Annotated in this window: 54 protein-coding genes and 1 tRNA gene; 24 read left to right on the top strand and 31 right to left on the bottom strand. The window is 34.6% G+C overall.

What is annotated here, in order from left to right; translation table 11 throughout:
* Window positions 1-116: 116 nt before the first annotated feature.
* From KAOT1_RS21005 to KAOT1_RS20985, 5 genes are read left to right on the top strand one after another with little or no spacing between them, the layout of a single operon-like run.
* Complete coding sequence (locus tag KAOT1_RS21005; protein ID WP_007096929.1) at window positions 117-1,151, top strand: hypothetical protein; 1,035 nt, start codon at window positions 117-119, stop codon at window positions 1,149-1,151.
* Window positions 1,152-1,205: 54 nt separating this feature from the next.
* Window positions 1,206-1,925: a phytanoyl-CoA dioxygenase family protein gene (locus tag KAOT1_RS21000; protein WP_007096928.1), complete on the top strand. Its 720-nt coding sequence runs from the start codon at window positions 1,206-1,208 to the stop codon at window positions 1,923-1,925.
* 19 nt (window positions 1,926-1,944) lie between these two features.
* The gene (locus KAOT1_RS20995; RefSeq protein WP_007096927.1) at window positions 1,945-2,691 is read left to right on the top strand and encodes a hypothetical protein; all 747 of its coding nucleotides are present in this window, start codon (window positions 1,945-1,947) and stop codon (window positions 2,689-2,691) included.
* Between the two features lie 58 nt (window positions 2,692-2,749).
* Window positions 2,750-3,277 carry a TPM domain-containing protein gene (locus KAOT1_RS20990; protein ID WP_083777334.1) on the top strand — a complete coding sequence of 176 codons (528 nt, stop codon included), beginning with the start codon at window positions 2,750-2,752 and terminating at the stop codon, window positions 3,275-3,277.
* Window positions 3,274-3,777, top strand: coding sequence for a carboxypeptidase-like regulatory domain-containing protein (locus KAOT1_RS20985; RefSeq protein WP_007096925.1), 504 nt, complete (start codon window positions 3,274-3,276; stop codon window positions 3,775-3,777). The genes KAOT1_RS20990 and KAOT1_RS20985 overlap by 4 nt, the downstream gene beginning before the upstream one ends.
* On the opposite strand, the gene KAOT1_RS20980 is transcribed toward KAOT1_RS20985, so the two are convergent.
* Window positions 3,774-5,174, bottom strand: a complete 1,401-nt coding sequence (locus KAOT1_RS20980; protein WP_007096924.1) for an FAD-dependent oxidoreductase — start codon at window positions 5,172-5,174, stop codon at window positions 3,774-3,776. The two genes, KAOT1_RS20985 and KAOT1_RS20980, sit on opposite strands and share 4 nt — an antisense overlap.
* A gap of 1 nt (window position 5,175) precedes the next feature.
* On the bottom strand, window positions 5,176-6,471 hold the full coding sequence (gene kynU, locus KAOT1_RS20975) for a kynureninase (RefSeq protein WP_007096923.1): 1,296 nt from the start codon (window positions 6,469-6,471) through the stop codon (window positions 5,176-5,178).
* 88 nt (window positions 6,472-6,559) lie between these two features.
* On the opposite strand from kynU, the gene KAOT1_RS20970 reads away from it, so the two are divergent.
* Window positions 6,560-7,201: an O-methyltransferase gene (locus KAOT1_RS20970; RefSeq protein ID WP_007096922.1), complete on the top strand. Its 642-nt coding sequence runs from the start codon at window positions 6,560-6,562 to the stop codon at window positions 7,199-7,201.
* Window positions 7,202-7,520: 319 nt separating this feature from the next.
* Here the strand turns inward: KAOT1_RS20970 and KAOT1_RS20965 are convergent, their stop codons facing one another.
* From KAOT1_RS20965 to KAOT1_RS20940, 6 genes are all read right to left on the bottom strand, one after another.
* Window positions 7,521-9,035 carry a S8 family peptidase gene (locus KAOT1_RS20965; protein ID WP_007096921.1) on the bottom strand — a complete coding sequence of 505 codons (1,515 nt, stop codon included), beginning with the start codon at window positions 9,033-9,035 and terminating at the stop codon, window positions 7,521-7,523.
* Window positions 9,036-9,075: 40 nt separating this feature from the next.
* Window positions 9,076-9,639: a phosphatase PAP2 family protein gene (locus KAOT1_RS20960; RefSeq protein ID WP_007096920.1), complete on the bottom strand. Its 564-nt coding sequence runs from the start codon at window positions 9,637-9,639 to the stop codon at window positions 9,076-9,078.
* The gene (locus KAOT1_RS20955) at window positions 9,639-9,911 is read right to left on the bottom strand and encodes a Sec-independent protein translocase subunit TatA/TatB (protein WP_007096919.1); all 273 of its coding nucleotides are present in this window, start codon (window positions 9,909-9,911) and stop codon (window positions 9,639-9,641) included. Before KAOT1_RS20955 ends, KAOT1_RS20960 begins: the two co-directional genes overlap by 1 nt.
* A gap of 101 nt (window positions 9,912-10,012) precedes the next feature.
* Window positions 10,013-12,286 (bottom strand): M1 family metallopeptidase, encoded by a 2,274-nt coding sequence (locus KAOT1_RS20950; protein WP_007096918.1) that lies wholly within the window; start codon window positions 12,284-12,286, stop codon window positions 10,013-10,015.
* Between the two features lie 63 nt (window positions 12,287-12,349).
* On the bottom strand, window positions 12,350-12,850 hold the full coding sequence (locus KAOT1_RS20945; RefSeq protein ID WP_007096917.1) for a DUF6702 family protein: 501 nt from the start codon (window positions 12,848-12,850) through the stop codon (window positions 12,350-12,352).
* Between the two features lie 87 nt (window positions 12,851-12,937).
* Entirely contained in the window at window positions 12,938-13,699 is a 762-nt protein-coding gene (locus KAOT1_RS20940; protein WP_040559764.1) for a carboxypeptidase-like regulatory domain-containing protein, read from the bottom strand.
* A gap of 156 nt (window positions 13,700-13,855) precedes the next feature.
* Between KAOT1_RS20940 and pepE the strand changes: the two genes are divergently transcribed.
* A complete protein-coding gene (gene pepE / locus KAOT1_RS20935; RefSeq protein WP_007096915.1) occupies window positions 13,856-14,560 on the top strand; it encodes a dipeptidase PepE in 705 nt (234 codons plus the stop codon).
* 76 nt (window positions 14,561-14,636) lie between these two features.
* Here pepE and KAOT1_RS20930 read toward each other — a convergent pair.
* Both KAOT1_RS20930 and KAOT1_RS20925 read right to left on the bottom strand, forming a co-directional pair.
* Window positions 14,637-14,709 (bottom strand) — tRNA-Gly (locus KAOT1_RS20930).
* Window positions 14,710-14,759: 50 nt separating this feature from the next.
* Window positions 14,760-15,185, bottom strand: a complete 426-nt coding sequence (locus tag KAOT1_RS20925) for a GNAT family N-acetyltransferase (protein ID WP_007096914.1) — start codon at window positions 15,183-15,185, stop codon at window positions 14,760-14,762.
* Between the two features lie 92 nt (window positions 15,186-15,277).
* Here KAOT1_RS20925 and KAOT1_RS20920 point away from each other — a divergent pair, with 92 nt between their 5' ends.
* The 5 genes from KAOT1_RS20920 to KAOT1_RS23140 all read left to right on the top strand — a co-directional run bounded on the left by KAOT1_RS20920 (window position 15,278) and on the right by KAOT1_RS23140 (window position 18,872).
* Window positions 15,278-15,727 carry a GNAT family N-acetyltransferase gene (locus tag KAOT1_RS20920; RefSeq protein WP_007096913.1) on the top strand — a complete coding sequence of 150 codons (450 nt, stop codon included), beginning with the start codon at window positions 15,278-15,280 and terminating at the stop codon, window positions 15,725-15,727.
* An 88-nt stretch (window positions 15,728-15,815) separates the two neighbouring features.
* Window positions 15,816-16,787, top strand: a complete 972-nt coding sequence (locus tag KAOT1_RS20915) for a TolB family protein (protein ID WP_007096912.1) — start codon at window positions 15,816-15,818, stop codon at window positions 16,785-16,787.
* Window positions 16,780-17,511 (top strand): M15 family metallopeptidase, encoded by a 732-nt coding sequence (locus tag KAOT1_RS20910; protein WP_007096911.1) that lies wholly within the window; start codon window positions 16,780-16,782, stop codon window positions 17,509-17,511. The genes KAOT1_RS20915 and KAOT1_RS20910 overlap by 8 nt, the downstream gene beginning before the upstream one ends.
* A 36-nt stretch (window positions 17,512-17,547) precedes the next feature.
* Window positions 17,548-18,312, top strand: coding sequence for a M48 family metalloprotease (locus KAOT1_RS20905; protein WP_007096910.1), 765 nt, complete (start codon window positions 17,548-17,550; stop codon window positions 18,310-18,312).
* A 383-nt stretch (window positions 18,313-18,695) separates the two neighbouring features.
* A complete protein-coding gene (locus tag KAOT1_RS23140) occupies window positions 18,696-18,872 on the top strand; it encodes a hypothetical protein (protein WP_007096909.1) in 177 nt (58 codons plus the stop codon).
* A 66-nt stretch (window positions 18,873-18,938) separates the two neighbouring features.
* On the opposite strand, the gene KAOT1_RS20900 is transcribed toward KAOT1_RS23140, so the two are convergent.
* On the bottom strand, window positions 18,939-19,313 hold the full coding sequence (locus tag KAOT1_RS20900; protein ID WP_162014354.1) for an ankyrin repeat domain-containing protein: 375 nt from the start codon (window positions 19,311-19,313) through the stop codon (window positions 18,939-18,941).
* Between the two features lie 374 nt (window positions 19,314-19,687).
* Here KAOT1_RS20900 and gpmI point away from each other — a divergent pair, with 374 nt between their 5' ends.
* From gpmI to KAOT1_RS20870, 6 genes are read left to right on the top strand one after another with little or no spacing between them, the layout of a single operon-like run.
* Window positions 19,688-21,205, top strand: coding sequence for a 2,3-bisphosphoglycerate-independent phosphoglycerate mutase (gene gpmI, locus KAOT1_RS20895; RefSeq protein WP_040559763.1), 1,518 nt, complete (start codon window positions 19,688-19,690; stop codon window positions 21,203-21,205).
* Window positions 21,205-21,792: a thioredoxin family protein gene (locus KAOT1_RS20890; protein ID WP_007096906.1), complete on the top strand. Its 588-nt coding sequence runs from the start codon at window positions 21,205-21,207 to the stop codon at window positions 21,790-21,792. The genes gpmI and KAOT1_RS20890 overlap by 1 nt, the downstream gene beginning before the upstream one ends.
* A gap of 45 nt (window positions 21,793-21,837) precedes the next feature.
* Window positions 21,838-22,248, top strand: coding sequence for a BT0820 family HAD-type phosphatase (locus KAOT1_RS20885; RefSeq protein WP_007096905.1), 411 nt, complete (start codon window positions 21,838-21,840; stop codon window positions 22,246-22,248).
* The gene (gene map, locus KAOT1_RS20880; RefSeq protein WP_007096904.1) at window positions 22,245-23,051 is read left to right on the top strand and encodes a type I methionyl aminopeptidase; all 807 of its coding nucleotides are present in this window, start codon (window positions 22,245-22,247) and stop codon (window positions 23,049-23,051) included. The genes KAOT1_RS20885 and map overlap by 4 nt, the downstream gene beginning before the upstream one ends.
* A gap of 20 nt (window positions 23,052-23,071) precedes the next feature.
* The gene (locus KAOT1_RS20875; RefSeq protein WP_007096903.1) at window positions 23,072-23,485 is read left to right on the top strand and encodes a hypothetical protein; all 414 of its coding nucleotides are present in this window, start codon (window positions 23,072-23,074) and stop codon (window positions 23,483-23,485) included.
* Between the two features lie 9 nt (window positions 23,486-23,494).
* Complete coding sequence (locus tag KAOT1_RS20870; RefSeq protein WP_007096902.1) at window positions 23,495-24,259, top strand: class I SAM-dependent methyltransferase; 765 nt, start codon at window positions 23,495-23,497, stop codon at window positions 24,257-24,259.
* Between the two features lie 325 nt (window positions 24,260-24,584).
* On the opposite strand, the gene KAOT1_RS20865 is transcribed toward KAOT1_RS20870, so the two are convergent.
* The 15 genes from KAOT1_RS20865 to KAOT1_RS20795 all read right to left on the bottom strand — a co-directional run bounded on the left by KAOT1_RS20865 (window position 24,585) and on the right by KAOT1_RS20795 (window position 44,839).
* Window positions 24,585-24,893 carry a hypothetical protein gene (locus tag KAOT1_RS20865; protein ID WP_007096901.1) on the bottom strand — a complete coding sequence of 103 codons (309 nt, stop codon included), beginning with the start codon at window positions 24,891-24,893 and terminating at the stop codon, window positions 24,585-24,587.
* 177 nt (window positions 24,894-25,070) lie between these two features.
* Window positions 25,071-25,391, bottom strand: coding sequence for a hypothetical protein (locus KAOT1_RS20860; protein ID WP_157560233.1), 321 nt, complete (start codon window positions 25,389-25,391; stop codon window positions 25,071-25,073).
* A gap of 335 nt (window positions 25,392-25,726) precedes the next feature.
* Window positions 25,727-29,716 (bottom strand): T9SS type A sorting domain-containing protein, encoded by a 3,990-nt coding sequence (locus KAOT1_RS20855; RefSeq protein ID WP_007096899.1) that lies wholly within the window; start codon window positions 29,714-29,716, stop codon window positions 25,727-25,729.
* Between the two features lie 170 nt (window positions 29,717-29,886).
* Window positions 29,887-30,639 (bottom strand): LytR/AlgR family response regulator transcription factor, encoded by a 753-nt coding sequence (locus KAOT1_RS20850; protein WP_007096898.1) that lies wholly within the window; start codon window positions 30,637-30,639, stop codon window positions 29,887-29,889.
* Window positions 30,639-33,578: a sensor histidine kinase gene (locus KAOT1_RS20845; protein WP_007096897.1), complete on the bottom strand. Its 2,940-nt coding sequence runs from the start codon at window positions 33,576-33,578 to the stop codon at window positions 30,639-30,641. The genes KAOT1_RS20850 and KAOT1_RS20845 overlap by 1 nt, the downstream gene beginning before the upstream one ends.
* Before the next feature lie 186 nt (window positions 33,579-33,764).
* Window positions 33,765-34,028 (bottom strand): hypothetical protein, encoded by a 264-nt coding sequence (locus KAOT1_RS20840; RefSeq protein WP_007096896.1) that lies wholly within the window; start codon window positions 34,026-34,028, stop codon window positions 33,765-33,767.
* Between the two features lie 143 nt (window positions 34,029-34,171).
* Window positions 34,172-35,209, bottom strand: a complete 1,038-nt coding sequence (locus tag KAOT1_RS20835) for an FAD:protein FMN transferase (protein WP_040559762.1) — start codon at window positions 35,207-35,209, stop codon at window positions 34,172-34,174.
* A gap of 2 nt (window positions 35,210-35,211) precedes the next feature.
* The gene (locus KAOT1_RS20830) at window positions 35,212-35,574 is read right to left on the bottom strand and encodes a hypothetical protein (RefSeq protein ID WP_040559760.1); all 363 of its coding nucleotides are present in this window, start codon (window positions 35,572-35,574) and stop codon (window positions 35,212-35,214) included.
* A 230-nt stretch (window positions 35,575-35,804) separates the two neighbouring features.
* A complete protein-coding gene (locus tag KAOT1_RS20825; protein ID WP_007096892.1) occupies window positions 35,805-38,573 on the bottom strand; it encodes an alpha/beta hydrolase family protein in 2,769 nt (922 codons plus the stop codon).
* Between the two features lie 142 nt (window positions 38,574-38,715).
* Window positions 38,716-40,026 carry an NADH:ubiquinone reductase (Na(+)-transporting) subunit F gene (gene nqrF, locus KAOT1_RS20820; RefSeq protein ID WP_007096891.1) on the bottom strand — a complete coding sequence of 437 codons (1,311 nt, stop codon included), beginning with the start codon at window positions 40,024-40,026 and terminating at the stop codon, window positions 38,716-38,718.
* Between the two features lies 1 nt (window position 40,027).
* Complete coding sequence (nqrE, locus tag KAOT1_RS20815; RefSeq protein WP_007096890.1) at window positions 40,028-40,750, bottom strand: NADH:ubiquinone reductase (Na(+)-transporting) subunit E; 723 nt, start codon at window positions 40,748-40,750, stop codon at window positions 40,028-40,030.
* 75 nt (window positions 40,751-40,825) lie between these two features.
* On the bottom strand, window positions 40,826-41,458 hold the full coding sequence (locus KAOT1_RS20810) for an NADH:ubiquinone reductase (Na(+)-transporting) subunit D (RefSeq protein ID WP_007096889.1): 633 nt from the start codon (window positions 41,456-41,458) through the stop codon (window positions 40,826-40,828).
* A gap of 3 nt (window positions 41,459-41,461) precedes the next feature.
* A complete protein-coding gene (locus KAOT1_RS20805) occupies window positions 41,462-42,256 on the bottom strand; it encodes a Na(+)-translocating NADH-quinone reductase subunit C (RefSeq protein WP_007096888.1) in 795 nt (264 codons plus the stop codon).
* Between the two features lie 2 nt (window positions 42,257-42,258).
* Window positions 42,259-43,485 carry an NADH:ubiquinone reductase (Na(+)-transporting) subunit B gene (locus KAOT1_RS20800; RefSeq protein ID WP_007096887.1) on the bottom strand — a complete coding sequence of 409 codons (1,227 nt, stop codon included), beginning with the start codon at window positions 43,483-43,485 and terminating at the stop codon, window positions 42,259-42,261.
* 4 nt (window positions 43,486-43,489) lie between these two features.
* On the bottom strand, window positions 43,490-44,839 hold the full coding sequence (locus KAOT1_RS20795) for a Na(+)-translocating NADH-quinone reductase subunit A (protein WP_007096886.1): 1,350 nt from the start codon (window positions 44,837-44,839) through the stop codon (window positions 43,490-43,492).
* Window positions 44,840-45,028: 189 nt separating this feature from the next.
* On the opposite strand from KAOT1_RS20795, the gene KAOT1_RS20790 reads away from it, so the two are divergent.
* Window positions 45,029-46,288 (top strand): type IX secretion system plug protein, encoded by a 1,260-nt coding sequence (locus KAOT1_RS20790; RefSeq protein ID WP_040560202.1) that lies wholly within the window; start codon window positions 45,029-45,031, stop codon window positions 46,286-46,288.
* Window positions 46,289-46,427: 139 nt separating this feature from the next.
* The gene (gene apaG / locus KAOT1_RS20785; RefSeq protein WP_007096884.1) at window positions 46,428-46,814 is read left to right on the top strand and encodes a Co2+/Mg2+ efflux protein ApaG; all 387 of its coding nucleotides are present in this window, start codon (window positions 46,428-46,430) and stop codon (window positions 46,812-46,814) included.
* A gap of 235 nt (window positions 46,815-47,049) precedes the next feature.
* On the opposite strand, the gene KAOT1_RS20780 is transcribed toward apaG, so the two are convergent.
* From KAOT1_RS20780 to KAOT1_RS20770, 3 genes are all read right to left on the bottom strand, one after another.
* Complete coding sequence (locus KAOT1_RS20780) at window positions 47,050-48,012, bottom strand: hypothetical protein (protein ID WP_007096883.1); 963 nt, start codon at window positions 48,010-48,012, stop codon at window positions 47,050-47,052.
* Between the two features lie 101 nt (window positions 48,013-48,113).
* Entirely contained in the window at window positions 48,114-49,127 is a 1,014-nt protein-coding gene (locus KAOT1_RS20775) for a DUF6695 family protein (RefSeq protein WP_007096882.1), read from the bottom strand.
* Window positions 49,120-49,848 (bottom strand): NRDE family protein, encoded by a 729-nt coding sequence (locus tag KAOT1_RS20770; RefSeq protein ID WP_007096881.1) that lies wholly within the window; start codon window positions 49,846-49,848, stop codon window positions 49,120-49,122. Before KAOT1_RS20770 ends, KAOT1_RS20775 begins: the two co-directional genes overlap by 8 nt.
* A 211-nt stretch (window positions 49,849-50,059) precedes the next feature.
* Between KAOT1_RS20770 and pruA the strand changes: the two genes are divergently transcribed.
* Window positions 50,060-51,685 carry an L-glutamate gamma-semialdehyde dehydrogenase gene (pruA, locus tag KAOT1_RS20765; protein ID WP_007096880.1) on the top strand — a complete coding sequence of 542 codons (1,626 nt, stop codon included), beginning with the start codon at window positions 50,060-50,062 and terminating at the stop codon, window positions 51,683-51,685.
* 166 nt (window positions 51,686-51,851) lie between these two features.
* Entirely contained in the window at window positions 51,852-54,269 is a 2,418-nt protein-coding gene (locus KAOT1_RS20760; protein ID WP_040559757.1) for a T9SS type A sorting domain-containing protein, read from the top strand.
* A gap of 112 nt (window positions 54,270-54,381) precedes the next feature.
* Here KAOT1_RS20760 and KAOT1_RS23135 read toward each other — a convergent pair whose 3' ends face one another.
* Both KAOT1_RS23135 and KAOT1_RS20755 read right to left on the bottom strand, forming a co-directional pair.
* Window positions 54,382-54,531, bottom strand: coding sequence for a hypothetical protein (locus tag KAOT1_RS23135; protein ID WP_007096878.1), 150 nt, complete (start codon window positions 54,529-54,531; stop codon window positions 54,382-54,384).
* Between the two features lie 254 nt (window positions 54,532-54,785).
* Window positions 54,786-56,105: an Omp28-related outer membrane protein gene (locus KAOT1_RS20755; RefSeq protein ID WP_007096877.1), complete on the bottom strand. Its 1,320-nt coding sequence runs from the start codon at window positions 56,103-56,105 to the stop codon at window positions 54,786-54,788.
* Between the two features lie 230 nt (window positions 56,106-56,335).
* On the opposite strand from KAOT1_RS20755, the gene KAOT1_RS20750 reads away from it, so the two are divergent.
* Together KAOT1_RS20750 and KAOT1_RS23620 are read left to right on the top strand one after the other, a co-directional pair.
* Window positions 56,336-56,824 (top strand): TlpA family protein disulfide reductase, encoded by a 489-nt coding sequence (locus KAOT1_RS20750; RefSeq protein WP_040559755.1) that lies wholly within the window; start codon window positions 56,336-56,338, stop codon window positions 56,822-56,824.
* A gap of 49 nt (window positions 56,825-56,873) precedes the next feature.
* The coding region (locus KAOT1_RS23620; protein ID WP_007096875.1) for a DUF6029 family protein at window positions 56,874-57,671 on the top strand (798 nt) is incomplete at its 3' end.

Here is a 57,671-nt window from a genome sequence, read left to right as displayed (position 1 = left end):
ATAGTTTTTCTTCAAGTAGAGATTTTATACATTGAAAAATAGTATATTTAACCTTCATAATACTACCATGCTTTTTAATTACATCCCTAACAACTCGTATTCGCAAAGATTAAACTATGAAATTACTGATTAGACTAAGCCTTTTGGTTTTTATCTGCATTCCTAAACTACACGCGCAAGATTTTGATTTTGATACCACAGGTTACATCGAAATTAACAAAAAACGAATTACAAACACAAAGATCAAAAGTATTAAAGAAGAATCTGGTTGTTATATAGATCAAGCAAATCCACCGTTGACGTACGAAGATTGCGAAACCACATACAAAGAAGCTTATGATAAAAACGGAAATTTAATCTCTTTAAAAACATATGAAGATGGTTCTTTGCAAAGTGAAAATACGTATACGTATAAAAATAATCGAATTACTAGCATTGAAGAAGATTACGGAGATGAAGTAGAGAAGAAAGTGTTTATCTATAATTTAACTGGTAAATTAATGTTTAAAAAAGAATACGAAGACAAAACATTAGAAGCTACCACAACCTACAAATACAATTCACAAAGTTTACTTATAGAAGAGATATACGAACGACCAAGTTCAAAAGGTTTTGGAAGTAATCCTTACCAAAAAACGATATACAAATACAACACAAACGGAAAGTGTATTTTTAAAGGAGAATATAATAAAGCTGGTGTTGAATTAGACGTACGCACCTATGAATATAGCAACAACGGATTGACAATGGTTGAAAAAGACAAACGTGATGATACCTTTGTAATACAGTTTAAAGAAACCAAAGATGCACGAGGAAATAGTTTAGAAAAGGTTAGTTATGATTACGATGGAAAACAACAAAAACGCATGGTGAATACATATGATGCTAATAATAATCGTTTAAGCTATGAAGAATACGATGGTGATGATAAGTTTGTAAAAAGTACTACCGAAACATATAATGATAAAAATGATGTTACAACCTACACTATTTTTTATCCCACAAATCACTCAAAAACTGAAGGCAGTAAAAACGTAACCAGATATTGGTATAAATATGATAAGAAAGGCAACTGGACACAACGTGCTTTGTATGAAGGTGATGAAAAATTTGTTTCTGATGCTGTAAAGCGAACGTTGAAATATTATTAAAGTTTAGTTACGCATTAATTATAATTCCGAACCTTGCTCATTCTTTAAAACTACATGAATACGCTAATCGCTACTATTGAAAAGTTACAAAAAGAAGGATTCTCAGTTATTAACTCTGTATATTCAGAAGCTGAGATTACGGAAATTATTGACTGTATTACAAAAGCTTCCGCAGATGTAAGATCGGATGAAAACGCAAAACATGTATTTGCCATTAGACAACTCATGAAAAAGATTCCTGAATTGAAATCGTTGCTATTTACAGAGAAGTTTCACGAGTTGTTAAAGAACGTTTTTGAGGAAGACTGTTTTTTAACAAAAGCTATTTATTTTGACAAACCTAGCGAATCCAATTGGTTTGTGGCATATCATCAAGATTTGAGTATTTCGGTTGATCGCAAACAAGACGTTTCAAACTATACAAATTGGACATTTAAAAAAGGGCAATACGGCGTACAACCGCCACTTGATATTTTGGAAAATATTGTCACGGTCAGAGTTCATTTAGACAAAACTGAAAAAGAAAATGGCGCACTAAAAGTCATTCCGAAATCACATTTGAAAGGTATCTACAGACCTGAAACAATTGATTGGACTACCGAAACCGAACATGTTTGTGAAGTTGAAAAAGGCGGCGTAATGTTGATGAAACCGTTAACGCTTCACGCTTCCAATCGCACTACAAATCACAAACAGCGTCGTGTATTACATTTGGAATTTAGCACTAAACAATTGGCAAAACCGTTAGAATGGCAAGAATATTGTGCGCTTTAATACTATAAAATATGTTGTCATGAAACTAAAACCAATCGTATTTCTTGTTGCCATAACTTTTATACTGATAAGTTGTCTTTCGACGGATAAAGAAATAATTCCTGTTGTTAAAAAGGAAAAACGATTGTTTCCTGTTTTGATAGATACACTAGCCGAGCAAGCTGAATACCTAGAGACAAAAATAAGATTGAAAGCTAACTACAAACCTATTACATTCAAAAAAATTACAGATACTATTTTTGTAAATCACGATATTTATGAAAGCTTGACAGGTAAAATGTCAGAAACTGAATATCAAAATTATATGCGGTATCATCGAACAAATATCATTGCCGATAATGTAACGAAACCAACTGCGAATACTATCAAAATTTTTGTTGATACGACAGCAATTATCAGTAAAATATATTTTAATAGACATGCTAAAAAATTAATTTTACACAAAGCATATGCTACGTATGTTGTGAATACTTCTGTTAAAGACACTGTTGTATTGGGTTTGAATAGTAAGATGGACATGTTGCTAGAAGCCCTGAATAAAGAAAATGAGTGGAAACAAATTGAAGGAATACAATTCATTGCTTGTGCTACAGGTCGTACCCTATTTGTACTTCCCGAAAAAGACACACTTATCACGGAAACTACTATTTTTAAAGGAAATTTTAAAACCAAATTATGCTTAAAACTAGGTTCAGCCTATTCCAACCAATTTGAAGGTTTTATACATGAAACACAGTTGCTAGATTCAGACGTCGATTTTTACTGACTAATTAAAAGGAATTTCTTATATTAGCTGTTACCCAAATTGATCTTAATAGCCTATTATGAAACTTAAAAGTCTCCTGCTTGCCCTGCTGGTTATACTTTGTGTTAGTTGTGAAGCAACGCATAACACGCATTCTCACTCGTATGCGGCTGTGCATACTAAAAATGTAGAATTCCCGATTCCTGTTGGATTTATCAATGATTTTGACAATATTTTATCTGACGAACAAGAAGTAACTTTATTGAATTTAGTGAAACAACACGAAGCCGAAACTAGCAATCAAATTGCGATTGTAACCTTGACTTCTATTCAAGATTATAGTGGCTTGGAAGAATATTCGTTGGATTTAGCAAATCATTGGGGAATTGGTCAAAGAGATAAAAATAATGGCGTTTTAATTGCGTTATACATGAAAGATCGTCGTATTTGGATTCACAATGGTGATGGAATTATGCACAAACTTACCGATGATGAAACGTTAGATATCATCAAAAAGCTCATGGTTCCTGAATTTAAGAAAAATGATTTTTATACGGGTTTTCAAAAAGGAATTCAAGAGATTATTAAGGAATTGAAAGATTCATGAAAAAAGGAATTCTTTACTGTGTCACATTATTTTTATTGACAGCTTGTGCAAAAAAAGTAGTTAGATGCGCTTTGATTGGCGAAAATATGAATCCGAAAAAGTTACAAAGTGTAGTCACAATTAATGAAAATCGGCTCATCGCAGATACAACAGTTGTCAATGTTTCAGGAAAAGTTTTAGGAAGTTATATTCACGATGGAAATGATACCATTACAGATATTTTAGAATATGCAAATGTTGCATTTACCAATTTGAAAACTCAAGAAGTATTAGGTACAACTTCAAAAGTAGATGGTTTGTATAATATTTTTATTCCTGCCGCGACTTATAACATAGAGTTTCAGTTTATTGGCTACAATCGCGTCATTATAGAAAATGTAAAGCTTGATACTAGCGAAATAGTAAATTTATCCGCAAATCTCGGTCAAGGAATTGGCAAAGAATATTTCGAAATTCGAAAACATCGCGCGAATAGAGAACTTATTCGAAAAACAAATTAATGCTTCAAATTCGCCACAGTATCTTCGTCTAAAATTTCGTTGGTTTCTGCTTGTACTTTTTTGAGAATTTCTTTTAAATCGGCTGTTGTGTCAATTTCGTCATCCGCAATCATATTTAATAATGCTTTGTCTTGTGCGCGTCCTATTTTCATAGCTTTGCTGTATGGTAAATCTTCATTAAACGTTACCATCGAATATTTAGAAAAATACTGTTCAGGGAAGTTTTTCTCTAAGTCCATTTCCAACTTTCGCTTTTCTTTAAAAATCGGATTTGCCACATGATCGCGCATTTCGTAATAATTATCTATCGCCAAATCGGCAATGGCATCTGTGTCTTTTTTACGTATTTTTTCATAAGTTTTAAATACTTTTTCCCAATCGCCTTCATACTGATCTAAAACTTCATTAAATACCACAACATCCTCAAAAGAAGCATTCATTCCTTGTCCGTAAAACGGAACAATGGCATGTGCTGCATCGCCCATTAATAAAGTATTATTTTTATACGACCACGGCGAACATTTTACGGTACCTAATGGCGAAGTTGGGTTTTCAAAGTATTCTTTAGTCAACTCAGGAATCAACGGTATTAAATCTGGAAATTGCGCTTCAAAGAATTCCTGTACACGTTCCGCCGTTGTTAGATTGTTGAAATTGTATTCACCTTCATCATACGATAAAAACAATGTTACCGTAAAACTTCCGTCTAAGTTTGGTAAGGCAATAATCATAAAATCGCCTCGTGGCCAAATGTGTAATGCGTTTTTCTCTGTTCGGAATCCGCCTGTTGCGGTTGGCGGAATACTCAACTCTTTATAGCCATGACTGAGATAATTCTGAGAATAGCTAAATAAAAATTTACGTTCTAAGTAATAACTTTTACGCAACATCGAACCTGCGCCATCTGCTCCAAAAATAACATCTGCTTTTACTTCAATTTCTTTTTTCGTCTCGTAACAATAGAACGTAGCGATGTTTTCTTCAATATCAATTTTTGTACATCTTTTATTAAAAATAATATCTACGGCTTCATGTTCTTCCGCTTCTGTGAGTAACAAAGCGTTCAAGTCGCCACGTGAAATAGAATTGATGTATTCGTTATCGCGACCAGAATAGTTAGACATAAATATATTTCCTTCTACATCGTGTACCAAACGTCCATGCATCGGAATACACAATGGCATTACTTTATCGGCAATTCCTACCATATTCATGGCTTTGATTCCTCTGTCTGAAAATGCTAAATTGATCGATCTTCCCGCAGAAATATCTACTTTTCTCAAATCGGGACGACTTTCCATGACCGTAACTTTATAACCACGTTGTCCTAAGCGTAGTGCCAATAATGAGCCGCACAATCCTGCGCCAACGATCAGTATGTTTTCTTTTGTTTTCATGTTATAAGCATTTTTTTAGTTCGTCTACCATGCGATAAACATCTTGAAAAGTATTGTATAATGGAACTGGCGCACAACGAATTACGTCTGGTTCACGCCAATCGGTAATGATGTGTCTGTCTATGAGTTTTTGATGCAAAGACTTGTCGGCATTTTTGACTTGAATCGATAATTGACAACCTCTTTCTGCTAGATTTGAAGGTGTAATGATTTTGATACGATCGGTATCAATTTCGTTGATTAAATATTCAAAATATGCGGTCAACGTTTCTGATTTTTCGCGCAAAGCGTCCATGCCAACTTCATCAAACATATCGAGTGAAGCTTTGATTGCTGCCATAGATAGTATTGGCGGATTGCTCAATTGCCAACTTTCCGCACCTGGAATCGGATTAAAGTCAAAACGCATGTTAAAACGTGTTTCCTTATCGTGTCCCCACCAACCTGCAAAACGATTCAATTCTTTGTTATGTGCATGTTTTTCATGAACAAATAAACCTGCCAAACTTCCTGGACCTGAGTTTAAATATTTGTACGTACACCAAGCGGCAAAATCTACATTTGAATCGTGTAAATTCGGCTGAATGTTTCCTGCGCCATGTGCCAAATCAATGCCAACCATCGCGCCTTTTGCGTGTCCGAGCTCTGCTATTTTTTTGATGTCAAGATATTGTCCTGTGTAATAATTCACACCACCAATCATCAATAAGGCAATTTCGTCGCCTTCTGCTTCAAGCATGGTTTCCAAATCTTCCATACGAAGTAATTCTTCGCCTTTGCGTGGTTTCCATTCTAGCAATCCTTCTTTTGGATCAAAACCATGAAATTTTAGTTGTGATTCTACTGCATATCGATCAGAAGGAAACGCGTCACTTTCAATAACAATTTTATATTTGGTTTTTGTTGGTTGATAAAAAGAAACCATCAATAAGTGAAGATTCGTCGTTAAGGTATTCATAATCACGACTTCAATCGGCTTTGCTCCTACTATTTTCGCCATATTTTCCGTAAGAAACTCATGATATGGCATCCAAGGATTTTTGGCGTCAAAATGTCCTTCTACACCCAAGTTTGCCCAATCTTTCAATTCTTGCTGAATGTATTCTTGAGTAACTTTTGGTTGCAATCCAAGTGAATTTCCACAAAAATATAACCATTCGTTACCTTCGGCATCTTTGGGAATGTGAAATTTTGTTCGGTAGCTTTTTAGAGGATCTTTTGCGTCTTGCGCTTGTGCGAACGCCAATGTATTTTGAAACATGCTGAATGCTATTTTTACCAAAAATACGTATTCCATTTTTGGAATAAAAAGATATTTATCATTTTATAAATCACTTTTTATGCGAATCGTTTTTAATTGATATTTTTGTAGAAATTCACAAATTATGCATTTTATTCCAGAAGCTTTAGACGAATATGTGGTGAAACATTCTGCCGATGAACCAGAATTACTGAAAGCGTTGACGCGTGAAACGTATCAAAAGATTTTGCAACCGCGTATGCTGAGTGGACATTATCAAGGAAGATTGTTAAGTATGTTGTCTAAATTGATTCGACCGAAAACAATTTTAGAGATTGGAACGTACACAGGATATTCGGCACTTTGTTTGGCTGAAGGAATGCAAAAAGATGGTGTATTACACACAATTGATATTAACGAAGAATTGCACGATTTTCAACGTAAATATTTTGATGCTTCTGAGTTTGGAGCGCAAATCCATCAGCATACAGGAAATGCTTTAGACATTATTCCAACACTAGAAACTACGTTTGATTTGGTGTTTATTGATGCTGACAAACCAAATTATCCACAATATTTTCATGCGATTATTGAAAAGATGAATCCAAACGGAATTATTTTGTCTGATAATGTTTTATGGAGCGGAAAAGTGATTGAACCTTTACAGAAAAATGATGTTTCTACGGAAGCACTTTTGGAATACAACTCACTTTTAAAAGAAGATACTCGCATAGAAACTGTGGTTTTGCCCATTCGTGATGGCTTGACGATTAGTAGAGTTATTTAGGGTTTTGGTTTTTTGGTTTTTTGGTTTTAAAATTCGACAGTTCTAATTTAGCATTTTCACTTTGTCGTTCTAAATAATAAAAATTTTCTTTATCGTTTACAAAGCATCAATTCGAATGATTTTTGGTAGAACAATGTATCAAAAATTGCTGTGACGTGATGAGTTTTTACACTTAAGATTTTCAAAAGGGCATTTTCTTTATCTTCTAAAAATTTAAGAATCTTTTATCAGGAAAAAGTTTAAATCACTTTAATAAAAAAACTCTCGCCATTACGACGAGAGTTTCTCCCTATTTACTAAACTAAATATGCCAACTGTTCTATTGAACTGCTTGCAATGCGTCTATATTTCCATATCCATACTGAGAATTTTTGTTTGGATAGAAATCTGCAGATTGTTTCAATCTGTTTAATACTTGCGTTTTTGACCAGCTTGGATGTCTAGACCATACTAAAGCCGCGATTCCTGCTGTTGTTGCCGTTGCTACTGATGAACCACCAACATAATCTGCTTGGTTGTTATAGTAACTTAATACTGGCGTTGTTCTACTTCCGTTACCATCACGTTGCATTACTACAGTAAAATCAATTTTACTTCCTTTGTGACAAATATCACACTCTTTATAGTAATTTGCATCAGTTACACCTGTTACTGCAACCGTTTCACTCATTGATGCTGGAAATATTACTCCTACAAAGTTAGTGAAAGTTGTTGAAGTTCCACCTGCTGCGAAGATTAATTTTCCTCTATTATTTGCATATCGTACTGCATCCTTGATTCTACCTACAGAAAAGATGTGTCCAATAGACATTGAAATTACCTTTACGTCGCTTCTGTTTCCTAAAGCTGTCAATGCGTTTGCAACACCTTTTTGTTCGTGATAACCGTCTAAAACTACGTTTTTTGTTCCACGATAACTAATTAAATTTGCATTATATGCAACTCCAACTGGCATTCCATTGTTATTTCTAGGCGCAGTTGCTACAGCAGTCATACTTGTTCCATGACCACATTTGTCATTTGGTCCATCTGTACTTGAAGACCATGGCCACCATGAATCTACATACGTTCCGTATTTCTGAACGTATCTTCCTGATGAATATCCATCATTGAAACTTCCGTTCATTAGAGAGTTGTTTGGTGTTAATCCAGTGTCAATTACTCCAATTCCAACTCCAGAACCTGTACTGTAACTCCATGCAGATGGAATATTGTGTTCGTAGAATGTCCATGGTACTTTTGCTCCTGGCGCTACGGTTGTGTAATCTGCTGAGTTTAATGTTGCAGAACCATATCCACATCCTGCTCCAGATTTAGCAGTTACTTCATGATCTAAGTACCTGTAACCTGTTGGTTCAATGTAACGAATTCCTTTTTGAGATAATAAATCTCTCACCGTTGCTAAGTCTTCAACTTTTACATCAATGATATTGAATGTATCATCTTCGTCAATTAGAAAATCGCTTGTTTTCTTTTGTCCATCGCCTTCTACAGCAGCAATTCGTTGAATCAGTCTGTTTTTGATTCCTTCTGCGTTCGAATTTTCTTTGTTAAAATCATTGTCATCGCTTCCATATCCAATCGTTAAGATTTGATCTCCATGAACTGTTGCACTCCAAATAAAGTGTGCATCCATGTTTGTCCATTCAAATTGTTCACGACTTGAAGCAACTTCATTGATTTTAGCATTAATTTGTGTAGGTGTTAGCGGTGTTTTTTGTAAAACCTCGACATTGTTTTGTTCTTCTATGTTCTCGATTGTAGGATCGTTAGAACAAGAAATTACACTTAAAGCAGCTATTACCAGGGCTACTCTGAGATTAATTTTTTTCATGTTTTAAAAGTATTAATTGGTTAAAATTTTAACGAATATATTAATAAATATGTAATCTTACTATGCGCGCATTACAAATTCGATGAAATACAATCCCAATTATAATTCCTACAATAATTCCGGTAAGGATATCCGAAGGATAATGCACTCCAAAATACAGTCGACTATAAATGAATAACATAGGCCAAACGTATAAGAAGCGAATCCAGTAGAATACTTTTTTCAACATTAAAAAGAGAAATGTTGTTAAAGCAAAAGAAACCGTTGCATGTCCTGAGAAGAAACTGTAGTTTTCTGGCTGAATAACGATATTGATAAATGGTGCTACTGTTGGGTCATTACAGGGACGTAAACGTTCTACTCCAATTTTGACCAATTCTACCAATAGTAATGAAACAAATAAAATAAAAAGTCCATGACTGATTATATATCTTGCTTGTTTTCGAGGAAATTTTCTGCTTATTCTATAAAAAATAAAGGTTAAAAGTGGAACCCAATAAATAAAACTTGTGACATATATCCAAAAGGGATTAAATGGAGTTTCCCCTAAATTGTTTATGTAGATTAGTAATTCTTTGTCATATGTCAATAAATCATCAAGCATTAAAACTGCCTTTTGATAGGTCCTGACATGTCTTCAATATCTTCTTTTACTTTATTGATTTCTTTTTGAACATCGCCTGCAATGTCAGTATCTAATCCGTTGTCTTCTGCACTTTTTTGAATTTCATGCTTTATTTCATTGGTAGCATCTTTTAGTTGACGCATTCCCTTTCCTAAGCCTCTTGCGATTTCAGGTATTTTGTCTGCACCAAATACCATGACTACGATAAGCATGATTACAAATATTTCTCCACCACTAATAAATAATGCCATACTATGTTCTATTATAATACAAATATAATCAAGTAAATATTATGATATAAAAAAACCAGCTTAATTGCTGGTTTTTTTTATGATTTTATTGAAGGTTCTTCTTATTGTTTCACCTTATTGTCTTTGAATTTATTAAAATCTGTTTGCCCATCTTTTCTTGGCCAAGAATTGTTTGACGTGTCGATATCAGCAGTTTCTAACTTAGGATCAATTTGAATATTTTTTAATTCTTTATCTGAAGCAATTACAATTTTTGCTCTTTTGTCATTCTTTCTCCAAATTTGCGCTGGATACTTCATCATTTCTTTAGATCCATCAGCATACGTACATTCTACAATAAGTGGCATTACCAAACCTCCTGGTTTGTTGAATGATACTTCATAGAAATATTTTGGATCTCCCATAGTAGCTCTTTCTGCTGCCGTAAAGTTATCCATTAAGTATTCTTTTAATGGCTCATTATCTTCATTATTGATGATAGATTTTCCTTCGTTTTCTTTTTTGTAACGATCATCACCTTCAGGAACAAAATATACGCGATCAAAAGCCTGCCCTTTTTGTGAAATTACTTGAAATTTTCTCACACTTTCAATGCCGATATCTGTGTAATCTGTTGTGTAAAACCAACCTCTCCAAAACCAATCTAAATCAATTCCTGAGGCATCTTCCATAGTTCTAAAGAAGTCTTCTGGTGTTGGGTGTTTAAATTTCCAACGCTGTGCATATGTTTTAAAAGCATGATCGAACGCTTCACGTCCCATGATCGTTTCTCGTAAGATATTTAATCCTGTTGCTGGTTTTCCATACGCATTAGGCCCTAATTGATATACATTTTCTGGGTTTGACATGATTGGTGACAAATATTCTTGACTTCCTTTCATGTAAGGCACTATTTTAGAAGGTTCTCCTCTACGCGAAGGATATTTCCCTCCTTGTCTTTTAACAGATTCTGGATGCGCTTTTGCAAAATCTTGCTCAGCTAAATATTGCATAAATGTATCCAAACCTTCATCCATCCATCCCCATTGACGCTCGTCAGAGTTTACAATCATTGGGAAAAAGTTGTGTCCTACTTCGTGAATAATTACACTAATCATTCCGAATTTTGTACGTTCAGAGTAAGTTCCATCTTCGTTTGGACGTCCATAATTCCAGCAAATCATAGGATATTCCATTCCTTGATTTTTAGCATGTACTGAAATTGCTTTGTGATAAGGATAATCGAATGTGTGATTTGAATACGTTTTTAAAGTACTCGCTACAGCTTTTGTAGAATATTTTTCCCAGAGCGGATTTCCTTCTTTTGGATACATAGAAACTGCCATTACACGTTTTCCGTTAATGTCAACTGCTTGCATGTCCCAAATAAATTTACGTGAAGTAGCAAAACCAAAATCTCTTACGTTTTCGGCGTAAAATTTCCATGTTTTCTTTTTGTTTGAAAAATTCTTTTCTGCTGCTTCTACTTCTTCTTGTGAAACAATGATTACTGGTTCGTCGTACGATTCTAAAGCACGCTCGTAACGCTTCATCATTTCTTTTGAAAATACGCTTTTTCTATTCTGTAATTTTCCTGTTGCATCTAAAACATGATCGGCAGGAACAGTAATGTTTACTTCATAATTTCCGAATGGCAATGCAAATTCACCATTACCCCAAAATTGATAGTTTTGCCATCCTTCTACGTCGTTGTAAACTGCCATTCTTGGAAAAAATTGTGCAATTACATATGCGTAGTTTCCATCTTTGGCAAAATATTCATATCCTGAACGACCTCTGTTAGTTACGTGATTGTTGATATTGTACCACCATTTGATAGAAAACGAAATTTTGTCTCCCGATTTTAAAGCTTGTGGCAAATCAATACGCATCATCGTTTCATTGATGGTATATGACATTGGTCTTCCTTTAGCATTTCTCACATAATCAATGTTAAAACCTCCATCAAAAGGATCAGCTACATAACGATTTACAAAAGATGATGCTCTTGTTAAACGTGGAATACGAGCTCCGTTTTTAAGTTTTGCTTGGGAGTTTTTTGCTCTAATATTTTGATCTAGTTGTACCCAAAGATATTCTAAATCATCAGGGGAATTGTTGGTATACGTAATGGTTTCAACTCCGTATAACTTTTGATTTTTATCATCAAGCTCAATGTCCATTTCATAGTCAGCTTGTTGTTGATAATATGCTTTTCCTGGAGCTCCAGAAGCAGTTCTGTACATGTTAGGTGTAGAAAACTCTTGATAGAGTTGCCTAAATTTGTTGTTGTTAATGTGTCCCTGCGGCTTTTCATCATCTTGTTTCTCCTGTGCAAAGGCAAGATTCGCACCTAGAAATAGGATTGCGAGAATGTGGAAATGTATGCGTTTCATTAGGTTTATTAAAATAGGTTTATATTTTCAAACCCTAAAAGTAACCATTTTGAATATTTATTGTTAAAATTTTAACAAACCTTTATCGTTTTCTTTTACTAATAATAAACTTTTGCGCTCGTTATTGATTTTTACATGTACCAAATTTTGCTGATCTTCCTCCATTTCATACAAAATAGCATTTTCAACTTCGAGCGTATTTACTTTATTTATACCTGAAATTTCGAGATAACAAATCGTGACATCATCTTCATATTCTTTTCCTAAAAATTTGAATGTTTTTTGCTCGCCATTTACCCAAATTTTCAATTTCTTTTTTAGATATTTCGCCATCATTTGCTCCACTTCTTGTGTTGCTTTTTCCACAGTTAATTCTTCTTTCAAGTCGTATCGTTCTTCTAAAGCGCTTTGAAAGTCATCAATAAAAATTCGCGTGGTAATTTGAAGCGCTTTTTCGTTTTGATTATGTTCTATATTGGTTACACTTACGTAAAATTTATGCGCTGTTGTAAAAGCAAATAACGGAATCGCTATAAATAAAATAAGGAATTTTTGAATTTTCATAAAGAATAAGACGTTTTTACGATGTCGTGACAAAGATATCCAAAAAGCATTCCAAATTGTGTTTTTTTATTGTGGTGATTCTCTTTCTTAGTTTTTTGACTCGATAGTCTTTAGATATGCTTTGCTTTGTTTTACCATAAAATCAATCATTAAGAATTCATTTTTTTCTAAAAAGATATCTTCCGAAGGCATTTTATCATCACAAAAATACAAGAACGCACTTATTTTATCTTCTGGAATTCCTAAGTTGTCTGTGAAAAATTTGTCTTTATAACGATAACGAATTTCGTTAAAACTTGTACGTTCATATATTGCTTTCTCCTTTTCTTTCTTTTTTCCGCCTTTAAAGATGGAGTTTACCAACATTCCAACCAATCCAATAATATTTGCCCCTTGAAAATTTGCCTGTCCTAATGCTTCATTTTTTACCGTAGAATAACGATCGTCTGCAAATTGGTAATCCTTATATTTTACAATTTCTTTTTCCTGAAAGTCTAAAAATTTCTCTTTATTTTCTGGACTGATGACAACTTCGTCTAATTCTTCTACTTTTTCTGTCACCTCAACAACCAAACGATTATTTTTCAAAATTTTATCTGTAATCACAATTTCCTTGATCGTATACTGCACCGAAGAAAAGATCAAAATGTCATCTTTCTTTACCAGAATTTCAAATTCACCTTTTCCGTTGGTCGTAGCGCCTTTGCTCGTTGTATTATTTACAATATTTACACCGACAACCTTGACATTTCTGTACACAACGGCACCGCGTAAAATTTTCCGTTCTCCATCTTGCGCAAGCAGCATTGAGGACATTAAGATAAAAAATAAGAGTAGTTTTATTTTCATAGCTATTGAATTGGTGGTTAACTTAGTTTTTTTAAAATAATGGCATAAAGAAATTAACTATTCTCCTTAAAAAAATGCCAATGCACATTAAACTTTTGTTAAAACCTTTTAATCATTACTTTTACAATTTAGAATAAATTTTAGACTTTACGCCTTATGCAAAACATTATTATTGCTAGTACTTCAACGGTTCACGGAAGTGGCTATTTAGCATATATTCTTGACGAACTTGCTTCGTTTTATAAAGATACGGAAGAAATTTTATTTATCCCATATGCACGTCCTGGCGGAATTACACACGATGCATATACCGCTGTCGCTGGAAAAGCCTTTGAAAAGATAGGAAAAACTGTGCGCGGCATTCACGAATTTGAAAATCCAATAGCAGCTATTGCTGATGCGAAAGGCATTTTTACAGGTGGTGGAAATACATTTTTATTGGTTTCGCAACTATATAAACACGAAGTAATGCAACCGTTGCGAGAAGCTATTTTAAACGGAACAAACTATTTAGGAACAAGCGCAGGAAGTAATATTTGCGGACTTACCATGCAAACAACGAACGACATGCCAATCATTTATCCACCAAGTTTTAAAACGCTTGGAGTGATTCCTTTTAATATCAATCCGCATTATTTAGATCCGATTGAAGGAAGTACACACATGGGAGAAACGCGCGAAACACGCATCAAAGAATTTCATAAATTTAATACACTTCCTGTAGTTGGTATTAGAGAAGGAAGCTGGATTCGCGTCAAAGGCGATCAAATTACACTTGAAGGAGCACATACCGCACGCGTTTTTGAACATGACAAAACTCCGTACGAAATTCCGACAGGTTCAAAAATTACTTTTTCTTAAAAGGATAACAACACATTACTTCTTCTAAAAAGTTTACCATAAAAAAAGCCGATTCGGACTGAATCGGCTTTTGAAGAGCGAAAGACCGGGTTCGAACCGGCGACATTCAGCTTGGAAGGCTGACGCTCTACCAACTGAGCTACTTTCGCATTGCGGGTGCAAATATACAGAAATAAGGTTTCTTATTCCAAATGTTTTTTTAGATTTTTTTCAAAAAATGATAGCCGCGTGCTATAAATCCCTGATTATAATAGAATTTATGTGACGGAAAATTTTCGATATATGTATTCAACTCAACAGTTGTTACGCCTTTTTCTTTTCCGTACGTTTCAATCCACTGAAATAATTTTGCTCCAATTCCTTTACTTCTATAAGCTTCTTCAATATAAACATGATCGGGCTCTACGCTTCTTCCGCAATAATGACGCGTCATGCTCCACAAACCAAAACAACCAATTAATTGATCGCCATCATAAATGGCGAAGGCTTCATAGTTTTGTGACAACATTTCCTGAAAACGCGCTGTTAGCAAATCCATCGGGACTTTTTGCTGATTCATGATGTCTAAATATGGTAAAATAATCAATGCTTCTTCTTTATCGAGCAACTTGAACGTAATTTGCATACCTGAAAAATTTATTCAAAAATAATTCATTTCTATAAATTTAAACTTCCAAATTAGTGATACTTTTGAGTAATTGTATAAATTTTGTGATTATGGAAACTCCAAACTTCACCGTTAAAGAAATTACTGCCAAAACAGCTTATGATGTGCGTCATCCTGTGTTGCGCGAGGGAAAACCTCTAGATTCTTGCCATTTTGATGGCGATGATTTGCCAACGACTTTTCATTTAGGATATTACACAAAGGAACAATTGGTTGGCGTAGTGACTTTAATGGTAAATAATCGCGACGATATTACCACAGAAAAAGCATTTCAATTACGCGGAATGGCTGTATTGACTAACTTTCAAAAAAGAGGCATTGGCGAGGTTTTAGTGAAAAAAGCTGAAAAAATGATTCTCGCTCGTGGCGGAACATTTATTTGGATGAATGCACGTGAAATTGCTGTTCGATTCTATGAAAAATTAGGCTATCAAAAACATGCTAAACCTTTTAATATTCCAAAAATTGGATTGCATTTTGTGATGATTAAAGCACTGTAATTACAAAGATTAACGAGTTCTTAACGCTTCTCGCAAAGTAAAACAAGTACTTTTTAATCCAATAATCATCAATCAAACTATATTCCTAATGAAAAAAATACTACTACTTCTTCTTGTATTCGCAAGCACACAACTATTTGCGCAAAAGCAAGCTACTATTGCATTTGAAAAAAATCTTACTTCGCCTGAAATTTTTATACATCTTCCAGAATTTAAAAATATCAACGTGAGAGATATGGCAATTTCACCCAAGAACGACGAAATTTTCTTCACGCTTGATGCACCAAAAAATGCCTTTAGAACGATTTTAACGTCTAAAAAGATAAATGGAAAATGGTCGGAATTTTCAATTGCTGCATTTTCAGGAAATTACTACGATATTGAGCCTGCATTTTCTCCTGATGGCACAAAATTATTTTTCGCGTCCAAACGCCCAACTGGTAAAGAAAAAACTCCAAAGAAAGATTACGATTTATGGTTTGTTACCAAAGTAAATGGTGTTTGGAAAAATCCGATACGATTGCCAGAAACGATCAATACTGATAAGAATGAATATTATCCTTCCTTAGCAAATAATGGCACTATTTATTTTACTGCAGAACGTGCGGATGCCAAAGGAAAGGAAGATATTTACAAGAGTGAGTTTGTAAACGGAAACTATCAAACACCTGTAAGTTTAGGAACTGGTGTCAATACAAAAACCTATGAATACAACGCGTATGTGAGTCCTGACGAATCTTTTATCATTTTTGGTTCCTACGGACGAAAAGGTAGTTTGGGACGTGGAGATTTATATATAAGTTTCAATGAAAATGGTATCTGGAAAGAAGCGATTCATTTGGGAAAACTCATCAATTCTAATCAAATAGATTATTGTCCGTTTGTCACTTTTGATAAAAAATACTTTTTCTACACAAGCGAAAAAAGCACTATTGAACCGATGTATGAAAAAATGTCTTTTGATACATTGAAAGAAGTTATCAATGAAGGTAGCAATGGAACTTCAAAAATTTATTATCTTTCGTTTGAAAAATTATTAAAATCAATTCAACTTGAATAGAACAAATTTTATCAAACTTCTCGGATTGGGTTCTGTTGCCCTTCATAGTTTCCCAAGCATGGCTTTTAATACAAGAAATACAGATACTTTAGAACTTATTGGCAAAGGAAATCCGACCGTTTTTGGCAACGGATTTTCTTTACGAAAAGAAGCGTACGATGCTTTTGTAAAAATGCGCGCTGCCGCAGAAAAAGAAGGAATTTCAATTCATGTTGTTTCAAGTTATCGCAATTATGCTCATCAAAACCGCATTTGGGAACGCAAGTACAAACGCTTTACCAAGCAAGGTTTATCGCCCATAAAAGCCATTGAAAAAATCATCGCTTATTCTACCATTCCTGGAACTTCTAGACATCATTGGGCAACCGACATTGATATTATTGATAAGAACACAACGTATAGCGGTGATGTGTTGGTTCCACGTAAATTTCACGGCGACGGACCATTTTGCAAACTCCGTGAATGGCTGGAAGCAAACGCAAATACCTATGGTTTTTACATTGTGTATACCGATCGCGCCAATCGCAAAGGTTTTAAATATGAACCTTGGCATTATAGTTACGCGCCACTTTCCAAACCCATGTTGACCGAATATCGAAAATTAGATATAAAAAAGATGCTTCAAGCTGAAAAATTAATGGGAAGTGAGCATTTCAACGAAAAGTTTATCAATTCATATATAAAAGAAAACATTCTAGATATCAATCCTGAGCTTTTATCCTAAGGTTTTGTACTTTTATAGAACATCAAGTAATATGTTATGAGAGGAAGTAAATTAAAAATCCGACTGTTGATTGGACTTGCTATTGTCGCTTTTGCCTTTTTTAAGAAATGTGCAAATCGTGAAGTAAATCCGTATACGAATCGCGTGCAAACGATTAATATGACTTCTGAGGAAGAAATTCAGCTTGGTTTTGCCAACAGAAATGCCATGGCACAACAACACGGTGGTTTGTATCCTGATGCTGGCGCGCAAGCTCGTGTAGATATGATTGGCGAAAAGCTAGTGAAATCGAACTCAATGGCAGCAGAATCTCCTTATAAATTTGAATTTCATCTCCTCGCAGATAATAGAGCTATCAATGCTTTCGCGTTGCCTGGCGGACAAATTTTTATTACAAATGCCTTGTACAGCAAATTAGATGATGCACAATTGGCTGGTGTTTTAGGACATGAAATTGGACATGTTTTGGGAAGACATTCCGCAGAACGTATTGCGGAAACTGACTTTTGGCAAACTGTTTCTACAGGTGCGTCTGTTGGTGCTGATATGGGCGGAATGGTTGGCGGAATTGCACAATCTACCTTATTAAAAAATGGTCGTGAAGACGAACTAGAAAGTGACGAACTTGGCGTACTATTGATGATGTACGCAGGCTACGAACCTGAAGCGATGATTGAAGTGATGAAAATCTTAAAATCTGCTGCAGGTCCAAATAGAACTCCTGAATTTCAAAGTACACATCCAGATCCTGAAAATCGTATTGAAAAAATTAAAGAAGTTATTGCGAATTATCGGGAGTAGGTTTTGTTGTTCGTTTTTTGTTTTTTGTTTTTTGTTTTTTGTTTTTTGAAAGATGTTTTCAATTTAATATTTCAAAGTACTTCTCGATACAAAATTTTCATGCTAAAATTTAACTCGAAGTGACGTTTTGAAGTTTGTAGCAATGTATTTTCTGAGAAGTTTTTTCAATTCAAAATTCATAATTCAACATTCAGCATTTTTAGTTATGAAATTCATGCATACTAAGTTTATCAAAATGTTCTTTGAAACTAAAAACATTCTCAATACTAACATCTCAAATCTCAATACTAAAATCCAACACTACTACAAAGAAGGTAAAACAGTAACAAACTGTTCTTTTTTCTATTTATATTTCTAAACATCAAAAACTTAATTAGGAAATCATGAAAAAAAAGAACAATCAATTACGTTTAAACAAGAAACAAATTAGTATTTTAAATCAATCCGCAATTACTGGTGGAAGACCATCAGGTTTTTCGAGACAATGTCCCGTGGAAACTGTAAACATCACGAGATGTTATGGCGCCAATCAATGTCAGAAATGGCCTAGACAAGATTAATTTTTTTTATAAAATACAAAAGCCGTTTCCTCTCAGAAACGGCTTTCTTGTTAGCTATTTTTTTAATTATTTGGAAGCGTTTTCCAAAATTACTTTTACGTCAGTTGCTTTTGAAATTTTTGCATAGTCAATTGCAGTACGTCCATTTTTATCTTTATAATCTAATTTTGCACCATTTTCTAGTAATAAATTGGCAATTTTAGCTCTGTTGTAACGTGCTGCATACATTAAAGGTGTTTTTCCGTTGGAAGTTTTGTTTACATTTTCTCCAAACTGAATCATTTTTTTAACCGTGTCAAAATCTCCTTTCGAAATTGCAACACAAAATGCATTTACCTTTACAATTTTTGTAACAGTTACTTTGTTTGTTGTTGCTGATTCATTGTTTCCTTCAGTTGCGTTAGCCGTAGTGAATGAAGCTCCTACTATAAGAGCGATCATAAAAATTGTTTTTCTCATAATGATTGTTGATTTTTAATTGATGATGTTAATTTTTATTGTTGATTTGTAATTTGATTACACTAAAGAGACGACACTTCTAGAAAATTGTTGCACGTTTTTTTCAATTATAACAGTACCTTAACGATTGCGTGTAAAATCTGTTAAAGCCATCTTAAAAAATGAAAATCTATTAAGAATATCTATAGATTTTTTTAAGAATTTCTTAATCAATATTCTTTGACATTCTTTCGGAAAAAACTGCCTTTTTCTGTGAATATGATAATCCTTTCTTAAAATAGTTTGTTTTTTAGGTTTGAGCTGTGTAATGTTATGAAATACACTTATTTTTATTTTTTTAAATCAATTTATCTCGAATGAATAAGAAAGTTATTTTAATGATTTTAGATGGATGGGGAAAATCGCCAGATCCGAAAGTTTCTGCGATTGCCAATGCCAATGTTCCCTTTATCGATAGCTTATATACAAAATATCCAAACGCCAATTTATTGACTGATGGAATGAATGTCGGTCTGCCAGAAGGACAAATGGGAAATAGCGAAGTTGGACACATGAATTTGGGCGCAGGACGCATTGTGTATCAAGATTTAGCCAAAATCAACTTAGCAATTAAAAATAATACTTTAAAAGATGAAGCTGTTCTCACAGAAGCGCTTCAACATGCAAAAGACAATAATAAGTCAGTACATTTTTTAGGATTGGTTTCCGATGGTGGCGTACATTCACACATCAATCATTTGGAAGGTTTGGTCAATTTGGCAAACAATCATCAAGTAGAAAATGTATTTGTACACGCGTTTACAGATGGTAGAGATGTTGATCCGAAATCAGGAAAAGACTTTATTTCGCAAACGGAAACATTCTGCCAAAAGGCAAATGCAAAACTTGCCACGATTACAGGTCGTTATTACGCTATGGACAGAGATAAACGTTGGGAGCGAGTTCAATTAGCCTACAACGCGTTGGTTCATGGAAAAGGAACATTAAGCACAAACGCTACGGCAAGTATTCAAGAAAGTTATGATGCTGATATTACAGATGAATTTATCAAACCAATTGTAATGACAGACAGCAATAACGAACCAATTGCTAAAATTCAAGCAGATGATGTTGTTATCTTTTTTAATTTCAGAACAGATCGTGGGCGTGAGTTGACTGAAGTATTATCACAAAAAGACTTTCCTGAGTTTGGCATGAAAAAGCTTCCACTCTATTATGTGACGCTGACAAATTACGACGCTTCTTACCAAAATGTTCATGTCGTTTTCAACAAAGAAAATATAAAAGATACGTTGGGAGAAGTATTATCCAAACATGGTAAAAAACAAATTCGCATTGCAGAAACAGAAAAATATCCGCATGTAACGTTCTTTTTCAATGGCGGACAAGAAACACCTTTTGATGGTGAAGAACGCTTACTATGTCCGTCGCCAAAAGTTGCAACGTATGATTTAAAACCAGAAATGAGCGCGTACGATATTCGTGATAAAATCATCCCTGAATTAGAAAAAGCAGATACCGATTTTGTATGTTTAAATTTTGCCAATCCAGACATGGTTGGTCACACAGGAGATTTTGCAGCAGCTGTAAAAGCGTGTGAAGTCGTAGACGAATGCGCCAAAGCAATCATTGAAGTTGCTCAAAAACACGATTATAGTACCATTGTAATTGCCGATCATGGAAATTGCGATACGATGATAAATCCTGATGGAAGTCCAAATACGGCACATACAACGAATCCAGTGCCAATTATTTTGGTGGATGAAGATATCAAGCATATAAAAGATGGAGTTTTGGGCGATATTGCACCAACTATTTTAAAAATGATCGGAATTCCACAACCTGAATTAATGACTCAAAAATCACTTATCTAATGAAAAAAATCTTATACCTATGTATAGCACTTACATTTTTTGCCTGTAAAGACGAAAAGAAAACATCTTCTTCTAAAACAACTGAAACAGAAACAACTGCAACAACAGTAAAAGCTGATACAGAAACCGAGGAAGAAGAAAAAAAATTACCAATTTTGACAGGTGTCCAAACTCGAACAGCCATTTCAAAAATACCCTATGATAGTTGGTTTGGACCAAATTATTCAACCTATCCTGTTGATAAAGAAGTAGCTTTTTTAGTAAAACCATTATTAAAAGATGTAAAAGTGAAGCTTTTTATGGGAACTTGGTGTGAAGATAGTCAGCGAGAAGTTCCGCAATTTTTCCGCATTATAGATGTTATAAAAGCTTCTGAAGAAAATATTGAAATTATTACTGTGGATGAAGATAAAATGACTCCTGAACATTTGGAAGATGGTTTTGATATTACCAATGTACCAACATTTATTTTTTATAAAGATGGCAAAGAACTGAACCGAATTGTAGAATCGCCAGTAGAATCATTAGAAAAAGATATGTTTACCATTTTGTCTGGAAAAGACTATAAACATACATATGCTGAATAACACAGTATTTCTTTGTAGCTTTGCAAGCACAAAATAGGAAGTGGAATGATTGTGAAAGAGAGCTTATTGATTGCGGTAGATTTTGATGGTACTATTGTAGAAGATGCCTACCCAAAAATTGGAACGGCTAAAATTTTTGCTTTTGAAACTTTAAAACGTTTGGAGCAAGATGGACATAGATTAATTTTATGGACATACAGAAGCGGAAAACGCTTGGACGAAGCGGTTGCATTTTGCAAAGAAAATGGCATCGTTTTTTACGCTGTAAACAATAGTTACCCTGAAGAAATATTTGAAGGCAAAGTAAGTCGAAAAATCAACGCAGACTATTTTATAGACGATAGAAATATTGGCGGTTTTATAGGTTGGGGAAAAGTATATCAGTTGCTCACCAACGAAACGCCAAACGTAACATTAAAAAAGAAAAAAGGACTGTTTTCCTTTCTCAAGAAATGATTATACCAAAAACACGAGAAGAAATTGAATTGATGCGAGAAAGTGCATTGATTGTTTCCAAAACATTAGGAATGATCGCTAGTGAAATTAAGCCTGGCGTAACTACCTTATATCTAGACAAATTAGCGGAAGAATTTATTCGCGATCATAATGCAATTCCTGGTTTCTTAGGATTGTATGACTTTCCAAACACCTTGTGCATGAGTCCAAATGCGCAAGTTGTACATGGAATTCCCAATAACAATCCGTTGCAAGAAGGCGATATTATTTCGGTAGATTGTGGTGCGATTAAAAATGAATTTTACGGCGATCATGCATATACGTTTGCCGTTGGAGAGATTGATCCTGAAACAGAAAAATTACTCCAAGTCACTAAAGAATCTTTATACGTAGGAATCCGTGAATTTAAAGCTGGAAACCGCGTAGGCGATGTCGGGTATGCAATTCAAAAGTATACCGAAGCACACGGTTACGGTGTTGTTAGAGACTTGGTTGGACATGGTTTAGGAAGAAAAATGCACGAAGATCCAAACATGCCAAATTTTGGTCGTCGCGGACGCGGAAAGAAATTTATTGAAGGAATGGTAGTTGCCATTGAACCGATGATTAATATGGGCGTAAAAGACATTAAATTTCTTCGTGATGGTTGGACTGTTTTGACGAAAGATGGAAAACCAAGTGCACACTTTGAACACGATGTTGCGTTGGTAAATGGAAAACCTGAATTGTTATCGACATTTAAATATGTATACGAAGCATTAGGTATTGAAAGTAACGAAGAAGACGAATTCAGACAAGCATAAACCGTAAAACACTGTATATTTTGAATACATCATTTCTAAGTTTCCTTTTAACATTTTGTATTGCTTTTTCTGTAACTGCACAAGAAGAAAAAGAAGTTAATTGTGAAGGTGTAAAATCGGGTACTTTTGTCATTCCTAGTGACGATGTTGTTCCGCTTTCCACAAAAATAGTTCGTACCGAAAAATTTCAAACTGAATACATTAGTGATGGTTCACAACGAAGTTCACGTTTAAAATGGTTAACAGATTGCAGCTATTTAATTGTTCCTGATGCTAAAAAAGAAAATGAAGATCCTAATGAAGCTTTGTTTCGCAAGTATGGCGGACTTATGGTTACATACACTGCAAGAAAAGGAGATACGATTTATTTTACGGCACAACTTCGCGAATTGAAAAATTCTGATGTCAAAGGATATATGATTAAAGTAAAATAATCGCACGATTTGAAAAAACTCTTTAAATACATACTCAACACGATTCCGCGACCGCTATTAATCAAGATGAGTTATTGGATTCGTCCGTTTGTAACTTTTGTATTGAAGGGAAATAATTATACGGATCCGATTGACGGTAAGAGTTTCCGAACGTTCTTGTCGTATGGATATACGATTAATCGTGAAAATGCCTTGTCGCCAAGCACGTTATCTTTAGAACGTCATCGGTTGTTATGGTTGTATTTACAGAATGAAACTGATTTCTTTACCAAACCACAAAAAGTATTGCATTTTGCACCCGAACAAGCATTTTACAAACGTTTTCGCAATCAGAAGAATCTAGAATACACGACAACAGATTTGTTTTCGCCGTTGGCAGATGTGAAAGCTGATATTTGTGATTTGCCTTTTGAAGACGATTCGTTTGATACCATTTTGTGTAATCATGTGTTGGAACATATTCCTGATGATACCAAAGCAATGCAAGAATTGTATCGTGTGTTGAAACCTGGCGGTATGGCAATTTTACAAATTCCGCAAGATTTGGAACGCGAAGTTACTTTTGAAGATGACACGATTACCGATAAAAAAGAACGCACGGAAATTTTTGGTCAGTACGATCATGTGCGTGTGTACGGTTGGGATTATTTTGATAAACTCCGAAGCATTGGTTTTACCGTAAAAGAAGAAGATTATACGGCTGAATTTACTCCTGAAGAACTTGAAAGATATTGCTTGATGGAAGGCGAAATTATTCCTGTTTGTTTTAAGTGATTTTTTGGTCGCTTCGCTCTTGGTTGTGTGTTGTTGTGTGTGTTGTGTGTGTGTTGTGTGTTGTGTGTTGTGTGTTAAGTTACTTTTTCATTTAATATTTTGAGTTTTTTATTTTAAATTTCGTTGTTCTTACTCAGACGTGTTTTTACCACGAATTCACGAATTGTTTTTGTTAGAGACTCTAGTGTTTTGAATTGCCACGATTTTTTTAGCTTGTTTTACTTTTACTCATAACTAAAAACTCATAACTTTTTAACTCCTTATAATAAGCTTTTGGCAATCGTTTTGATTATTGCGTCTGTTGTATTTTTAGTTTTTGTGCTTGTTAAAGGATATTAATGTCTTCGTAGCATTTTATACAAATTCCTTTTTTTTCAATCGAGTTATATTTTTGAAATATTAACATTTCAATCGTATTGACTTTATCATCTGATAGTTTCAAAACCTCATCTAGCTCAATGTTTTCAATTTCTTTAAAAGTATGTTCACGATAACAATCATCGCATATTTTTAAGTTTAATATCGCAATCGTATGTACTTTCGATTTTACACCGCGAGTTACATCCGCATAACAATGCACACACATTTCATAGAATGCTTGTGTTCCGTGTTTTTTGCATAGAATTCTTCCCATTTCAACTATTCTTATAACATCTAAGCTAAGAAAAACGATCTCATAAAAAAAGAGAACCTTCTTTCGAAAATTCTCTTTACACTAAGAAAGTAATACTTTCTTTCCTTTTAAAAAACTAGATTTCTGGTTGGTTAGTTTTGTGATTTTAACTTTTAAAAAATTACCCCTTTTTTTTAATTAATCCATCACTTTAGACAGTTTGACCGTTTCGCCACACATATCACTGGTGATTTTGAAAATGACGTCGCCTTTTTTTCCTTTGTTTGCCCAATGCACCGTTTTTCCAACTTTACATGAAATGCTGGTTTTACTTCCTTTGTTTAAGGATACGTAACCAGTTCCTGTGTAGATGGAAACTTTATTTTTAGTGTCATTGATAAGCGAAAAACTGCTTCCATAAACTGCTTCTGTTGTTTCTTGTACGGTTGTAGTCGTTTCTGAGATCGATGTGAATGAAAGTACCGAAAGCAAACTAATGGCAATGATTGTTAATTTCATAAAAGCTTCTATTTTTTGTTTCAGGAATAAATATAAATACTTGGTAGATTTTAATCTTTTCATATTTTCTGAAATGCCAATTTGAGTTTCTGAAAAGTATTTTTTGAGAAATGATCGGATTGAAGCCGTTTTACAATCCGATCAAATTCTGCTAGCAAATTGCTAGTTTGGGTAATGTATTGTATTATTTCTTTTACTTATTGGGTGACAAAGCTACATTTTAGATTAATTCCTATTATACGCTAATTTCTGAAAGTGTATTCTTGACTGCTAAAGCAAAAAAATCCTGTAAGCATGAAAACTTACAGGATTTATACAATAACGTAAACTATAAATTATTGCTTGATAAAGCGTTTGGTGATTTGTGTTTCGTTTTCAGTTGTAATTTTCATTACGTACATTCCTCCTGAAAGTTGAGAAACATCTATTGTAGCAGTAGTTGCCTGTAATACTTTTTTCCCTAATATATTGAAAATTGCAACATTTTTTATATTTGTTTTTGTTTGAATATTGATAATTCCTGAGGTTGGATTTGGATATATTACAAGACTGTCGCTTGCTAATGACACTTCTTCAACACTCAATGTAGCATCATATTCATACGCTCCTAAATCTACTGTAGTGTCAACAATACGATTGTTATTTATCACATCTGTTGTACCGATTACATCTGCATTATTACCTGTATTAATTGCTGGAGAAGAAGCCGAAAGCGAATAATCGCCCGAAGCAGCATCTACAAACATAGGATTGGCATTTGATCTGTTAGTTCCTGCTGGCAATCCGGCAAAGTTATTTTCATCAATTGCATAATTCACTGATACAGAATTAGCAATTACAGTATGACCTTTGGTTACTGCTCGTGTAATTGCACCACCAGCACCTCTGTTTCCGTAAAAAATTGAATTAGCAACTACTACATTATGCGTTCCTGTAGAACCACGACTTACACTGAATGTTCCTCTATTGGATGACGATGATTCTGTACCAACGTCTGTATTGTCTGCAAATGTGCAATTAGTTACAGTAGTTGTTAATGTTCCGCCAGAGCTATTGGATCGCAACCAAATAGAACTTCCCGTAAATCCTAAATTGGTTGAGGAATTTCTTGTAGTGTTATTATAGAATAAACTATTTGCTAACGTTACTGTGTAATTCACGTTATTCGTGTTGAGTGTGTAAAAACCTGCTCCATAGTTTGCTAAATTATCGTGAAATATATTATTTGAAACAGTAATCGTTTCTCCTGTGGCAAAGCGTCCAAAAATTCCTGAACCGCCAACGGAAACATTGTTTCGAAATGTACTGTTCATTATGGTTAAATTATCTACACCTGCATCTTTGTAGATTCCTGCGCCAAGACGATCGTCACCAGAACTTGCCGTTGCTTGTCCGCCAGAAACCACAATTCCATCAAGAGTAACGTTTTGTCCTGTTATTTCTACAACGTGATATAGATTTTCGTTTCTTCCGCCACCATTAAATGTGTTTACTGTGTCATCATCGTTTAAATCTCCCGAAAGGATCGTTTCATTTACTGTAAAATCACGTTCCGAAAGTTGTGTTTCAGTTCCGTTGAATCCGCCGTAAATCGTTAGGTTATTATTGGCTATTATAAAAGAATTTAAACGACTTGTTCCTGCTGGTTTGTACGTTCCGCTAGCAATCCAAATAGTATCGTCGTCGCTTGCCGCCGCTAAAGCAGTTTCTAGTGATGTGTATGCATTGTTCCATCCGCTTCCATTGTTTGCGCCTGTAGCATTTGCATTTACAAAAATTGGCACTTTAAAACCAACAGTGTACAATTCATAAGCACTTGGTGTTCCTGAGCAGTTTGCTCTTAGATAAATATCGTAAAAGTTAGAACTTAATCCTGTGAGCAGTTGACTGTTTCCAGTGATTCCGTTGATAGCTGTTCCGTTTCCGATGGGCATTCCACTCACTACATATACTAAATCGAAAGTATCTCCTGTATCGAATGGATGATCCCACGTAAGTGTTGCTTCTGTGGCAACTGTTGCACTTGGCGTAAGCACAACATTGAAAAATTCTCCACAATTGGCATTAAATTCATATGCTCCCAAATCTACAGTAGTGTCAAAAATACGTTGATTACCATCAATATCTTCTGTAATATCTACAGGTACAAATGCATTGTTTCCTGCGTTGATTGCTGGCGAAGTTAACTGCAATGTAAAGTCGGTAGCACTTGTAAATAAAGGATCGAGGTTGATTCCGCCTTCTTGTCCACCTTCTACAATAGAATTGTTTACTGCCGGAAATGGCGCAGTATTGAAATCTAAAGGCGTATTGCTTCCATTGCCATAGATAATACTATTATTAATGTTTGATAATTCTGGCGCGCCCGTAGTTGTAATTACTTGTCCGCTTTGCCCAGAATTGTCGGTAAATGTAGTATTGACAACATCTAGCTGTACTACACTTGCAGGTCCGTTTAAACGACCGATCCACAAACAAGAACCAATATTTCTTGAAACTGGCGTTGTATTGTTTGTAAAGAGACAGTTGACAATTTTACCTGAACTCGTCGCTCCGTTTTGCCCAAAATATAACACTATAGAACTAAGACTTCCATAGTTGGAACGAATTTTTGAGTTTATGAAATCTACTTGATAACTAACAGAAGCCGATGGGTTTTGTACATAATTTCCATAGACAGCGCCGTTTTGCCCTGAGTTATTTTCTAAGATACAGTTGTTAAATGTAGCTTCTACCCTTTCGGAAGTGTTTACCAATGCCACATAGACCGCGCCACCAGTTCCATAGTTTACACGGTTTGCTACTGGTCCAGTAAGCGTTCCTCCACCTAAAGCATTTCCATCCGCAATTGTGACACCATCAATGATTACATCTGTCATGTTTTCTCGTAAGGATACTACATGAAACACATTGTCTGCTCGCGTACTTTCTGTCGGTAACAGTATTCCATTATCGTCGCCCATTATGTCGCCACTAAGTTTTGCAATATGTAACAAAGGATTACGCTGTGACAGCATGGTTTCTGTTCCGTTGAATCCTCCATAGAGTTTTACCAATGTTGGAATGGAAAATGTTGCTGTTCTGGCATCAGCATTTGTCGTTGTTGGAATGTACGTTCCTTCTGCTACCCAAATGGTACGTTCTGTTCCTGTAGCAATTCCTGTGAGTGCATCGTTTAGACTTGTGTATGCATTTGCCCAACTAGATCCATCGTTTGCTCCTGTAGCATCAATGTCAACGTAAATTCTTTCTTGTACAGCAGTAGTGGTTATAGCTGCCACATTTGACCAACCTGAGATAATTCCGTTACAAGTACTTCTAATGTATATGTCGTATGAAGTTGTTGGAGATAATCCTGTGAGTGTGTATGGACTTGCGCCTACATTGCTAACGATTGTTCCTGAATCTGGACTGCTTCCTGGTGTTGTGTATGAAACATCCCAAGAAGTTTGATCGGGCGTTGCCATCCATGATAAGTCGACAGCATTTGATTGTACATTTGTTGCTGTAAGTTGTGTTGGAATACAACTGTCAACATCATTGTAGAGTGCATTTACTTCAGAAAGACTTAAGGTTCTGTTGTACCAACGAATATCATCGATGGTATCGCCGTAAACACGATCGGAAATTAGATTTCCATTTTTACTGTTTCCTATCGTTACACGTTCATTAGGAAATAGGATCGCATATATTTGTCCTGATTGTGCAGGTGGCGTGCTGGTTCTTGTAAGTGTATTGTCTAACACACCATCAATATACAAGTTGTATTGATAGAAGATGTTTCCGTTTGTCGCTCCTGTATCTATTGTTAGTGTGATGTGATGCCAGTTATTGTCTGCAACAGACGCATTACTTCGAAAACCGTGATTTCCTGTATAGAAAGTAGTTTCAGATGTTTGCATAAAGTTATATCCGTATCGATAGTTGGCACTGAGATCAATTTTTCCATCATCTAAGGTAAGAAAGAAGCCAGTTTCCGTATTGGTTGGAATACGTACGTTTCGCGCATGGTAATCTAGTATAGCACGATCAAAGGAATCGTTGGTATTTGTTTTAATCCAAAAACTTACTGAGACTCTAAACCCAGAAGCTAGTTGTGGAGTAAATAGGAAAGAATTGTTTAATTCTATCGCGTTTGTAGGAGCGCCTTCACGATCGGCTGTTGTTGCGATTGTTCCTCCAGATTGTGTAAGATTGTTAGATCCGACAGTAGTGTTGTAGCTTCCGTTTGTAAATAGGTATTCATGCGTGAGTCCGTTCGTAGGAACTTGCGCTAATGAGATACTAATTACAAAGAGAAATAGGGAAAAAACTTTTGTCTTCATTATGTATAATTTATAGTTTATGAAGGCAAAAGTATCTTGCTAATTATCTATGTAATGTTCTGTCTTCTGAAAGTTAGTTTTGAGTTGCTGAAAGTTTTTTCGTTTTTGTCGCAAGTACATTTTTAACGATTTATGAGAAATGAAATTATGTTTTTTCTTTCAAGTATTGCTTATCCAATGTTTTGAACAATGGCAAGAAATTCCTCTTTTTTGTCTTTGGAAATGGAAACCGTTTCGTTATTGTCCATAATGATGTAACCACCATCTTTTTTGATGTATTCTTTGATGTATTTGAGATTGATGAGATACGAACGATGTGGTTTGTAGAAGGTTTTTATGTTTTCTAATAACGAGACAAAGTGTTTTAGTGGTTTGCTAACTAAGATTTCCGAATCGTTAACCGTTGTGATTTTTGTATACATTCCATCAGCTTCTAGTAGAATGATCTCGTTAAAGTCTACAAATTTGAAACCATCTGAAAAAGGCAATCCAATTTTGTTAAAGTTGGAAGAAGCCAGACTTTTTTTGAGTTCTTCAAGTTTGCTGTTTATTTGCGATTTTCCGATGTGTTTGAGTGCTTTTTCTACAGCTTCTTGTATTTGCGTTGCGCGTACAGGTTTTAGCAGGTAATCGATTGCAGAAAGTTGAAATGCTTTTATAGCATATTCGCTGTATGCAGTAGTAAAGATGATTTCGAAATTGAAGTTGTCTTTTTCTATAAAGCTTGCAATTTCTAAGCCAGAATGTTGTGGCATTTCGATGTCTAGAAATACTATTTGTGGTTGTTCTTTTTTGATGAGTGCTACGCCCGAAAGTAAATCTTCTGCTTCAAATATTTCTGTGATTTTTGGGCAATTTTCAGCTATTAAGACATGGAGCAAATTCCGTGCTTTTCGTTCATCGTCTATGATAATTACTTTCATTAGTTGTTTTTTATTTTGGTAATTGGAATGGTGATAATCACTTTTGTTCCGTTGGCTTGTTGCGTTGTGTGATCGTGTAAGTCTTCAATGGAAACGCCTATTTGTTTTTCTTTTCCGTAGTTGAGCAAATCCAAGCGATCTTGTGTTGCTTGCGTTCCAAAAGATTGGTGCATTTTGTCTTTCTTTTGTTTGATTGCCAATGCTTTTTCTCGCCCAATACCATTGTCTTCAATGGTACAAGTAATGGTGTCGTTTTCTTGAGAAGTTTCAAGAGTAATACTCAGTTCCCTGTTATCTTTTTTGTGTAATAATCCGTGTTTTAGTGCATTTTCAACATATGGCTGAATGAGCATCGTAGGAATGGAAATCGCTTCCGAATCAACTTCATTGTCAATTTTTATGCTATAGTTGAGCTTGTCTTCAAAACGAAGTTTTTCTAGTTCTAAGTACATTTCCAAACAATCTATTTCATCTTGTAAAGAAATAACTCCTTTGTTACTGTGATTGAGATAGGTGCGAATTAAATCGGCAAATTTTCCCAAATAATCACTTGCCAGATTTTTTTTGTTGAGAATGATGTATTCCTGAATCGAATTTAACGCATTGAAGATAAAGTGCGGATTCATTTGCGAACGCAAGTTTTCTAGTTTTAAAAAGACCAATTCGCGTTCTTGCTCCAACTTTTCAAATTCTTTATTTTTCTGTTTTTCACGTTTTTTAAGAATGTTTTTATAGTAAAAGATTACAAGAAGTAAACTAGCAATTACCATACTTGTTATAAACCAAGTGCGTTTCCAAAACGGACTTTTTATGGCAATTTTAATAGCAGTAATTTCAGATTCACCTGCCAAAGAGCTAGAAGCTGCTTTTACTTGAAACGTGTAGTTTCCGACAGGCAAACTGTTGTATTTTACAAAATCGATACCTTCATCAACCGCAATCCAATCATCATTAAAACCTAGTAAGCGACTGTAATAGCGAATGTGCTCTTTTGATCGAAAACCGTTGGAATTGAAGCTTATTTTTATTGCATTTTGATAGTGTGGCAATTCATATTTGTCTTGAAGTAAAGTATCTTTTTCGTTGATTTGAATTCCCGTAAAGTAAATTTCTGGTTTTACTGTTTTGTTAAATACCGTTTTACGATCAATTGAAAATACGCCATTGTTTGTGGCAAAAACCACATTGTTTTTAAACGGAATTATTCCACTGATAAGATACGTACTGATTCCATCTCTTTTTGTTAGTGTTTTAAAGGTTTCCGTTTCTATGTCAAACAACTGAATTCCTTTGTTGGTCACGATCCAAAGTTCGTTATTGTCTCCTTTTATTTTGTGAGTTGAGTTGGAAATTAAACCGTTTTCTTCTGTATAGTTTGCAATAATGCTATCATTTTTTATTCCGTAAATCCCATCTTTAAAGGTAGAAACCCACACAATTCCGTTGGCTGTTTTTGTAATTCCCGTTGCGTTGATTCGTTTTCCTTTGTAGCGAATTTTTTTTTCGTTGAAATCGATATCATATTTTATCAAATCATCAACGTAAGAGACATAACTTTTTTTGGAGATCGTGTCGTGAAAGCCCAAATATGCACGTAAAGTTCCAATTCGTGATACTTCTTTGCCATTATTTATTTTGATAGCGCCGCGATAGTTGGTAAAGAAAAAGGTGTTTTTCTTTAGGTAAGAGATGCTACGACTGTTTATAAAAACTGCATTTTGTGTATGCGTTTTTGTTTGTAAATCATAGATGACCGCACTGTTTTGCTGACTGATGTATAGAATTTGCTCATTTTTATCATAAAGAGCGGCTGTAACTGCTGTTTTGTCTTTTAATGGAATCCACTCAATGGAATTGGTTTTCATTTTGTAAAACCCTGCTTTTCCGTTGGCAGAACCAAAGAAGAAGGTTGTTTCGTTTATTTTTTCAATGCATTTGATGTCTTTAATTTCTTTTGGGAAGTCAAAACTGTAATTGTTTATGTTTGGAATTACAAATACTCCATTTCGCAGCGTTGTTAACCAATAGTTTTCACTTTTATCTACAATAACTCTAGAAGCGTATTCATTATCAAAATATTTATTTTTGTATACAATTTTCCCATCAGGTTGCACCGTGTACAGCCAAAGTCCTGTAGACGTAGACAGTAACATTTCGTCATTGTAAAAATCGAAGGTTACCAAATGACTTTTACGCAATTCTTCTTCAAGTTCTACTTTGTCATATTGCCCAGTGTTTACGTCAAATAAATACAGGTTTGATTCGTTTTTTTGATCCGTAAATTTTAGATAGGTTTTTCCTTTGTATCCGTTTATGATTGTTCGTCCAAGACTTCTGTTTTCTAAATCATTATGAATGGCTTCTGAGGTAATTTTTTTAAGAATATTTAATTCTAAATCTAAAACCAAAATACTATTGTTTGTTGTGATGAATATTTCATCTTCGTATTGATATGGATTTCCTAGTAAACCATCCGTAAGTTTTATGCGTTGTTCTATTTTTTTTGTTTCTAAAGATATTTTATAAACTACTTGAGATGCAAATACTAATAGATGTTTTTTGGTAACCAGAAAGCTTCCGAGTTGCCAACGAATTTCTTGACTTAAGTCAATAAACATCGTTAGTTTATCATCTTCTGCATAAAAATATTGTCCTGAGATATTGCAGCACCAAACGCGTCCTATGTGATCTTCTTTGGGTTCAAAAACTGAAAATCCGCGTTTTTCTTTGTTGGTGTAGAGTTTGAATTGATTTCCGTCGTAACGATAAAATCCTTTATCGGCGGCAAGCCAAATAAATCCTTTACTATCTTCCGTCATATTGTAAAATTCAATATCGGGAAGATCGTCTTTTTCTGAAAACTGCGTGTAGATTGGATGTTGTCCGTACACAGCACAGAAGGCAAGTAATACTAATAAACAGTGTAATTTTTTTACCAATTGTATCGAGTTATAACTTCCAAAACTACAATTTTATATGACGGATTTATTTTATTTTTTGTTGAAAGTTGTTTTTGAGTTTCTCAAAATATGGTGTACGTAGTTTAATTTTTGAATTTGATATAAAAAACGATCATTAAAATTGCTTTTAATGATCGTTTTGTAATGTATTTGCGATTGTTTTTTTTAGCAGATTCCGTTTACAGGACAAGATTGTGAAATGAAAGGACAACCATCTGTTTGAGGCGGACAACCATTTGTTTGAGGTGGACAACCATTTGTTGGCGGACAGGTATCTGTATAATTACATCCTATCGTTACCGCACATCTTGTATCAGCATACTGAAAACAGGAGTTTGTTCCACCACCAGTGAGTGTTCCTAATTTTAAGTTTGAGATTGCTCTTTTGTTTAATTTTAATCCGTTGGTTTTTAAGTTCTTTTTTTTCATGACCTTTATTTTAAGTTTGTACCTAAAATTACGTCATTTAAAAGTATATTCTATATTTTTAAACCACACTAAATGTATTCTAAAACCTTATTTAACATTATTTTAAAATTAGACAATCAGTACATTAAAACTATCCTACTTAATTATTCTTGAGGGGATTTTACGATTAATTCTTGAAAACCGTTGGTCGTGTACTTTTGAATGTTTCCGTATTGATCTCTACTTACAATGTATGCATCAACGTCTTTTAATTCGCTAAGGAGCTGCTTTGTTTTTTCGTATGGCATTACCATAAAAGCCGTTGCGTATGCGTCTGCTTTCATACAATTATCTGCTACGACAGAAACACTCAATACGTTGTTTTTCATTGGGTATCCTGTTTTTGCATTGAGAATATGCACGTAATGATCGCCTGTTTCTGGATCGACTCTAAATTTTCGGTAGTTTCCAGAAGTTGCCATCGCTTTGTTTTCAAGCCTGATTACTTCTATATATTGCCGTTCATTTCCATCTTGCACAGGACTGTCGATGGCAACCATCCATTTTTTTACTTTTTGGGTATTTTTCCCTTTGGTTAAGATTTCTCCACCAACTTCAATGATGTAGTTTTTGATTCCTTTTTTATCAAACATTTTACCAATAAGATCAATGGCATATCCTTTTCCAAGCGAATTAAAGTCAAATGTAAGCGAAGGATGTTCTTTGTACACTTTCCCTTCTTTTGAAATTTTAACTTTATTAAAACCTGTAAACGCCATGATGCTGTCTACTTGTTTTTTTGTAAGATTATTGATTGGTTTCTCTGGACCAAATCCCCATGCATTTACCAAAGCGCCTACACTTGGGTCAAAGTAACCTTCTGTTTTTTCATATACTTCTCGAGAAAAGTCATATACCGTTCTAAAATAATCATCAATAATGACATCAGTTTCTCCTCTGTTGATTCTAGAAATATCAGATGTTGGTATGTATGCAGACATGGATTGATTGACTTCGTGAAATACGTTTTCTATGTCATTTTTGTAGTCTTCCTTTTCATTTTGGACTTCATATTTTATCGAATATGTAGTTCCTAAAGCATAACCTGTATTGGTATGCATCATGACATCTTTAGGTTTTTCGACACAAGATGTGAGTAAAAAAGCTATACATATGTATAGGGGTAATGTAACTGCTTTCATTATTATGTAATTTGTATTAAACCATCATAGTCTAGTATGTACGGTTGGTTTTTTAGTACTTCTTCGAGTGGATTGTCTGCATTTCCGAGTCCGACGCCAGCAAAATAGAGTTCTGCTTCAAACTTTTCTACGTGCTTTTTGAATGTTTCCATCCATATGGCATCATATTCTTTTGGATCTTCAGGATAGGCAACGGCTTTTACAAGTACAAATTTCTTTTTGTTGTTCTTGTCTATACAAACAAATTGTGGATGTTTGTTTAGTTTGCTATTTACTGCCAGAAATTCATATCCTTTGTCCTCCAATTCTTTTCCTACGATATTCATCGCAAGATTATGCAACTCTTGTTTTGTCAGCTTCTCCATCGTTAGAAATTATATTCCAACACATTACGAAAGTATTGGTTTATTGATAGTGCTTATTATTTTTTTCTTTTTTGTGATAAATCTCGACGAAATACAATTTTCATCTACAAAATACCTTATTGCAAAGATACTGTAATTTAAGCTGATTTGGTATTGTATTACTTTTTTTAGAGTATAAAAAAGATCGTCATTACAGACGATCTTTTCTATATTTTAAAGTAGTATTGATTTTATTCTTTATCGAGATCATACCCAAAGTTGATTCCTTTTTCTCTCCTTGGAATTCCTTTGGTCATCCATACTGGCGGTGGCGCATCTTTTAAGTAGTGATCGAAAAACTGCATCATTCTGATAGATAAATCTTGTTTATTTTTCACTTTACGTAAGTTGTGTGCTTCGTTGTTGTATACTAACATCCAAACAGGTTTTTGCAGTCTACGCATTCCCATAAATAATTCAATTCCTTGATAGTATGGAACTGCGCCATCGTTGTCATTGTGCATGATAAGCAATGGTGTTTCTACATTTGGCAAACTGAATAATGGTGAGTTTTTTACGTATAAATCAAAACCATCCCATAAGTTTTTACCAATACGACTTTGTGTTTTTTCATATTGAAACATTCTGCTGTAACCGCTTCCCCAACGAATTCCGCCATATGCAGATGTCATGTTACTCACAGGTGCTCCTGCCATTGCCGCCTTGAATTTATTTGTTTTGGTAATGAGATATGCTACTTGATATCCACCCCAACTTTGACCTTGCAACGCCATACGATTGCTATCAATGTATCCTTTCTTTTCCATCATTTCTACACCCGAAATTACACAATTGTATGCGTCGTCTCCTGGCTGCCCTGTTTTGTATACAATATCTGGTGTGAAAACAATATAATCATTGCTTACAGCATAAATTTTGTTTACAGTAGATGCACTAGGTTGTGGCGAGTAATGATTGTGAAGTCCGTCAGAGCTTCTTTCATAGAAATATACAATCATTGGATACTTTTTGGAAGGATCAAAATTTTCTGGTTTATGTACAATTCCTTTTAGTTTTGTACCATCGTATGCTTTCCAAGAAACCAATTCAGCAGTTCCCCATTTAAAGTTTTTTTCATGCGGATTAACGTCAGTGATTTTATCGTATGTATTAAAGTTGTCCGTTGTTACAAGAAGGTCTTCAAATGTTTTAAAATTTTCTTTGGTAAATACTTCAACAGTTCCTTCTTCCGCTTTTTGTAGTAGATAAATTATATGATTTTTAGGTGCAATTTTTTCTGTTAATTTCCCTTTGTCATCTAAAAGATAGATGCCGTGTGCTTTTGTTTTTTCATCAAATCCAACAAGTAACAGTTCATCATTTACGTATCTTGCCAACGAAAAATTGTCTCTTACCCTTCTGGTACGAAATGTTATTTTTTTTCTTCTTCCTTTCTTCGTGATATTTTTAGGTTTCGTTTTTCCATTTGGCGAAACTGCCCATATATCATATTTATCATAAAATAATATATTTCCTTCTTTGTCATAACCTCCTGAGTTATACGGACGCGCTGCGGCTGGAATATCATTATCTTCATTTGCAAAACTCACCTTGATATTTTGCGTCATGTTGTAACGCTCTAGTGTTTCTAAATTATACGAAATCCAATCATTTGTAGTGTTGTCAAAGTAAATTCCGTATTTACCATCTAATGAAATATCTACTCGTGAGGTTGCTTTTTTTATTAGCAATCGTTTTTTCCCAGTTTCTCTGTCAATTACATAATAATCATATTCCGAAGGCGATTTCCATGTTTGCGTTGCATACGGAGAGTTATCTATACCAACTATATATTTTGAAGCATATTTATCAAATAAATAAACAAAGTCTATTATATCATCTTGTAATTGTACGTGACGATCTTTATCAATATCATAGTACCTCTGCTTTGTGTCTTCTTTATTAGTCTTTTCAGTGGCTTTTTGTCTAGGTTGTGTTATTTTATCTTTCCAATGCCAAACATCTACTTGCGGAATTTCATCATCTAGTAAGGTAGTGTCTTTTTTGTATTGACTTTTTATTTTTGAATAGTAATATAAACGTTTTCCATCTTCTGAGAAGAATGGTGGTTTTGCTTCACTTAGCGTTTGATTTTTACCAAATTGCTTTTCTTCATTTTCAACTAATAGTTTTAGCTTGTTTTCTTTGTAAAGAAATAATTTGAATGGTACTGAATCTGTTTTTACAGAATCTCTTTCAGCAATATACGCAAGTTGATTTCCTTGTTTGTTTACTCTTAATTTTTTGTAATCGTATAGTAAAGTATCAATTACTTTTTTTGAGTTAGCAGCTACATTATATGCAAAAACTCCTTTGGCTTTTTTCTTTCTTTTTGGATGCTTAGTGGTGTAATAAAACGTGTTTCCTTCTTCAGGAATTATGAAATCTTTGATATTAAAAATAGTATCTTTTCCTTTTGTTTTTAGGTTGTAAACTAATGCATAGTTATTTTTCCATGCTGGCAAACTGTCTCCTTTTATCGAGTCTTTTTTGTTTTTAAATTTTTCAATAACTAAATAGTCGCTATTCCTTTTTGATAGTTTGTATGATTTTATTCGTGTAATAGAATCGTAGATTTTGTTTGAAGCTACATCATAGATATACAATACATCTTTTTGCTTGTCCTTGTCTTTTACTTTCTTCTTTTTTTCATTCCTTTTTGTGACATAATCAGCTTTTTTTCTGAATATGACAAATTTCTCATCGTCTGTGATAGCCGTTTCGCTACCATTAAAATAATGTGTTGAATCTTTTGTTTGTGTGTTGTAAATATGAACATAACCATCGCCACGACCTGTACGCGTTACGATTGTTGAAGCGATTATTTTACCTTTTTTTGAGACTTTGACATCACTCATTGACTTCCATAAATCGTAATCGTCATGGGTAATTGGCTTTTTTTGTGCAAAGGCTATTCCTATGGTAAGAATAAAGATGACTGAAAGTATTTTTTGAATCATTTTGTATTATAAATAGTAAGCTATAAAGATAAGCAGATTATTGCTTTTTCAAAGTACAATTATAAGATCTGTATGAAAATAGCATACAAAAAAAAGATCGTCAGTAGTGACGATCTTTTTTTGTATTGAATTGAAATGAGTTTTATCCTCCGAAATCATCAAATCGGATGTTTTCGTCTGGAATTCCAAAATCCTCACCCATTTTTTGAACAGCTTGGTTCATTAATGGTGGTCCACAGAAGTATAATTCAATATCTTCTGGAGTTTCATGATGGTTTAAGTAGTTGTCAATTACACAGTTGTGAATAAATCCTACAAAACCGTCTCCTTCTTCATCGTTGATATCTTTTTTCACTTTCCAGTTATCTTCTTCTAACGGCTCAGAAAGTGCCATGTAGAATTTGAAGTTTGGAAAATCTCTTTCTAATTCTCTAAAGTGCTCAATGTAGAATAGCTCACGCTTAGAACGTCCTCCGTACCAATATGTAACTTTTCTTCCTGTCTTGATCGTTTTGAATAAGTGGTACAAATGCGAACGCATTGGCGCCATTCCTGCTCCACCTCCAACGTACAGCATTTCTGCATCCGATTCGTTGATAAAGAACTCTCCATAAGGTCCTGAAATAACTACTTTGTCTCCTGGCTTTTGAGCAAATATGTATGATGATGCAACTCCTGGATTTACATTCATCCATTGGTTTTTAGCTCTGTCCCATGGCGGTGTTGCAATACGAACGTTCAACATGATTTCACGTCCTTCTGCTGGATATGAAGCCATTGAGTAAGCACGCTCTACAGTTTCAGTATTTTTCATTACCAAAGGCCATAATCCGAACTTATCCCACTCAGCTTGAAATTTGTCTGGAGTTTCATGTTCTTCTGGATGTGCCGTAATGTCGATATCTGCATATTTTATCTCACATGGAGGAATTTCAATTTGAATATATCCACCAGCTTTGTAACCCATATCTTCTGGAATTTCAACAACAAATTCCTTAATGAATGATGCTACATTGTAGTTACGAACTACGACAGCTTCCCACTTTTTAATTCCGAATACTTCTTCTGGAATTGTAATGTTCATGTCTTGCTTTACTTTTACCTGACAAGCTAAACGTGCTCCATGTTTTAGTTCTTTTCTCGTAAAGTGCGGAACTTCCGTAGGCAATGCTTCTCCTCCACCTTCTAATACGTGGCACTCACATTGAATACATGTTCCACCACCACCACAAGCAGATGGTAAAAATATTTTTTCGTTTCCTAAAGTAGATAAAAGCGTACTTCCTGAAGCTACTTCAATTTCACGTTCACCATTAATGGTAATTTTTACGGGTCCTGATGGTGATAGTTTTTGCTTTACAAATAACAATAGAGAAACCAATACTAATGTAATTAGTAAAAAGGCCGCTACAGTTGCTATGATTGTTCCTGTTGTACTTGCTGCTAATATCATATTAATCAATTACTTTTGTATTGTTAGCGATTTCATTTGTAGTACTCTTGTCTTGTACAGTTTCGATCTGAGCTGATTTGTCTTCAAGTGCTTCACCTTCTTCATCACCACCTGTTAACATACCTCCAAAACTCATAAATCCGATAGCCATTAATCCTGTAATGATAAAGGTAATTCCTAAGCCTCTTAATGGCGCTGGTACATTTGAATATCTGATTTTTTCACGAATGGCTGCAATAGCTAAGATGGCTAAGAACCATCCGATTCCTGAACCAATGCCGTACGTAGTTGCCAAACCTAAAGTCGCAATTTCTCTTGACTGCATAAATAACGAACCTCCTAAGATGGCACAGTTTACCGCAATTAATGGTAAAAATATCCCTAGTGAGTTGTATAGTGATGGAGAAAATTTCTCTACGATGATTTCTACCAATTGTACCATGGTTGCAATGGTTGCAATAAACATGATAAATGATAAGAAACTTAAATCGTAATCAGCATATTCTGCTCCTAACCAAGATAAAGCACCTGGTTGTAGAATGAATTGGTCAAGTAACCAGTTTAAAGGTACAGTGATGGCAAGTACAAAAATTACTGCAGCACCCAATCCCACAGCAGTGGTCACTTTTTTAGATACAGCTAGGTAAGAACACATTCCTAAGAACGTAGCGAATACCATGTTATCTATGAATATTGATTTGAAAAATAATTCTATATGTTCCATATATTTTAGTATTGAGTTATGAGAAATTAGTATTGAGAAATCTCAGTTCTCATATCTAATAGCTCACTACTTTTTTTAGTCTTCTATTAAAGCTTTGTTTCTTGAACGTTGTACCCAAATAATGATTCCAACTACAATTAATGCCATTGGTGATAGTAGCATGAATCCGTTGTTTTCATATCCGAAAGCGTACAAACCAGTTTTTGCTACAGGATCACCAAGAATTTTAATTCCTAATAAAGTTCCTGAACCTAGTAATTCTCTAAAGAAACCTACAATGATTAAGATCACTGCGTATCCTAATGAGTTTCCAATTCCGTCTAAGAATGATCTCCAAGGTCCATTTCCTAAAGCAAAAGCTTCAAAACGCCCCATGATGATACAGTTTGTAATAATTAATCCGACGAATACTGATAGTGTTTTACTCAATTCATAAGCAAATGCTTTCAGTACCAAATCCACAATAATTACTAGAGTTGCTACAACAATAAGTTGCACAATAATTCTAATTTTTGATGGAATGATGTTACGCATTAACGAAATAACTACGTTTCCTACTCCAAGTACAAATAATACAGATATAGACATTACAATAGAAGCTTCGAGTTCTGCCGTAATTGCTAATGCTGAACAGATTCCTAATACCTGAATTGTAATCGGGTTATTATCTGCTAATGGGTCTAATATAAGTTTAGTATCTTTTCCCATGATTTATTGTTTATTTTTTAAGTTCTTGAAATATGGCACGTACAACTTCAAATCTTTTTTAATCATTGCTGTAACTCCGTCTCCTGTAATTGTTGCTCCTGCAATCGCATCAATTTCGTAATCTTTTTTATCTTGATTTGTAGGATCTGCATTCGATTTAGAAATCGTGATTCCTTTGAATACTCCTGCTTCCGTTAGCAAATGTTCTCCGTAAAAATCGTCCATAAAGTAACGTTGTTTGATATTTGCTCCAAGTCCTGGTGTTTCTCCTTTGTGGTCAAAATATGCTCCTTGTACAACCATATTTTCATCCATAGCAATATATCCCCAAATAGCATCCCAAAGACCTTTTCCTCTTATTGGCGCTATGTAGAATTTTTTACCTTCTTTTTCTCCTACAAATAATGGAAGTTTTCTATTTTTTCCAGCTTTTGCGTTGGCTTGTTGCTTTTTTACATCAATCAAATATGGCTCTTGTCCAGAGTTTTTCGCTTTGTATTCTTCTCTAGAAAGTTGACTTACAATTTTTCCATCTTTTACCTCTAAAACAACTTGATCTGTGATGTACTTTTCAAACTTTTCAGGAGCTTCATCTGTAGATATAAAAGTAGCGCTACCTGGCGTGTTGTTATTAATTCCCATCGCATACAAAATGTTTTGCTGCTTTTCTAAACGCTGATTTTCAGTAATCATTGGTTTTAATGCTGATGCTAAATAAGCAAGTAATGCACCTACCACCAATACCATTCCGATAGCGAATATTACGGTATATGAATTTTTATCTGTTCTCTTTTCCATCGTTAAGCTGTTTTTACTTTTAGACGTTTCATTCTTTTCTTCACATTGGCTTGAACCACATAATGGTCAATTGTTGGTGCAAATACATTCATTAATAGAATTGCTAAGAATACACCTTCTGGATATGCTGGATTGAATACACGAATCATAATCGAGATAAAACCGATTAAGAAACCATAAATCCACTTTCCTTTGTTTGTTTGTGAAGCAGTTACAGGATCGGTTGCCATGTATACGGCTCCAAATAATATACTTCCTATAATTAAATGTTGCCAGAATGGAACACTCATTAATCCGTAAAATTTGCTTGTATCAGGAATCCATCCTGCATCTACAACTCCGTTAAAGATTAATCCCATTACTAAAGCACCAATTATAGTACTTAGCATAATTCTCCAGCTTCCTACTTTTGTAAAGATTAAGAATAATGCACCAATGATGATTAAGAATTTAGAGGTTTCTCCAACAGAACCAGGAATCAATCCCCAAAACATATCCCAATAGTCAATGCCTGGTAATGTACTGTTCTGTGCGTATGCTCCTAAGAGTGTTTCTCCCGAAATAGCATCTACATTTTGTCCTGCTGCTATTTGTTGTGATCTTTCAACTGCTCCGTGAACCCATACTTTATCTCCTGACATCCAAGTTGGATATGCAAAGAATAAAAAGGCTCTAATGGTTAATGCTGGATTTAAGATATTCATTCCTGTTCCACCAAAAACTTCTTTTCCGATGACAACACCAAAAATTACCGCTACTGCCAACATCCATAATGGAATATCAACGGGTACAATAAGTGGCACTAACATTCCTGTTACTAAGTATCCTTCTTCTACTTCATGTCCTTTGATAACTGCGAATAAGAATTCAACCGCCAATCCGACACCATAAGATACAATGACTAATGGCAATACTTGCCAAGCACCGAGAATTAAGTTATCGAGCGTCCAAAAAGAAGCGCCCAAGAAACCATCTGCAGCTTCAATTGCTCCAGTGGCTAAATAGTGTTGGTAACCCGCATTGAACATTCCGTAAATTAAACATGGAACTAATGCCATGATTACTGTGTTCATCGTACGCTTTAAATCGTCGGCCGCTTTTACGTGTGTTCCGCCGTGCGTAGTTTCGTTAGGTAAGTATAAAAATGTATGCAACGCATTGAACGCCGGCGCCATTTTTTTTCCTTTATACTTTTCCTTTAAATTATGTAATTTACTTTTCAAGCTCATAGCGTTATCCTATTTCTTTAAGCATTAAGTCTAAACCTTCTCTAATGATCTTTTGATGTGGCTGTTTTGACACACATACAAATTCTGTCAATGCAAAATCTTCAGGTGCAACTTCGTACATTCCTAAAGCTTCCATTTCATCCAAATCTGCATACATACACGCTTTTAGCGTTTGCATTGGGTAAATATCTAGTGGAAATACTTCTTCGTACGTTCCTGTAGTTACAAAAGCACGATGTTCTCCGTTTGTATTTGTATTTAGATCGTATTTTTTGTTTGGTTTTAACCAAGAGAATGTAAGTGCTCTTGAAGTACTTACTTTATTGAAGATTGGCTTGTTCCATCCGAAAAATTCGTAATCGTCACCTTCTGGAATTGCCGTAATTTGATTGTCATAATATCCTAAAACACCTTCTGCACCTTCTTGTCTTCCTGAAAGCACATTTCCGCTAATAACACGTGTATTATCTAGATTGATGTTTCCTGCAACAAGGTCTTTAATATTTGCGCCAGCAATTGCTGTTACGTATTTCGGGTTTGAAATTTGTGAACCTGTTACAGCAATAGTTCTTGTGGCATTGAATTTACCCGTAAGCAAAACTTCTCCAATGATGATTAAGTCTTGTGCTGCAATTGTCCAAACAGTTTCTCCTTTATTTACAGGATCAATTTTATTGATGTGCGTCCCAACGTTTCCTGCTGGATGCGGACCTGAAACAGTATGAGAAGTTGTACCTGCAACATTTGCTAAAGGAGAATTACCTCCTTTTTTCGTAACTACATGAACACTTCCTTCCGTAAGTTTCGTTAAAGCTGTCAATGCTGCTGTCAATTCAGCTTCTTTCCCTGCTAACACATACTCTAAATCTGCAGCTAAAGGCGCACTATTGTGACCTGAAACAAAGATCGCTTTTGGCGAATTTGCTGGATTTGCAATTACGTCATACGGACGTTGTTTGATAAATGGCCAACATCCTGTAGCAAGCAAATGTGCTTTGACTTCTTCACCAGACATTTTTGAAGCATCTTTTTTTCCGAAATCGTGATGTACTTGTGTAGCATCTGCCAAAATTCTAATTTCTAAAATTTTACGCTTTGCTCCACGAATAATCTCTGAAATTTCTCCGCTTACAGGAGAAGGAAATACTAATGTCTCGTCTGATTTTGAATGGAAAAGTGCCTCTCCGGCTTTAATTTTGTGACCGACTTTCACTAATAATTTAGGAATAATACCGTGAAAATCTTCTGGCTTTATCGCATAATAACTACTAGCCTTTGCAGCATCAGTAGTTTTTTCTGCTTCGCCAACAAGCTTAATATCTAAGCCTTTTTTTATGCGAATGTCTTTTGACATAGTTATGGATTTTTTCTAAAAAACATGCAAATTTAAGCATTTAGTAACTCAACTAAAAGCCAATAGAGAACTATAAAATTTATTTATACTGATTCTAAATTAAGTGTTTATTGCAATGTTTTCTTTGCTCCAAATTGAAAAAATCGTTTGGGCATGCATTTTGCGTATCTTTACAAAAAATCTAAACGAATGAAGCTTCGCATTTTTCAAATTTTCACTTTTTTAGCTTTTGTAAACCTTTCTTTACAAGCGCAAACCAAACCTTTAGAAGAAGTTGATCCTCCATACTTTATAAAAAGTATCGAACTCGCTGGTACTAATCAAGGTGATCAATTTCCTGTTTTAAAACTGGGTGAACCTTTAAAGATTACGTTTGATGATATTAATGGTGATGAAGCTGATTACTATTATAAAATAGTGCATTGCAATTACGATTGGACACCTTCCAATCTCGCGAAAGCACAATACATGCAAGGTTTTGACAATCAGCGCATTATTAATTATGAGAATTCATTTAATACGTTACAATTGTATTCTAATTATAGATTGACAATTCCGAACAACTTGACAACCTTGTTACTTACCGGAAACTATATGCTTTCTATTTATAATGACGATGACGAATTGATGTTTTCTAGGAAGTTTATCGTATATCAAAATTCTGTAGGTGTTGCCGCAGCTGTACATAGAACGCGTGATTTAAATACAATTCAGCAAAATCAACTGATTCAATTTGAGATCAATTCGCCGAATATGTTGTTGCGAAATCCTGAACGTGAAGTAAAGGTTGCTATTTTACAGAATTACAATTGGAAAACTGCTATCACGAATATTAAACCGCAATATACTATTGGCAAACGATTGATTTATCGCTACAATACCGAAACAAGTTTTCCTGGCGGAAACGAATATTTTAATTTTGATAATAAAGAAATTCGAGGCGGAAATGTAAGCATTGCAAGTATTGAGTTGAAAGATGTGTATCAAAATTATTTACACACCAATGCAACACGCGCTTTACAGCCATATACATTTAATCCAGATATTAACGGAGATTTTCTTATCAATACAATTCAAGGAACGGATCCTTCAATTGAAGCCGATTATGCCATGATCCATTTTTCCTTAGAGAATTATATGGAATTACCAAATAGTAAAATTTACGTACAAGGACGTTTTAACAACTACGCAATCAATGAAGAAAATCAATTGTTTTACAATTCTGAAACCGATCTATACGAAGCGCAACTATTATTAAAACAAGGATTTTACAATTATAAATATGTGGTTGTCAACGAAAAAGGTGAAGTAGACACAACAAAAATAAGTGGTTCTAATTTTGAAACAGAAAATGATTATTTGATTATTGTGTACTTCCGAAAGTTCGGCGAAATCTACGATAGTATTATTGGAATTGGCACGACAAACTCAAGTGTAATCAAGAATTAAAGCCTAATTTCAATTAAAATCGTTAAATTTTTCATGACTTTGAACAAAGTATTTAGAAAATTCGTATTTTTGAGTGTATTGTAATTTATGAAGCGTGCGTAATGACAGCATATTTTCATAAATTTTATAAACATTACAGATGATTCAACAGGTAACTAGAGGCATAAAAATATCCGTAGAGACAAGTTTTGAAGGTACTTTCTTCAAGAACTACAAGATGCATTTTGCTTTTGGCTATCAAATTACGATTGAAAACCAAAGTAAAGACTCTGTTCAGTTGACTTCAAGACACTGGCAAATTTTTGACGCCTTGAATAGTGTTGAAATTGTTGATGGCGAAGGTGTAATTGGTAAAAAACCTGTTTTAAAACCTGGAGAATCACACACATATCAATCTGGTTGTTTATTATCTTCTCCAATTGGTGCAATGCGCGGACATTATAATATGGTAAACTTCACAACTACAAAGAAGTTCAGAGTTTTTATTCCTACTTTTAAATTAAGTGCGCCATTTGCGTTGAACTAGACTTTAGGTGTTGGGCGTTGGGTTTTAGGTCTTTAGTTTTGGGTAATAGGAATTAGTGTTGTTACAAGTACACTTTGAAATCACGAAGAACAAATCCACAAAAAACAAAAAAACTCTAAAAGGCAAAGCCACGTCTGAAAGCAAAACAATACTGCAATCCTAAAAATGGCATCAGAAACAACCTTAAACCCTTAAATTTTTAAATCCTTGAATTGATGAGCAAAGCGAACCCAAACTACTCAAAATCCAATACATTTTCCGCTTGAATTAAATACATTAACGCATCTATCTTTTTATACATTTTATTGAAAAAAATTCGTTGTTCTTTTTTTCCTGCGGTAGATAATAATTTGGAATTTCGCATTTGTCGTTGTAAATGTTCATCTACCTGTGTTAGTGTTTTGGTATCACTCGTTTTATAATAGGACAAAATAGTATATGGAACAAACAAGGTTTTTATAATTGGAGTTTTCACTAAAACCGTATTATTCATCAATAATAATTCATTGTAAAACAACCTGTATTGTGGCTCATTGGCAACTTTTTCTTCAATCATTGCTATCAGTTGCTTTATATCCTCACACAATTTCAACGCTATTGTTTCTGTTAATAACGTCGATTTGTAATAAAAATGAATTTGTTTCAACGTACTATTAATCGTAGTTACATCCCAAATTTCAGTAACTTTTAAATTTGCGTACAATTCGCCCAAGCGTGATGCGGCAGAGACTAACGAAACCGAAGGTGCAAAGTTTTCAAAAGCACCTACTTTTTGTTCATCTCCCAATAATTGTAACCAAACATACATTTTAAATCGTGATAATATATTGTCAGAAGATGTATAAAATATAGGCAAATCCTTAGCTGAATAGATGATTTCTGAATCTTTAATCGCTAGAATTTGCTTTAAATTTTCATAAGATGCTTCAAAATAAGCTTGCAATTCTGCTTGCGAAGTTATCATTTGCGTTTTTTCTACAGCAATCACATTTTGCAATCCGATTTCATACAATTGATCGATTGACATATTAAAATGGCGTGACAATTTGATCGCTTCTTCCAACGAAAGTTTACTTTTTAAGCTTGTGCGTCGGTGTGCGGCATCATAACTAATGTCCAAAACCTCAGCAACAGTATCAATCAAAGAAGTATTTGCTGGCAACGCTTCTTTAAGTTTGGAAAGAAAAAATTCTTGCATACAATTTGTGATTTTCACAAAAATAAAGTTTTTCAATTGCTATTCCTACGATTAATCTTGTAATTATTACAATATGCTTAATGAAAAATATATCAGATTTTTTATGCAATCGACAGCGTGTAATCTTCCTGAAAACTAAAATAATACACAACATTATTTTGTAAAATATTGCAATACGCACAATTGGAATCATAAATAAACTCGTATGGCTGTTGCACATCAAATTCAGGATTGTTTACTTTAAAAATTCCGTCAACATCTACAGTTCCATACGGAGAAATTCGGCGAATTCTATAACAATAGATCATTGCAGGAAGCGCTTCAATTTCAAACCAAACTCCTGAACCAATTCCTGAAAGCCATTGTGCATTTTCTGAAAGTACATCAAGTTTTTTAGGTTCAATATTTCCTAATAAATTTGGTTCGTGATTTTTCAATCGATCTAAAAAACAGCGCATAGTTTCCTTTCTAGAAGTAGAATCAAAAATATTTACTTTATCACCGACAACTTCATATACGTGTTTTGTCGTATTCGCCAACATCACATTTCCAACAGTACTTGGCGTAAACCACGTAGACTTTTTAAGTTGTTTTCTAATTTTTGAATTTGTCACGGAAGCAATCAACGTATCTGTCACAAATCGGGCGCAATTGGAAGCATTTTTTAAGAAAGCCGCATACGTGGTAGAACCTTGACGCAAGCAATACTCAATATAATTTTGAGCAACTTCATAATCAACTTGATCGCATACGGAAGCAATCATTCTTCCTTCGCCGTGTGTCAACGCTGGATGGTTTCCTAAAAAGTGTAAAATTTCTTTTAAATTGACAATTTCGCCGTTGCGGATGATTGCCTGTAGCGGAAAATCCAATTCACGATCGCGCACTTTTGATCGGACACGTCCGTAAGACAATTTCGTCACATAACGTCCATAATCGTAATAATCCAGATTTCCAGTAGTTTTATCAATCAAAACCAACGCGGCGTGTCCCGCACGAATGTAATGCTTCTTCCCGATTCCTATAAATCTCAGAAAAGGTGAATACCATTCTTCGGCAGTTCTTACAATGGTATCAGGATATGCCAACGTAAGTATAATTCCCGAATTATTCATGCAATGCTTCTATAGTATTAAATGAAATAGTGCTAACAGTATCTTTAACAAGATTGTGATATTTCATTGAAATAGTATCAGCATCTTTTTCTATTTGTGTAATACTGATGGTTTTTACGACATTTCTATCCATAATTACAGCTACATTCGGATCGCCAACACCGGCAGTTTTGTGGAAGTTTAGTAATGTATTTGCGCTCAAATTTTCTTTCTGTTGAAATGTTGCAAACCAATCACGACGCAACTGCTTCATTTTTTCAGTATATAACGTAGAAGACGACCAAATATGTGGAACTGTTAGCGGTAACTTTTGAAAATGCTTTTCTTCGCCATCCCAAACCAATTCAAAAAGCTGTAACGTATTGTTCCAGTCAGCAAGTACGATTGTAAAAGGTTCTATCAAATTGAGATTGTAATTTTTTACAGTTGATTCAATATCAGAAGCTGTCAAAAAATCTTTCACAACCACACCACGACTGTGTCGATATTTAGGCAAACGCACATGCTTTTCAAAACCTCCATTTAATAGGCAAACTACACGTTTTTGGTTACTCATTCCAATCCAAGTTCCGCCACCGAGCGCATCTTTCGGGAAGATCAATTTTGTATCAGAAATCGTATAGATTGCAGGTTCTTTTGTCTCTCTTTTCGGCGATTCATCTCGGTTTGAGGTTAACACAAATGCATCATTTCCTTTGTAAATAAAACTAACTGTACACATAGTAGCTTTTGTCTGTCTTTAAGCTGACAACTTACAAAATTTTCATTAGATATTCCCCTAAATTATGAAATGTGTATTTTTTTTGAAATCCAGTGAGAAATTAGCAAGAAACTAGAAATTCATCGAAAAATCAAAATCCCAATAAAGGTGCTTTTTTTTTGTATCTTTGCACCTCAAAAATTTAATACAAACACTATTAACAATACAACCTATGGGAAAAGGATTTTTTCAAGTTCCAACAGCCATCAATGAACCAGTAAAATCATACGCACCTGGAACTCCGGAAAGAGCTGCTGTAACTGCACAATACGATGCATATTTTAACGGAAATGTAGATGTACCAATGTATATTGGCAGTGAAGAAGTGAAAACAGGAAACACCAACACAATGTCTCCTCCACACGATCACAAACATATTGTAGGAACCTATCATTTAGCAGAAAAAAAACATGTAACGCAAGCCATTGAAACTGCTTTGGAAGCTAGAAAAAAATGGGCGCAGTTAACTTGGGAACAACGTGCAGCTATCTTTTTAAAAGCTGCCGAGTTAATCGCTGGACCTTATAGAGCAAAAATAAATGCTGCAACCATGATTGCGCAATCAAAAACTGTACACCAAGCAGAAATTGATGCCGCTTGTGAATTGATTGACTTTTTACGTTTTAACGTAGAATTTATGTCGCAAATTTATGAGGAGCAACCAGATTCAGCAGAAGGAATTTGGAATCGTGTTGAATACAGACCATTAGAAGGTTTTGTATACGCCATTACACCTTTTAACTTTACTGCAATTGCGGCAAACTTACCTGCAAGTGCTGCCATGATGGGAAATACTGTTGTTTGGAAACCTAGTGACAGTCAGATTTTCTCTGCAAAAGTAATTGTAGATATTTTTAAAGAAGCTGGCGTGCCAGATGGCGTTATTAACGTTGTTTACGGTGATCCTGTAATGATAACTGACACTGTATTAGAGAGTCCAGATTTTGCTGGAGTTCACTTTACAGGCTCTACATACGTTTTTAAAGAACTTTGGAAAAAAATTGGAAATAACATTCACACATACAAAACCTATCCAAAAATTGTTGGAGAAACTGGTGGAAAAGACTTTATCGTGGCGCATCCAAGTGCAAATCCGAAGCAAGTTGCTACAGGAATTTCTCGTGGTGCTTTTGAATTTCAAGGGCAAAAATGTAGCGCAGCATCTAGAGTCTACTTACCAAAGTCGATTGCTGATGAAGTGCTTGACTATGTAAAAGAAGACATTGCTTCTTTCAAAATGGGTTCTCCTGCTGATTTAGGAAACTTCATCACGGCAGTTATTCACGAAGGTTCTTTTGACAAATTGGCAAAATACATCGATCAAGCAAAAGCAGATGAAGATGCAGAAGTTGTGGCTGGTGGAAACTACGACAAATCGAAAGGATACTTTATTGATCCAACAGTAATTGTTACCAAAGATCCAAAATACACAACCATGGAAACGGAATTATTCGGACCTGTTGTAACTGTGTATGTGTACGAAGATGCAGATTGGTCAGAAACATTAAAGTTAGTTGACGAAACTTCTGAATACGCTTTAACTGGAGCCGTATTCTCAGGAGATCGTTATGCAATTGACGAAGCTACAAAAGCATTAGAAAACTGTGCTGGAAACTTCTACATCAACGACAAACCAACTGGAGCCGTTGTAGGACAGCAACCATTTGGTGGAGCAAGAGCTTCTGGAACTAACGACAAGGCTGGTTCTGCTCAAAACTTATTACGTTGGGTTTCTCCACGACTCATCAAAGAAACATTCGTAACGCCAATTGATTACAGATATCCATTTTTAGGATAAAACAATCTTATATATTTTATAGAAAAGCTGAAGATATTGTCTTCGGCTTTTTTGTTTAAAAGTATCTACTACATTTACCATTTACAATATTTAAGCGATAAAAAATTCATATTTCACAATAAATATGTTAATTTTCTACGATTTTTTAACCCCTAAATCATTGTATATGAAGCTGAAATTACTATTTCTTTTGTTTCCAATCTGTCTTTTTGCTCAGATAGATAGCAATTATGTTAAATTAAATTCTATTCCGAAACAAACAGAAACACTTGTTACAGAAACAGCTCCGTTTTCTGTCTTAAAAAATCATTCGGATTATCACAGCATGTACAGTTTGTTGCAAGCTTCTAAAGAATTGTCGCATGCAGGAAAAACAACTCCTTTTCTTTCTATCGAAAACAATATGCGCGTTACTTCATACAATGAAACAATCAAAATTGCAGGAATTTATGCCGAATATGAAATTGTAAATCCAGAAGCTATTTCCAACAACGACATTATTATAGAAAATAACACGTATAAAGTTCGCCAAAATGCTACAGAAACTGTTTTTAAGCAGAAAAAAGAAGTGTTCATTGCGCCTTTGAGCGTTCATAAACACGGATTACAAACTACTTTTTATATAGATCGCTCTTTATTTAACGCTGACGCGGAAACAAATATTTCTCAATTTTTTGTTGATTTTGACAATGGTAATGGCTTTGTTGCGGTGAACTTTGATACGCCAATTGCTATCAATTACACAAGCGCAGGAAAGAAGCAACTCACATTTAAAGTACGTTTGGTTTCTGGAGAAGAAAAAATAGTCTCCTCACAATTGATTGTTCACGGAAAAACTACTGCCGAGAATGAAGAAAATTCACAAGGAATTACAGCTTCTATAAGTCCAGATTTATCAATCTATTCGGGCGCAACTAATTTTGCTGGTATGGGAGAATATGAAGTCTTTTTAGGTGCAGGCAATACCGACATTACCAAACCTATTATTGTTATTGATGGTTTTGATCCTGGCGACACTCGCAATATTAGTGCCGTTTACGACTTACTTACCTATACTGACAACAACGGAACGACTCAAAATTTAGCAGATCGCATACGTACGGAAGAAAGTTTTGATATTATTGTGTTAAATCTTCCGCAATATTTACGTTTGGCAGACAATTCACTCATGCTACTTAGTGATGTTACAGATACAAATAATGACCTAATTATAGATGTCAACGATTATCCTGTAGGTAGTGTAATAGTTGATGGCGGCGCAGATTATATTGAACGAAATGCCATGATTTTGGTAGAGCTTATCAATACAATTAACAGTCAAAAAGTAGGAAATGAACCTAACGTAATTATTGGTCCAAGTATGGGCGGATTGATTTCACGTTATGCGCTAAACTATATGGAAAGTGAACCTACGCTAAATCATGACACACGCTTGTGGATTTCTTTTGATTCTCCGCATTTAGGAGCAAATGTTCCGATAGGGTTTCAACATTTATTCAACTATCTCGCATACGGATTGGATACTTGGGTTGGAGATTTTAGTGTTGAATCGTTACGACCAATTGTAGACGGAATGCTAAAATCGCCTGCAGCACGACAAATGTTAACAGACCACATGGAAGCACATTTACAAAACGGTCAAATAGCCGATTTTGACAATAGCATTGTGCTGCCAACTGCGCATCCATTTAAAGATTTATTTTTTGACAGGATGAATAATTTAACAAATTCTGGTTTCCCCGAAAATTTACGTAAAGTTTCTATCATTAATGGAAGTGGAAATGGCGCGCCTTATCAAGATAAACTTGGAAATGATGTATTGCCGGGCAGAAAAGTATTAGATATAACCATAGAAGGTGTAGCTTTGTTGACAGATGCACATTTAAAAGTATGGTATACACATCCTGCGAATGTTTCAGATGAAGTAAGTAATATTTGGATTGATGCACCTTTTTTATGTTTCTGTGACATCAATGCTGCGGCAGATTCACGATCTCCATCATACACAAATGGAATTGACGCCGCTATGGGCGGATTGTTTGACTTAGGTGCTTTATCAGGCAGTTTCGTTGGTGGCGATCCTACAATTGATGCTTTCTTTTTAGGACTGGAAACTGATTATTTTAACTTCATCCCGACAATAAGTAGCATGGCTTTAAAAAACCAGAATGATTGGTATGCAGTTCCAAATCCAAGTACTGAAAATACGGTAAACGACACACCTTTTGACGATTGGTATATGCCACCATCTAATGAAGGACATGTGATTCTTACTGATCCAAATGTAACATTTGCCTGGAATGAAATTGTAGAATCTACGCTCAATGTTTCTACAAATGTGCAAAACAACAGCATACAAGTAACGCAGAATCCTACAAAAGATGTTTTAAAATTACGTGTGCAAACTTCTATCAACGAATTGACTATTTCAATACATGATATTTCAGGAAGAATCGTTTTAGACAAAGAAATAACCGTGACTTCTTCAAAATTAGAAGTTCCTATTTCACTTCAATCGGGCATGTATGTATTGCAATTAAAATTCAATGATAAAATTCAAACCGAAAAAATTATCATTCAGTAACTAAAAAAAGTTGTCTGGAAAGTAGAAAAATTGTTAAACCGAATAACATTTTAGGCTTTTTAGGCAACTTCTAAATTTTTTTAAAGAATTATTTGCGTGGTAAACGTAACTTTTAGCATACAAAAGCAGAACAACATACGTAATATCCGTCTTCATCTTGATGCCATAAATCACTTAACGCTCCACCTTTTAGCTCATGTACTCTAAAAGTTGAAACTACTTTTTTGTTTAAACCGATTTTTTTTAGGTTCCTTTTTTTCATGATAACATAGTTTTTGGTTAACAATCTAAATTTAATAAATATAACACACTGACTGATATGGTTTTACCATATTTAACAATTCAACCAAAAACAGATATTTGGTCATTATAATCGAATTAAACGTCCACAAAAACTCTTTTTAACAAACAGAAGACAAGAACCATTTGTAGAAAAAATCCATAAAAAAAGCGACTCAATTGAGTCGCTTTTTAGTATAAGAATCTAAGAGAATTCTAGCTAATTATAATTAAGTATTAGTTTGCTTGATAATCCTTATCAGTTCCTACGTGAGCTCCAGTAGCATTGATAACTTTGTTATCTGATCCTACAATCATTGCTACGATTGACATTTTGCTTCTGTCATTTACTAAAGCTGGTACTGGAATATCAAATACTTCTTTGTGTCTTTGTCCTGCTCCTGTGCTTCCTGCTGGAATTGCATCTCCAAAAACATCTGTAATAGAATGTCTTAAAGTGTGGTTGTGTACAAATTGAGAGATTGGATCTGCTCCACCATAGTAACTTGTGTAGTTTCTTTGAGAAGCAACAATTCCGTCCTCTAATACTAATACGACCAATTTAGCTCCTGGTGTACTTTGTGCAAAAGCAGCAGAAACGTATACTCTTAAGTTGTTTCCAACTACCATAGAGTTTAATGACAATCCAGAAGTTGTAGTTCCTGAAGCTAAGTTTGTAGCTTGTGCAACATTACTTGGCTCTGGGTAAGTCCAATCTACGTCTCTATTAAGAACAGCTGTTGGATATCCTGAAGTAACATATACATTATCTAAAGCAGCACTGTAAGAGTTCTCCATTGCATCTCCACTGTGTGCAGCGATAGCAAATACTCTGTCAGACTGAGCTTCTACTTGCTCAATTGCGTATGATACTCTTGGGCACCATCCGCACCATGTTCCTGTATAATCTTCAATAATTGCATTTTTAGCAAACGTTCCTGGCGCAGTATCGTCTGTTACTGGTAAGTTAAATACTGCAGAAGTAATTCCGTCTTTAGTTGCAGAAGCTTCGATATCAGCAATTTCAGTTGCCATAAATCTGTTTCCAACGATTTCAGTTCCGTTTACAGAAATTGTTGCTTCACTTGTAATTGTGTAATCATTTCCTCCGGCATCAGTTCCGATCACGATAAATTCAGCAGTATCTCCTACTTTGATACTTGTATCTGCACTTTCTACACGTAAAGCAGTAATCACTGGAGGCGTAACCTCAACATTGATAGCGCCACTTGTAAGTGTTTCATACTTTGCTGTAATTTGGAAAGATCCTGTAGCAGTTGGCGTATACTCTACTCCTGTAATTGCAGAGTTGTTTACTAATATAGTAGAATTGGCTGTTACATTTGATCCATCGTTTGCAGTAACTGTAAATGTAATAGATCCTCCTAATTCAATTGAGCTATCACTAGCATTTACAGTAATTGAAGTAATTCCTGAAGTTCCTCCACCTCCTGGTGGTGTCGTTGTTCCTCCGTCTCCGTCAGAATCGCTACTACAAGAGTAGACAAATAAAGCGGCTACAGCCAATAAGCATTTAAAGATGTTTTTTGTTTTCATAAGACATTTTTTGTTTATTAAAGTTTGGTAATGGTCTAATTTGCGCACTAATTTATATTAAATTTTTGTTAAAAAAAAGAAAAAACTAACAAACAGTAAATCAAACAAATAGCCTATAATTTATATAGAGAATGTGGGGAAAATGTTAAAATTGATTTATTTTATTTTTATTGTTTTTTTAACGCAAGCTTTTATATATTTACAGCATTCTCACTATTAAACTAAAAATTATGAAGTCAATTATGAGTATTGTTGTTGTATTCTTAATGTTTACAATACAAGCAAATGCGCAAAAAGAAATTCCAAATGTTACTATTAAAAATTTAGATGGAAGTGCCATCAGCATGAAAAAAATCACTGAAGAAAAAGGTGTGAAAATTTTAAGCTTTTGGGCAACTTGGTGTGTTCCTTGCATCAACGAACTGGATGCAATTAGCGAAGTATACGATGATTGGAAAGACGAAACAGATGTTGAATTGATAGCAATTGCTACTGATGATGCACGAACCAAAAAAAGAATTAAGCCTTTAATTAATGGTAAAGGTTGGGAATACAGAGTTCTTTTGGATGACAATCAAGATTTACAACGTTCATTAAACATCACTACAATTCCACATGTAATTGTTATTAAGGATGGAAAAATTGTATTTCGCCACACAGGATATTTCCCTGGCGCAGAAAATCAACTTTACGACGTAGTCAAGAAAAACGCAAAGTAACTACTGACTAACCAACCAAAATACTATACTAAACTAACTACATATTTACATGAAAAAATTACTATTCCTTTCTTTTGCATTGGCTTTTTCTATTGGATTCGCCCAAGAACAAGATGATGAAGATAAGAAAGATTGGGGAAGACTAACTGGTGGATTTGAATCAAATATACAATGGTATAATGATGATAAAAAACTAGGAAAGTTTGCCGAAGACGAACATTTTAGATCAAACAACTATCTAAAGTTAGATTACAACTACGGAAATTGGTTTGCAGGTATTCAAGTAGAATCATACGCACCAATGCCTTTACTAAATTACTCTCCTAAATTAGACGACTCTGGAATTGCATTGTACTACGCAATGTACAAAACAAGAAAACTAGAAGTAACTGCTGGTTATTTTTATGAACAATTTGGAAGCGGACTTATTTTAAGAGGTTGGGAAAACAGACCTTTAGGTATTAATAACGCATTTAGAGGTGGAAGAATAAAATACGATCCTTCAAATTCATTGTCTTTTACAGCAATGTACGCAAGACAACGTGATGGTTTTGAAGTATCAGAAGGTGAAATTTTTGGATTTAACTCTGAAATTGACCTGACAAATCTATTTAAACTGGAAACTTCTTCACTTTCTGCTGGATTAAGTTATGTGGGAAGAAAAGAAGACATTCCTGAAGAATTCCAAAATACAGGTTTTGACGAAATGACGAATGCATTTTCTGCACGACTCGATTATTCTGGAAATTCTTTCTATTCAGGAATTGAGTACATTACCAAAAGTGAAGATGCCATTGTAAATTCGCAAAGATATATTGAAAACTTTGTTGAAAGCGGAAGCGCACTT

The sequence above is a fragment of the Kordia algicida OT-1 genome, assembly GCF_000154725.1.
GTDB classification, from domain to species: Bacteria; Bacteroidota; Bacteroidia; order Flavobacteriales; family Flavobacteriaceae; genus Kordia; species Kordia algicida.
Note: the sequence above shows the minus strand (reverse complement) of the source record. Positions and strands in the feature narration are given on the sequence as shown.

Excerpts from the sequence above, each read along its gene's own strand:
- KAOT1_RS21005 (WP_007096929.1), top strand. The coding sequence starts at position 117 with ATGAAATTACTGATTAGACTAAGCCTTTTGGTTTTTATCTGCATTCCT.
- KAOT1_RS21000 (WP_007096928.1), top strand. The coding sequence starts at position 1,206 with ATGAATACGCTAATCGCTACTATTGAAAAGTTACAAAAAGAAGGATTC.
- KAOT1_RS20995 (WP_007096927.1), top strand. The coding sequence starts at position 1,945 with ATGAAACTAAAACCAATCGTATTTCTTGTTGCCATAACTTTTATACTG.
- KAOT1_RS20990 (WP_083777334.1), top strand. The coding sequence starts at position 2,750 with ATGAAACTTAAAAGTCTCCTGCTTGCCCTGCTGGTTATACTTTGTGTT.
- KAOT1_RS20985 (WP_007096925.1), top strand. The coding sequence starts at position 3,274 with ATGAAAAAAGGAATTCTTTACTGTGTCACATTATTTTTATTGACAGCT.
- KAOT1_RS20980 (WP_007096924.1), bottom strand. The coding sequence starts at position 5,174 with ATGAAAACAAAAGAAAACATACTGATCGTTGGCGCAGGATTGTGCGGC.
- kynU (WP_007096923.1), bottom strand. The coding sequence starts at position 6,471 with ATGGAATACGTATTTTTGGTAAAAATAGCATTCAGCATGTTTCAAAAT.
- KAOT1_RS20970 (WP_007096922.1), top strand. The coding sequence starts at position 6,560 with ATGCATTTTATTCCAGAAGCTTTAGACGAATATGTGGTGAAACATTCT.
- KAOT1_RS20965 (WP_007096921.1), bottom strand. The coding sequence starts at position 9,035 with ATGAAAAAAATTAATCTCAGAGTAGCCCTGGTAATAGCTGCTTTAAGT.
- KAOT1_RS20960 (WP_007096920.1), bottom strand. The coding sequence starts at position 9,639 with ATGCTTGATGATTTATTGACATATGACAAAGAATTACTAATCTACATA.
- KAOT1_RS20955 (WP_007096919.1), bottom strand. The coding sequence starts at position 9,911 with ATGGCATTATTTATTAGTGGTGGAGAAATATTTGTAATCATGCTTATC.
- KAOT1_RS20950 (WP_007096918.1), bottom strand. The coding sequence starts at position 12,286 with ATGAAACGCATACATTTCCACATTCTCGCAATCCTATTTCTAGGTGCG.
- KAOT1_RS20945 (WP_007096917.1), bottom strand. The coding sequence starts at position 12,850 with ATGAAAATTCAAAAATTCCTTATTTTATTTATAGCGATTCCGTTATTT.
- KAOT1_RS20940 (WP_040559764.1), bottom strand. The coding sequence starts at position 13,699 with ATGAAAATAAAACTACTCTTATTTTTTATCTTAATGTCCTCAATGCTG.
- pepE (WP_007096915.1), top strand. The coding sequence starts at position 13,856 with ATGCAAAACATTATTATTGCTAGTACTTCAACGGTTCACGGAAGTGGC.
- KAOT1_RS20925 (WP_007096914.1), bottom strand. The coding sequence starts at position 15,185 with ATGCAAATTACGTTCAAGTTGCTCGATAAAGAAGAAGCATTGATTATT.
- KAOT1_RS20920 (WP_007096913.1), top strand. The coding sequence starts at position 15,278 with ATGGAAACTCCAAACTTCACCGTTAAAGAAATTACTGCCAAAACAGCT.
- KAOT1_RS20915 (WP_007096912.1), top strand. The coding sequence starts at position 15,816 with ATGAAAAAAATACTACTACTTCTTCTTGTATTCGCAAGCACACAACTA.
- KAOT1_RS20905 (WP_007096910.1), top strand. The coding sequence starts at position 17,548 with ATGAGAGGAAGTAAATTAAAAATCCGACTGTTGATTGGACTTGCTATT.
- KAOT1_RS23140 (WP_007096909.1), top strand. The coding sequence starts at position 18,696 with ATGAAAAAAAAGAACAATCAATTACGTTTAAACAAGAAACAAATTAGT.
- KAOT1_RS20900 (WP_162014354.1), bottom strand. The coding sequence starts at position 19,313 with ATGATCGCTCTTATAGTAGGAGCTTCATTCACTACGGCTAACGCAACT.
- gpmI (WP_040559763.1), top strand. The coding sequence starts at position 19,688 with ATGAATAAGAAAGTTATTTTAATGATTTTAGATGGATGGGGAAAATCG.
- KAOT1_RS20890 (WP_007096906.1), top strand. The coding sequence starts at position 21,205 with ATGAAAAAAATCTTATACCTATGTATAGCACTTACATTTTTTGCCTGT.
- KAOT1_RS20885 (WP_007096905.1), top strand. The coding sequence starts at position 21,838 with ATGATTGTGAAAGAGAGCTTATTGATTGCGGTAGATTTTGATGGTACT.
- map (WP_007096904.1), top strand. The coding sequence starts at position 22,245 with ATGATTATACCAAAAACACGAGAAGAAATTGAATTGATGCGAGAAAGT.
- KAOT1_RS20865 (WP_007096901.1), bottom strand. The coding sequence starts at position 24,893 with ATGGGAAGAATTCTATGCAAAAAACACGGAACACAAGCATTCTATGAA.
- KAOT1_RS20860 (WP_157560233.1), bottom strand. The coding sequence starts at position 25,391 with ATGAAATTAACAATCATTGCCATTAGTTTGCTTTCGGTACTTTCATTC.
- KAOT1_RS20855 (WP_007096899.1), bottom strand. The coding sequence starts at position 29,716 with ATGAAGACAAAAGTTTTTTCCCTATTTCTCTTTGTAATTAGTATCTCA.
- KAOT1_RS20850 (WP_007096898.1), bottom strand. The coding sequence starts at position 30,639 with ATGAAAGTAATTATCATAGACGATGAACGAAAAGCACGGAATTTGCTC.
- KAOT1_RS20840 (WP_007096896.1), bottom strand. The coding sequence starts at position 34,028 with ATGAAAAAAAAGAACTTAAAAACCAACGGATTAAAATTAAACAAAAGA.
- KAOT1_RS20835 (WP_040559762.1), bottom strand. The coding sequence starts at position 35,209 with ATGAAAGCAGTTACATTACCCCTATACATATGTATAGCTTTTTTACTC.
- KAOT1_RS20830 (WP_040559760.1), bottom strand. The coding sequence starts at position 35,574 with ATGGAGAAGCTGACAAAACAAGAGTTGCATAATCTTGCGATGAATATC.
- KAOT1_RS20825 (WP_007096892.1), bottom strand. The coding sequence starts at position 38,573 with ATGATTCAAAAAATACTTTCAGTCATCTTTATTCTTACCATAGGAATA.
- nqrF (WP_007096891.1), bottom strand. The coding sequence starts at position 40,026 with ATGATATTAGCAGCAAGTACAACAGGAACAATCATAGCAACTGTAGCG.
- nqrE (WP_007096890.1), bottom strand. The coding sequence starts at position 40,750 with ATGGAACATATAGAATTATTTTTCAAATCAATATTCATAGATAACATG.
- KAOT1_RS20810 (WP_007096889.1), bottom strand. The coding sequence starts at position 41,458 with ATGGGAAAAGATACTAAACTTATATTAGACCCATTAGCAGATAATAAC.
- KAOT1_RS20805 (WP_007096888.1), bottom strand. The coding sequence starts at position 42,256 with ATGGAAAAGAGAACAGATAAAAATTCATATACCGTAATATTCGCTATC.
- KAOT1_RS20800 (WP_007096887.1), bottom strand. The coding sequence starts at position 43,485 with ATGAGCTTGAAAAGTAAATTACATAATTTAAAGGAAAAGTATAAAGGA.
- KAOT1_RS20795 (WP_007096886.1), bottom strand. The coding sequence starts at position 44,839 with ATGTCAAAAGACATTCGCATAAAAAAAGGCTTAGATATTAAGCTTGTT.
- KAOT1_RS20790 (WP_040560202.1), top strand. The coding sequence starts at position 45,029 with ATGAAGCTTCGCATTTTTCAAATTTTCACTTTTTTAGCTTTTGTAAAC.
- apaG (WP_007096884.1), top strand. The coding sequence starts at position 46,428 with ATGATTCAACAGGTAACTAGAGGCATAAAAATATCCGTAGAGACAAGT.
- KAOT1_RS20780 (WP_007096883.1), bottom strand. The coding sequence starts at position 48,012 with ATGCAAGAATTTTTTCTTTCCAAACTTAAAGAAGCGTTGCCAGCAAAT.
- KAOT1_RS20775 (WP_007096882.1), bottom strand. The coding sequence starts at position 49,127 with ATGAATAATTCGGGAATTATACTTACGTTGGCATATCCTGATACCATT.
- KAOT1_RS20770 (WP_007096881.1), bottom strand. The coding sequence starts at position 49,848 with ATGTGTACAGTTAGTTTTATTTACAAAGGAAATGATGCATTTGTGTTA.
- pruA (WP_007096880.1), top strand. The coding sequence starts at position 50,060 with ATGGGAAAAGGATTTTTTCAAGTTCCAACAGCCATCAATGAACCAGTA.
- KAOT1_RS20760 (WP_040559757.1), top strand. The coding sequence starts at position 51,852 with ATGAAGCTGAAATTACTATTTCTTTTGTTTCCAATCTGTCTTTTTGCT.
- KAOT1_RS23135 (WP_007096878.1), bottom strand. The coding sequence starts at position 54,531 with ATGAAAAAAAGGAACCTAAAAAAAATCGGTTTAAACAAAAAAGTAGTT.
- KAOT1_RS20755 (WP_007096877.1), bottom strand. The coding sequence starts at position 56,105 with ATGAAAACAAAAAACATCTTTAAATGCTTATTGGCTGTAGCCGCTTTA.
- KAOT1_RS20750 (WP_040559755.1), top strand. The coding sequence starts at position 56,336 with ATGAAGTCAATTATGAGTATTGTTGTTGTATTCTTAATGTTTACAATA.